Raw genomic sequence first — 57296 nt, 5'->3', positions numbered from 1 at the left:
ACGGACGTCCGGCACCAGGTAGCAGACATCGATCCACATCGACAGGTCTGACAATCGCCCCGGAACTGGAATTCCGACCGGATGTTTCGGGATGAGCTTGGGGGACTGTGGTTACTGCGGAAAGGCGGTCGCCGGGAGCGTGATGGCGGGCCGTCCCGTAAACGAGTTACCGGGACGCAAGTGTGGCGCGTGTAACCGATCGCCGCGCGCGCGGAAACGTCGAAGTGTTCCCTGTATGCGCCTTCCCAAGGACGCGTTGTTTCTCGCGGTCGTCGAGCGCATTCGTGTCCTGTTCGGTGCCCGGATGCGCACACCTGCCGAGTGCTCCGGGCAACCGTCGGAAGCGGTCGTGCGGTACTGCGGGCGCTTCGTACAGCTGTTGCGGTGGTCCTCGGTTGCCAGGATGCTCCGTCTCGGCATCGCCGAGGCCGACCGACTGCGGGATCTGGCGGCGGGCCCCTACGACGTCCTCTTCGGGATCACGGTCGGCAATCTCGCCGCACATTTGGTGACAGCCCTGGGGCTCGCAGCTGATGTCCCCGCCCGGTTCGCTCCACGCTGGCAGCACGGGTGGGCCTTCGGAGAGGCTGAGTGCAGCGCTTAAGTGGTAGGTCGTAGCGCTGTCTGGTCACGTGATCTTGACCCTTGCGCGGCGGGATGCGCGGCTCGCAAGCGGGGACGGCGTCGGCAAGCTCGGACCACCCGCTGCCGCCGACGCGGAGCCAGGGACGGTGGCGGCGGCGTGACGCGAATACCGAGCCGACGACTCAGGGGAGCGAAGGTATGTGCCGCCACCCTTCGCGATGGCGGCCCATGCCTTGCGTTCGGTTACCGGAGTCTGCCGCCGAGCCAGTGGTCGATGGTGTCCGTGGTGGTGTCGGCGTTGCGTTGCGGGGCCAGGTCGTGTCCTGCGTCACGGATGACCACTGCTTCGGCGTCGGGGCTCGCGGAGTAGGACTTGGGCTCCGCGGCGACGGCCTGGTCGCGTTGCGTGTCACCACGAAACGGGGCAAACCCAAGCTGCTACGGCACTAGCACGCCCGTCACCGGGGCGACTGGTGTACGGGGAAGTTGCACCGCCCCCGTGCACCCCCGCATATGCCCGATATATATTCCGGCCGCTCGGGCGGGCTGGTCTCGATACCGTCGACGGCGTGACCAACGGCGACCCAGCGCTGCCGTGCATGGCGAGGCCGTGTCCGCACTGCCCGTTCCGGCGGTATCACTGGCCGAGCGCGGACTTCTGGGTTCGGTAGCGCTTGAGCAGCAACGGTCGGATCCACCGGACGGGCGCGGGGAAGTTGGCCATCAGGCGTTCGGCTCCGGGCGCGGGAACCGGGTCGTGGAGCAACCCCATGACCAGATCCGGCCCGGATCGGGGGGCTCCGGCGACGATGGCCGCCCGCAGGCGCAGGAGCTCGGCATCGGGCACCTGCGGAAAGAGCTCCCGCAGGACCGGTTCCTCGCTGTCGAGGTGCTTCAGCAGCACCTCACCCAACCTGGCCGCCGCTTGCGCCCCTTCCCGCGCGGCATCGCGTACAGCGGCGTCAGGGTCCGACCCATGGGCCGACCGGCGGGCCGGCCCGGCGGCGATCGTGTCGACGGCGGCGCCGAGGGTCTTGAGTCCGGCGTCGAGGGCCTCATGCTCGACGGTGAGCTCGTCTAGAGCTGTCACGGCGTCGGGGAACAGGCGGCGCAGCACGGGCCAGAACAGCTCGTCCTCGCTCGCGTGGTGGTGATGGACGAACTCCACCTGCCACCGCGTGGCCCGCACGAGCGCCTTCACGTCGACTCCTTCGCCGGCCGCCAGTCGCCGCATCGCCGCAGCGGTGAGGACCGCACCCCGACGGATGATCGTGTGTACCGCCAGCAACTCGTCGTACATCTGGAGGCCTTCCGACAGGCCGTTCATGTTCTGCGCCATGGGATCCCGCAATCGAGGTTAGACAGTATGCAACGGATGCAGATAGAGGATACCCGTTACTCGATAAGCTTTCCGCATGCCGACGCGTCGCCCGTACCGCTCCCCCCGTAGAGAGCAGGACGCCGCCACGACGCGCGGCGACATCCTGCGGGCCGCGCGGGAACTGTTCACGTCTGAGGGGTACGCCCGCGTGACCGTGACCGACATCGCGCGGCGGGCGGGGGTTGCGACGAAGACCGTGTACGCCAGCGCCGGCAGCAAGGTGGCGATCTTCAAAGAACTCCTCATGACGGCTGTGACCGATTCCGGCGCGGAGGAGACCCTGGCCGCGGTGCGGGAAAGCGATGACCCTCGCGAGGCGGTGCGAATCCTCGTGTACGGCATCCGCGCCGGCAACGAGACTCATCAGGACGCCACCGAGATGCTCTATGCCGCGATGTCGGTGCAGGACGACGCGGAGGCGCTGTGGCGGGAGGGCACCACCCTGTACCGGGAGGCGTTGCGTCAGGCGGCGGTGCACCTCGGGAAGATCGGCGGGCTCGCTGAGGGGCTGGACGCCGATCGTGCCGGCGACATCCTCTGGTTCTGCCTGGGCTTCGGGGCCTGGCGTACGCTGGTCAAGGACTGCGGCTGGACCTGGGACGAGGCGCAGCGCTGGCTGGCCGTCCAGGCGTTCACACTCCTTCACACGGGGCCGGTGTCCGCCGAGTCTCCACAGTGACAACTTCTCGCTGACACACCGTATGGTGCGGTCCGGGTGGGTGTCGGCTGCGATGTCGAGGAACTGGAGCGCGAAGGACAGCACGTTACGCGAAGGGCGCTTCGTCGATCTCACGGATCGCTTCGAAGCAGTACCGCGTCGCCGTCGCCAGCCATGGATGGTCTCGTACGGCTTCATCCCAACGCGCGGCGCGATACGCCTGCGTCGCCACCGCGGCCGTGATTTGCAGCGATGACTCCGAGGGGTCCGCCTGCACCCAGAACGGGGCGCACGCCACGGGGTCGCTGACCGGGAGCGCGAACGGCAGCCCGCCATCGGGCAGAGTCACGGAGCCCAGCCAGTCGAGGAGGGCTGCAGTGCGGCGAGGTCGCAGGGCCGGCGTCAGCGAGCGCCTCTAGCGCGTGCTGGGCGCCTCCCAGCTGGCTCTCCGGTGAACGAAGGTCCGGTTCGAGTCCCCACCCGTAGCCGCCGTCGGGGTTTCGGTAGGCGTCGAGTCCGTGGATGATGGCCTGACGAGCAGCGTCGCTGTCGGTGGTGATGGCCTCGAAGCGCTGCCGATCGAGAACTCGCGCGTGCGAGGCCATGAACGCTCTCGCGCGACCCAGGTTGATGCTCATACGAGAACGCTGTCATCCGGCGGCTACGTCAGGCTTGGACGAAACGGCCAGCCGAGGGGAACGAACCCGAAGCGAGAACGGGCGAGCGTTTGAGAGGGCGTCATCCTGTTGAAAAAGCTAAGCGACGCGTGTGAGCGTGGCGGGTGTCTGGCCGGTGAGCCGTTTACTCTCCCTGTTGAAGTGGGCTTGGTCGGCATAGCCGGCTGTCGCCGCGGCATCACTCAACGGCAGGCCTGCCCGCGCCAAGTGGAGTGCATGCTGGAAACGGTGAATCCGCATGAGCGTCTTGGGGCCGTAGCCGAAGAGCCGGTTGCTGAGCCGACGCAATGATCGCTCCGACAGGTCGTGGAGCTCTGCTGTCTCACAGACCCGGAGGGACCTGCTGCTCGTCGTCAAGGAGGTCGACGACCGGGTCGAGCAGGTGTTCGCCTCCGCCTACGAGGACGTGGCCCGCGAGTTCTCGCAGATCTTCGAGCGGGTCTTCCCCGGCGGCGAGGGCCGTCTCCTGCTGACCGACCCGGCCGACATGCTGACGACCGGCGTCGAGGTCGAGGCCCGGCCGCCCGGCAAGAAGGTCAAGCGGCTGTCCCTGCTGTCCGGCGGCGAGCGGTCGCTGACGGCGGTGGCGTTCCTCATCTCCATCTTCAAGGCCCGCCCGTCGCCGTTCTACGTGATGGACGAGGTCGAGGCCGCCCTCGACGACACCAACACCCAGCGGCTGCTCACCCTCTTCGAGGAGTTGCGGCAGAGCTCCCAGCTCATCGTCATCACCCACCAGAAGCGCACGATGGAGATCGCCGACGCGCTGTACGGCGTGTCCATGCGCGGCGACGGCGTCACCCAGGTCGTCAGCCAACGCCTCCGCGAACGCGAACCCGCCTGACCCCGCCGGCCGCAACCCCCGCCGCCGCTCTGAACCGCTTCCGCCTCCGGAACCCGCCCGCCGCGCTGACCGCGTCCGGCCGGGACCGGATCCCGTACCGCGCCGGCTCTGCCGGGATCCCGGGAACGGCGGTGCCTCGTCCTGGTCGCCTAGTCGCCGAGGATCGCCTTCGCCACCTCGTCCGGGTGGGTGAGCATGCTCTCGTGCGTGCCGGGCACCATCAGCGGCTCGAGCCCGAGCCGGGCGGCGAACTCGTGGCCGGACCGGGGCATCGCCCGGTCGTCCTCGGACAGGACGTATCGGGCGGGGATGCCGAGCGTGGTCACTTCGGGAATGTCCAGCGCGTCCGCGAAGTAGGCCCCGGGCTGTGGCGTCAGCAACTCGGCCAGCAGACGCTGGGCGTCCTCGTCCGCGCCGGGCATGAACAGCTGCTGGACGAACTCGAGGCCCGCGGGGATGGAACGCGTGGGGGAGGAGTCGATCACGGACTGGAGCAACTGCACGTTCTCGGGAGGGTTCTCGCCCAGCAGGGAGACGCCCGGCCGGGGGACGAACGCGTTGTAGTAGACGAGCCCGGTGACCCGGCCGGCGAGACGGTGCGCGGCCCCGGTCATCGGGTAGCCGCCCCAGCTGTGCCCGACCAGGACCACGTCCGTCAGGCCGAGCCGCTCCACCTCGTTCACGATGTGGTCGACCGCGTCCCGGAGGCGCAGGCCCGTCGGGTCGTCGCCGTCGCCCAGGCCGGGCAGCGTCAGGGTGACCGCCCGGTGCCCGGCGGCGCGCAGCCGCTCGGCCACCGGCCGCCAGGACCACCCGCCGTGCCAGGCGCCGGGGATCATCACGTAGGTACGAGGTGGCATTGCCACACCTTTCTCGCAGGTCATCGCCCAGGAAGAGGCCCCTTTCCTCAACTGGACGGGGCGTTGGACAAAGAGTTGGACACTATGTCCAGCGCAGCCTACATTAAAGTCATGAACGGCACATGACCAGGGAAAAGTGCATACTCGCCTCGAGCATCGGACGACCATGGCATCTACCACCCGCAGGCCCTCCACCGCCGCCGCGGGCCGCCGCGCCGCGGCCGAGGCGCGCACGCTCGACGTCGTCGAGCGGCTGCTGGCCGAGGGGGCGAGCTTCACCGAGCTCAGCGTCGAGCGCATCGCCGCGGAGGCTGGCCTCTCGCGCTCCACCTTCTACCTGTACTTCCGCGACAAGACCGAGCTGATCCTGCGGCTGGCCGCCTCCCTGAAGTCCGGAATCTTCCAGGTCGGGGTCGAGTGGAGGGCCGACGGAATCGCGGACGGCCTGGAAGGGCTGGCAGAGGCATACCTGCAGATCATCCGCCACTACCGGCGGCGCCCCGCCACCTACGCCGCGGTCCTCGAAGTGGCCGGCTACGACCGCACGGTCCGCGACGCGCTGCAGGCCGGCCAGCAGCGGTTCATCGACCGCATCGCCGGACGGCTGGCCCGGGAGCAGCGGGCCGGCCGCACGTCCCCCGACTTCGACCCCGAGCGCGCGGCCCAGGTCATGGCGTGGGGCGGCGAGCAGGTCATCGCCCGCCACGTCATCGACACCGAAGACGACCTCGAAGAGGACACCCGCATCGCGAACGAACTGGCCGCCGCCCACTGGCACGGCACCTACCGCCGCCCGTCCTCCACCTGAGTCGAGTGCCCATCAGGACCTTCATCTGTACGGGGACAGAGGCCGGCCTTCGCCACCGCCAGGTCCGCGATGACCTGCGCACCTACGTGGTGGGGACCAGTTGGGCCGGACCGATGCGGTACTGGTAGTCGTCGTTACCGCAGCGCGCCTGGCAGCGGCTATCGGCAGGCGCGGGCGCCAAAGGACACCGCTTCTACGACTGGGCGTTCGTCGAGATCGACCCCGGAAGGCCGGGCCGCCACTGGTTGCTGATCCGCCGTAACCGGCGTACCAGCGAATTGGCCTTCTACCGCCGCTACGCTCCCCGCCCGGTCCCGCTGGCCGTCCTTGCCCGGGTGGCCGGCCGCAGGTGGGCGATCGAGGAAGGCTTCCAGACCGGTAAGGGACTGACCGGCCTGGATCAGCATCAGGTCCGCCGCTGGACGTCATGGTACCGGTGGACCACCCTGGCCATGCTCGCCCATGCCTTCCTCGCGCGCTCGCCGCATCCGAACGAGCCGACAAGCCAGCCGACCTCGACCTGATCCCACTTACCCTCAACGAGATCAGACGCCTGTTCGTCCGCCTGGTCAGTCGCACCATCCATACCCTGACGCACGTGCTGTGCTGGTCCAACTGGCGACGACGCCACCAAGCCCGCGCCCGGATCAGCCATTACCGGCGACAAGCCACTCACAAGACATGATCAGGATCTACGGCTGGAGTACTAGATGCGCCGGGTTAAGCAGGACGGCCAATCGGTGGGGTATCAGGAGGGGCGCTCGGAAGGCTGCTGGCCGTCGCGGGAGTGGTGATCCTGTCGACGTTGTTGCCTGCGGCTATGTTCCACAGGTTGTGGGAAACGCCGCGCGTCTCCTATCTGACAGGGCAGGCGCGTATGTCTTCCTCTCCACCATCTCGGTGTATCCGGGCTGGCCGGCTGAACCTGTCGACGAGGACAGCGCTGTCTACGATTGTCCACCGGATGCCTCCGGCACCGCCGAGGATGAGGCGAACTGGTCCGCCGCGCAGTACGGCGCCTACAAGGCCGGGTGCGAGCGCGCCGTACAGGAGGCGTTCGAGGGCCACGTCACTGTCCTGCGGCCGGGGGTGATCCTGGGGCCGCAGGAGAACGTCGGCCGGTTGACCTGGTGGCTGCGACGGATAGCTCAAGGCGGCCGGGTCCTGGCCCCGGGCCAGCCGGCCAAACCCATCCAGCCCGTCGACATCCGGGACCTGGCGGCTTTCACGCTCCGTTGCCTTCAACGCGGAACGACGGGGGTGTTCAACGTCACCGCACCCCGGGGGCACGCCACCTTCGGCGAGATGCTCGATCCGTGCCGTACGGTGACGGCTTCGCAAGCGGAGTTCGAATGGGTGGACGACCCCTTCCTCGTCGAGCACGACGTGAAGCAGTGGACTGAGATTCCCCTGTGACGGACTCCTGAGGGGACGTGGGCGGTGGACTCTGCAAAGGCGACAGCAGCCGGTCTTACCTGCCGCCCCATCGCGGACACCGTTCGTGACACCTACACCTGGCTTAACGAGAGCAGCGGCCCCTCCGCCTACGATCGTCAGTCCCACCACGGGCTATCCGCCGAAAAGGAGCACGAACTCCTCAAGCTTCGGGACCGCGGTTAGCGCCATGCCCCTGAAGGTGCGGCACACTATCGTGGATACGCCCCTCATCTCACGCCATGGGCGTCAGCGCAGACGCGCATATAAGTTTCGCCAGGTACGTAGAGGTCCCACTCTTCGCGGGTGATCGCGCGTTGTGCCAGTGTGCAGACCGTCGCGAACAGATCGGGAGGCCGAGCCACGTTCCACAGGCGGATCGTCTTGTCGTATCCCGTACTTACGAGGGTCCTTCCGTCGGGAGTGAACGCAACGCCTGAGACGTCCTGGTCGCGGCCGGTCAACGGCTTGCCGATCTGCTGGCCTGTGCGGACGTCCCACAGTCGGATGGTCCCGTCTTCCCCGGCGCTCGCGAGCAGGCGTCCATCCGGGGCGAAGGACACCATCCGGACCGTGTCCGTGTGTCCGACGAGTGGTTGCCCGATCGGCTGGCGCGTACGCGTGTCCCAGAGACGGATTGTGCGGTCGGTGCTCGCGCTGGCGAGGATGGTGCCGTCCGTGCTGAACGTCACCCCCATGACTTCGTCCCTGTGGCCGCGAAGCGGCGCGGTGATCTGGCGGTGAGTGCTGACGTCGAGTAGGCGGATCGTCCCGTCAGGCATGCCGACGGCGAGGTTCATTCCGTCAGGGCTGAAGGCGAGCGCGGAACCGCCGGCGGCCGGGAGCGCCGGGCCCATCTGCCGGTGGGTGTGCGCATCCCAGAATCGGAGCGTGTCGTCGAACCCGGTGCTGGCGAGGAGCCGGCCATCGGGACTGAAGGCCAGAGCGAGCACCCATGCGGTACCGTCGGGGGCGGCGCGGTGACCGGACAGGGGCGAGCCGATCTGGTGCTGGGTGTCGACGTTCCAAAGGCGGATGGCCCCGTCGGTCTCGCCAGTCGCCAGCACTTCGCCGTCCGGGCTGAACACCACTGGACCGCCGTTTCCTAACTTCTCCTTCGCGACGGTCTCGCCGAAGCTCCTGTGTATGGCGAGGTTCCACAAGCGTGCACCGACGACACTGGATGTGGCCAAGGTCCCGCCGTCCGGGCTCAACGCCATGGCGTAGATGGCGCCGGTGCCGGGGGCGGTGACAGGAAGGCCGATCTGCCGGCCTGTGGTGAGGTCCCAGATGCGGACGGTTTTGTCGGAGCCGATGCTTGCCAGAGTCTTGCCGTCGGGCGAGAACGCGACATCCTGGGGGCTGCCGGTGTGCCCGATGAGTGGCTGGCCGAGCGGGCGGCGGGCTGCCACGTCCCACAGCACGACCGTGTCGTCGACGCCGCCAGTCGCCAGGATCGTGCCGTCCGGGCTCAGGGCCAGTGCCGGACCGGCCTTGGTGATGGGCTCGCCGACCTGGCGGTGAGTGGCGGTGTCCCAGAATCGCAGGGTGTAGTCGCTGTCCGTGCTGAGCAGGGTCGCTCCGTCGGGGCTGAAGGCGACCTTCCACGCCTCGATGTTGCCGGTGCGGTTGACCATGCCCGGGCCCATCTCGCGTCGTCCGGCCACTTCCCAGAGGCGTACGGCCCCGTCGCCGTCGGCGCTTGCGAGGCTGCGTCCGTCCGGACTGAAGGCGATGTGGTTGGCCGATGTGGCGGTGAATCGGGCGATCGGGCGCCGGGTGGCCAGGTCCCACAGGAACATGTCGCCGTCGCCGCTGGCGGCCAGGGTCCTGCCGTCGGGACTGAGTGCCAGGGCGGAGAAGGGGACGGTCTGATCGGGGAAGTCGGTCGTGACGGTGAGCGGGTCACCGGCCAGGTGCTGGGTGGCGACGTCCCAGACGCAGATCTGCCCGCCGGTGGAGTCGGTCGTGCTGGAGCCGCTGGCGCTGACAACGAGCGCACCGTCGCGGCTGAAAGCTACCTCGTGCACCGCTTCCTTCGGCGTAGCCATGGGATGTCCGATCGGGCGCCCTGTGGAGGTGTCCCACAGCCGAATGGTGTCATCCTGCGCGGAGGCCACGACTCTGCCGTCTGGACTGAATGCCACATGGGGGCTGTACGCCACATCTCCGAGGTGGCCGGTGCGGCCGGTGAACACGGCGCGAGCGGGGTCGAACACCGCGCCGACCATGCTTCGCCATGCTTCAGGGGTATTGCCGATCTCCCAGGCCGTGGCGGCGAGTAACCGCGACATGGCGGGATCCCTCTCACTCAGGGTCTCGCTCCGCTGGGCGAGCTCCCGCGACAGGGCGGCGTTCTTCTGGCGGGTGGCCTCGCCGGCCTGATCCACGGCGATCAGGCTGCCCGCAAGAGACGCGAGCGACAGGACAGCGAGGGAGGCGGTGATTACCCGGCGCATCCGCGTCCTCTTTGAGGCCGCCCGTTCGCTTGCGTGTAGGAACGCCCTGTGCGCCCCGGAGAGGAGGGAGCGCCGCAGATCATCGGCGTTCCAGCGTGGTAGCGCCTCCTCGACCGCGGCCAGGCGCGTGCCCTGGTAGAGAAACGACGAGTCTCGGCCCCTGGCCAGCCAGTCCCCGGCCGCGTCAAGGAACTGCCGGAAGACGATGTGGTCGCTTCGCCCCTCTTCCAGCCATGAGGCGAGCTTGGGCCACTCGCTCAGTAGCGCGTCGTGGGCTATCTCGGCCGCATCGGCGTTCAGCACGACCAGCCGCCGGGTGGCGAAGGCGTTCAACACGGCGTTCACGTCCTGGAGGCGATCCGCCCCATGCTCGCCGTACAGCTCGGCTCGGGTCGCGCGACGACGGGTTGGGCGGCCGTTGGGGCCGATGACGGCCATTTGCAGGAAGATCTCGCGCGTGATCCGTTGCCGATCGGCGGACAGCTCGCTGTAGACGGTCTCGGCGGTTGACCGGACGGCGTCCGAGACCCCTCCGGTCAGACCGTAGCCGTGGCTGGTCAGCGTGTGACCCTCACGTTTCTCCCAGGTGAGGAGCATGGCCTGGGAAAGCAGCGGCAGGACGCCGGCGCCGTACCGGTCCGTACCGGCATGCGAGCGCAAGTCGCTCAGGACGATGTCGGCCAGGCCTGGTTCCAGCTCCAGGCCGGCGGCCGCCGCCGGCCCGGTGATCGCACGGCGGAGTTCGGACTCGGTCATTGGGCCGACCAGGAATTGGGCGTTCTCCACAGCAGCGGCCAACTCCGAATAGGCGCCGCACTCGGCGACGAAGTCGCCGCGCACTGCCAGGAGCACCAGCGCGGCCGGATCTCCTCCCGGCGCCGGTCCCGTGGCCGCCGCCAGCGCCGTGATGAACGTTCGCCGATCGGCCATGCTCGCCGATAGAAAGACCTCCTCGAACTGATCGACGACCAGGACGAGTCGCCCAGCCTCGCGCCGATTGTGCCGAGCGGCATCGGCGAGAACGGCGTGCCGTACGGTCATGGGCGCGTCCTGTGGATTGGACTCCAGAGAGCGGCGCACCGCGCCGGGCTCCAGACCACTCAGAACGCTGAGACGGACCGCGAGTTCGTCGAGCGGCGTCGAGGTCGCGTTCATCACCAGACGCGGCCATTGCTCCGAGCCGGGCGCGCCTGGGAGCAGGCCCCGTGCCAACGCGGGCAGCAGCCCCGCACGGAGAAGGGACGACTTGCCTGCGCCGGAGGCTCCGGTGACCATCACGAGTCCCGACAGGGACAGGCGTTCAGCCAGCCTGCTGAGTAGCTTGGCCGTCGTCTGCTCCCGGCCGTAGAAAATCGTCTCGTGGTTCTCCTCGAATGGCCACAGTCCTCGGTAGGGACAGCCGTCCAGCCAGCGAGGATGGAGAGATTCCTCCAGGGATTCCTGCCGGGTTCGCCTTTCGATGACGGATATCTGTTCGCGGATCAAGGTCAACTGGACCGACTGCTGAAGCGCGATGTCCCGGTCATGGCGCTGCAGGGCCTCCTGACGGTACAGGCTCTCCTGGAGCTGGGTGGCTTTCCTGTCGATGTCGCCCAGCAGCGACCGGAATTCGGCGAAGCTCGCGCCCAACTCCGTGAATGCCCTGGTGAGATGATCCTGCAATCGCTGGTCGCCGCTCGTCACCGCGGCTTCTAGGGCCGCCCCTGCTGCATCTACCTGGTGAAGCAGGCCAGCGATCTCCTCACGCAAGTGACGTGCTTGCTCATCATCGGCGTCGAGCGCTTCCAAAAGCCGTTCGGCTATCTCACGCTCAATTTCCTCAAGCGAGGGCTGGTGGCCGCCGGTACGGCGTCGCAAAGCCTGCATTGATTTGCCGATGACGTCGGCCAGGATATTGCCTCCGACCCCAGAGATTACTTGGACTCCCGCTGCTGCGAGGCCGGTGGCTCCCACAGAACCCAGGGGCGCGAGGGCGCTGATGCATAGAGTCACTACCACTGCATGTGGCGACAGCTCCAGCAGCTTGCTGCCCGTGCGCTGAATGAGCGAAGCGATCCGCGCCCTTGCCGCTCGGGCATCATCATCCGGCCGCTCTCCGACGCCAGGTTCCATTCAAGCCCCCACAACCGCCGGAGTCATGCCCTCTCCTCCTGCCTATCGATTGCAGGCGCTACATCGCTACAACGGGGTCACTCTTGCCGAGAATCAGGCGATCCGGAACTCAATGGGATGCAGGGAGCATTCGGGTAGCAGTCTCTGTCGAAAATGCTTCAATTCTGTCCGCCAAAGCGCCTGCGTCATGAGACGGGACAGACGCGAGAGAAGCACGGACCTGCCCCATGCGCTTGACCAGGCCCTCAACCCGTCCATCCGGTTTTAGGGCAAAGACAGGGGCCAGAGCATCGGCGGCTCCGTCGATGTCGTCGGCGAGGAGGCGGGCGGCGGCTAGGTCGACACAGGCGCTTGCTTCCGCAGCGTACCAACGCTGCTCGGCAGGCACCGCTCGGTAAAGGCTGAGCGCTCGTTCGCACTCTGCCTCGACTTCTTGCGCCATGCCCGCGTTCAGGTAGGCGGATCCGGCGCAGAAGGCTTCGCGGGCCTCGTCGAATCCGAACTCACCGCCAACGCCTTCGTGCAACTCCCCCTGCGGTCCTCGAGCGTCTCGGGCGGCAAGGATCGCGTTGCGAGTGCCGTCGCTGTCGCCGAGAAGGGCGGACGCTCGGGCGGCGATGCTGAGCCAAGGAGTCCGCAGAGCTGGCCGACGGCGAGGTACAGCTCGTGCTGCTGCCTCGGATTCCGCGTGCGCTCCAGCAGCCGGTACGTACGGTTGCGCACCCGGGTCAGCTCTCCGAAGAGCGGCAGCGGTGGCGCGTGCACGTATGCACGGGCCAGGCGGATGACGTCGTCGCTCAGCTGCTCCAGTGCGTTAGGTCCGATGGCCGCGGCCTCGATGTCTGCGGCGTGGTCACTCGATTCGCTGCCGGCTGCACGAGGAGCTGCCGCCCTTCCCGCTCCCATCGTGGGACCCGGTGCAGCAGCGGCGCGAGCCGTACGACGGACGGAGCCTTACGGGGTTGCGGAAGGTACTGCCAGAACGTGGCGACGGCACCATTCATGACGACGGCCTCGGGGACGTCCTTAAGGACACGCGTCCGCGCACAGGTCGACGACCACGCCGATCAGCTCATCCCTGGTGATCTTCACGCCGACGAAGAACTCGCGGGCCGCCTGCACGGCCAGCGGGCTCGCCGGACGCCCCGCGCCCGGGGCCGTCCGCTCGGCGGCGGCCAGTTCCTGCAGGTAGCCCATCTCGATGAGCGGCCGCGCGGCCTTGGTGACCGCGGCTGACAACAGCCCGAGCCGCCGCGCGAGGCTGACCCTGCTCAACGGCCCCTCGGTCAGCACCGCGGTGAACACGGCCGTAACCGCAGGAGTATCCGTGAGAGCGCCCGTGCCGGACTCGGTAAAAGCATGGCCCGAAACGTAGGCTTAATAATTTCCTTCGTCAAGTATTGATTCACGGGCGAACGAGTTCTACGCTCGGCGGCACTCACCGACTTCCCTGCCAGACTTTGAGGACCCCGATGCCCGCTGTCGCCCCCCGTGCTGTTTCTCCTGGCCACCGCGCGCGATCACTAACTCCCGTCCTCACTCCATCGCGTCATGCGTTATCAAGGGGGAGAGGTCTTCTGGACGAGCTCCGCCAGGCGCTAGGTGACCTCCCTTGATCAGGTCAGGCTCACGGATGTCGACCGTGGACGCCGGAGGTGCGCCTCGACGAGGTCACCGGGCGGCGAGAGACCGCAGCTCGACCATCACGCCCAGACATACGATCCGCAGCATGTCGCCGAACCCCTTCGGTGGCCAGCGCGGCATCCCACATGAGGGCCGCGCTCTTCTCCCGGGTTTCCCGGACGAAAGCGGCGGTGGCGCGCGTTCCGCCTCCGCTTCCAACCGTGCGGCGGCGACGATGGCGGCGCCCGCAGCCTGACCAGGCGAAATGATCAAAGTTGGCGGCATTGGGCCGGTGGTTGCATCGGCAGCGTAGACGTGAATCGTCAGGAGCCCATTCATGCGCGACGGCAGTGACGCCGTTCTGACCTTGCGAGCAGCCGGGTCTTCACTTGTGTCGATGCGGCCGGCCGGATGCCGAGAGCACTCCGCTGGGGAGCTGATCTTGGGCCGCGGCATCATCGCCCAGGACGGTTCACGAGCGTTCTACACCTGGACGCGGCTGTCCAGCTCTTCAGCCGGCCAGAGCGGCGCATGCGCCTCCGGGGCTGGACCCGCACGCGGGCTACCTCGTGCGAGTGCGCCGCGAGATCGGAGACGCGTTCCGGCATCAGAACGGCGATTCGGAGTGGTTCGCCCTTACGCACGCCGACGCCGCTGAGTTACCCGGCTCCGTGCTCGCCGTCGCAGGCATCCCACTGCCCACCCTCGACCCGCGGCAGGCGATGCTCCTCGACATCACGAGGCTGCCATCACTGATCGCTGCACCGGACGGCTCACCGCCGCTGGTCCACGGGCATCGTGGCCCCGGACCACACGAAGAAAGAAGATCGCATGAAACGACACACGCGGGCGCGTCCAGCGCTCACGGTGATGAGCGTCGCGGCGCTGGCCGTCGGGCTCACGCTCGGCACGGTCATGCCGGCGGCCGCATCTCCATCCGACCCACCCACTACCGCCCCGACGGCGTCCACGACCGCACCACCGAGCACGACCCCCACTCCCTCGCCAGCGCCGTCGTCCGGCACGGTGCCGACACCGACGCCCAGGGAATTACTCCCATCCACCGCCGACCCGTGGGCCACGCGGCCATACATGGGGTGGAGCAGCTACAGCATGCAGGTCTACTCCGGGAACGGGAAGTGGATCACCGGCGACCAGCTCATCAAACAGTCCGACGCGATGCACGCCAAGCTGCAGAACTACGGCTATAACTACATCAACGTCGATGCGGGATGGAACGACGGGGTTGACGCCAACGGGCGGCCCAAGCCCAGCGCCACGCTCTATCCGCAAGGCCTGCAGGAGATCATCGACCACGTCCACGCGAACGGCCAGAAGTTCGGGGTCTACATGGTCCCGGGCGTCGGACCCGAGGTTTACAACGCGAGCCTGCCGATCGCCGGAGCGCCGGGGTGCACGACGCACGACATCGCCGCGCAGCCGCTTCGACCCTCCGACTACTGGAAGATGGGCTACAGAATCGACTTTTCGAACCCGTGCTCGCAGAAGTACGTCGACTCGATCGTCGACCTGCTTGCGCAGTGGGGTGTCGACTTCGTCAAGTTCGACAGCGTCACCCCCGGATCCGGGGTAAGCGACCTCTCGCTTGACGCCCGGGAGGATGTCGCCGCCTGGTCGAAGGCTCTCAAGGCGCACAAGATCTGGTTCGAACTCTCGTGGGCGCTCGACCCGAACTACGCGGACTACTGGCGGTCCAAGGCCAACGGCTGGCGCATCCAGTGGGACGTCGAGTGCTACTGCGCCCATGACGCACTCACCAACTGGGACAGCATCGTCCGGCTTTTCCCGACCGAGGCGACATGGTGGCGCAACGGCGGAAACGGCGGTTGGAACGACCTCGACTCGCTCGACATCGGCAACGGCAAGATGGACGGCCTGACCCGCGACGAACGACGGACCGCTATGACCCTGTGGGCGACCTCCGCTGCGCCGCTGTACACCGGAAACGACCTGACAGACCTCGACTCCTACGGGCTCAGCTTGCTCACCAACCCCGAGGTCATCGCCGTCGACCAAGCAGGAACGCCGGCGCGCCCGGTCTCCACCGCGACTCAGCAACAGGTCTGGTACGCGCTCAACTCCGACGGCAGCTACACCGTCGCGCTGTTCAACCTCGGCCGAACCGAGAAAGACATCACCGCGAACTGGACCGATATCGGCCTGAGCGGCACCGCCACCGTGCGCGACCTGTGGGCCCGCAAGAACCTCGGCCATTTCAGCACCGGGTTCACCGCCTCGGATGTCCCTGTCCACGGGGTACGGCTCCTCAAGGTGAAGCCGCGGTCCGGTGCCGAAGTCGCTGTCAACGACGATGCACTCCGCGTCGACTACGCCGGTGAGTGGACCCGCAACGGTGGAAAAGAGGTCGCTGCGACCTCACAACCGCTCTCCGTCAACGTCACCGACACCGGCACTGCGGCGCCCCCGTCGGCATCGGGCCCGTCCCGGACCAACACACTCGACGACACCGCCCCCGGCATCGTCTACACGGGATCATGGTCGCAAAGCACCGGACGTGGACTGGGCGACTATGGCGACGGCGTGCACTACACCGAACGCGACGGCGACTCGTTCCAATACGCCTTCGTGGGCACGGGCGTCTCCTACATCACCGAAATGGACTCCTCGCAGGGGAACGTCGATATCTACGTCGACGACAAGTTCGTGAAGACCGTGAACACCGGGCGCGATTCAGGACAGCCGCGTCTCACGCAACAGACGGTATTCAGCGTGAAGGACCTACCCAACGGAAGCCACACGCTCAAAGTCGTCAAGAAGTCCGGAGCCTTCATGCTGCTTGATCGCATCGACGTGATCCAGCCGAATCTCATCGACCCATCGGCGGTGTCGTTCGACAAGAAGGCTCCCGCGGACGTGCAGGTGAAGCTCCTGCGCGACGGGAGTGAGTTCGCCGGGGTTTCCCGCGATGGCACAGCACTCAAGGAAGGCACCGACTACACCCTGTCGGAATCGACCGTGACCCTGCGGGCCGACTACCTTGCCACGCTGCCGCTCGGCGCGGCGAAACTGGACTTCAAGTTCCGCGGAGACTACCTCGACGACGTCCACGGCACGACCCACGACGGCGACTCGGTCTCGTACACGTTCGCGGGCACAGGGGTCGACTGGATCACCGCCACCGCACCTGATCAGGGTCTCGTCGACATCTACATCGACGGCCAACTCGTCAAGCGCGTCGACACGCACAGCGACATACGCGCGACGCAGCAGAAGGTGTTCAGCGCCTCAGGGCTCACAAAGACGAATCACACCTTCATGGCGGTGAAAGCATCGGGTGACGTGATGCGCACCGACGTCATTCGTTACACCACCTGATGGCCCGGGGAGGGTCGGGGCGTCGACGACGCTCCGGCCCTCCTTCGCGCAACGACGGAGACGAAACGCTGAACGCACCCATCTCCGCCATATTGGGATTGAGCCGCTCCCCCACACCACCGCGGACTATCGGAGCTTCTGGAACGCCGCACTCGACGACGCCCGCCGACACCCTCTCGCAATTCGCTTTGACCGGTCGGGATCATCGAACCCGAGCGGTGCTACTACCGCTGCGTATTCATCGACGTCGCGCGCGGCGTCGAAGCGATCCGCAGCCTGGACGAAGTCGATCCCCCCGCGCGTCGCCATGATGGGGAACAGTAAAGGAGGAGGCATCGCGCAGGCTCTTGGCTTCCGGGTTGGTCGGCTCCCGTGAGCGCATAGGCCGTCATCACGGCATCTGGCGTGATGTCATCTTGGTGGAACGGCGCACTCTGATCGATTAGGCCTGGGATGTCGTGGACGCTCAGTACCCAGGTGACCCCGACAGCTCGGTGGGATCTATCAAGCTGAGTAACGCCGCAAGTTCTGGCTCCTTCGACAGGTCCAGGGGCACCATCTCCTTGGAGGCGCCTTTCTGGCTGATGAGTAACTCTGACGATATACCGTTGATGATCGTTGCGGCATCCGCTGTCGCCCACTGAACGCCCTTGAACGCTATACGGGTGATCCTCGACGCCAGCATGCAGTCAAGTCGCGGGCGCCCGTAGGCGTCTGGCCCCGCAGATCGGACAGCCACGATGCGGGCAGAGGAAAGCCCAGGGGCGACGGCAAGTGCTTCTCGCACTGTCACCAGGGCGTAGCCGCAGACCATCTGGGCGTAGAACGCGGCAGCATACTTCTTGGGCGTCTGTCGGAGACTGATGTTTCCTGCCTCCGTCACGCTGGGAAAGCGGCTAGGCACGGCATCAGTGCCTGGAACCAGCACAGCCAGCGCCACCTCTCCATCGAGCGCTCCAACCGCGGCAGCGGGCGCCTCGTTGTCGTCGAACGCCTCCGCGAGGGTCTCCAACACGACATCTGGATGATTTGCGCAGAGCTGCTTCCACCGCTCGTCCAACGCGGATTGCCATTGCATTCGCTGAGCGGCCAGTTGCTGCCTGACATGAGCGATCTCCTGCTCAGCGTGGAAGCGGGCGGTGTCTTTGGCTTGGGCACGCTCGCCTCTCTTGAAGATGCTGACGCCTTCGAGCGCCTTGCTCTCGTGACGCTTCCGGATCTCCGCCTCATCAATGCCTTGAGGCGCCGGCACCATGGGCGGCCTGGCCTGCGGGAACTCTACGCGGTGGATGTTGTGGATAGCGTCGAAAGCGTCAGCGAGCGTACGGGCCTGTTCCGCCTTCTCCGCAGCTCGCAGTTGCCGCTGGTAGGAAGCGACAGAGCGGGTAGAGGATCTTGATGATCGGCCCCCGCTGAGTGAGGTGTAGAAGCTGACGGGTCCTGCACCCGTGGAAAAGCCAGTTCTGCCGGCTCCGAAGTGCACTCGGGCGGCTCTTGGGCCAACGCTCGCTCGAAGGCCACAGCTGGAAGCTCGAATTCGAATACCCGGCGCCACTTTGAATGAGAATCCCACGAAGGGAGGGTACTTATCCGAGTCCACTTTCGGGAGCGTTCCATTAAACTACGGACGCCGATTCAGGGTCCTGTTCTACACCCCGCCGCTCGGCAGTCCCTACGACGCGATCCAGCTCGCCGCTCAGGCGTGGACACGAGCTCAGGCCGTACGGGCACCCGCGACGGCAGGTGACGATCTCCGAGACGGTCAGCCGGCCGCCGCCTCATAGACCTGGTCCCGTCGCCGAGAGCGGCGCGCCGCCAATGCCACGCGCCACGCCCACCGTTCCTACACCTGGGACCGCTGTGGCCGACCGCTATGAGGCGCCGCAAGCCGCCGGCCGGGAGGCGGAGCGAGGCGAATGACAGTCACCCCTCGGGAGGGATGCTTCCTGGGCTAGCCTCGGTGACCAGGGGCGACGGGTCTGCTCAGGTCCTGCCCGCCCCGGGACAGCGGGAGGAAGACATGGCCGGCCAGTCGAGCACGCACGGCGTCACGATGCATGCCGACAGAGTCGTCAAGACCTACGTCTCATGGAGCCGTGGCGAGCACGAGCAGGAATGGCGCGCGCTGAATCTCCTGGCGCAGTACGCCCCGGATCTGGCCCCGCTGCCTCTTGAGGCGGATCTGCAGGCCAAGCCGCCGGTCATCGTGATGTCGAGGCTGGACGGTGTCCCACTGAGAGGGCAGGCCGTCACGCCCGAGCAGATCGAAGCCATGGCCGAGGCGATCACGACCCTGCACGAGTCGGTCCCCGCATCGGTGCTGGCCGGTATGGCTCCGTCTCCGTGGAATGCGAGCGTGGCGTTGGCCAAGGCCCGCCGGCTGCGCGCGGAGCAGCCCGATCTGGGCGACGACCCGCTGGTGACGCGGGCCTTCGCGAAGGGAGCCGAGTGGCTCGACGACTACCCAACCGATGAGTTCACCGCGGCGGAGGTCGCGCCGGTGCTCGGGCTGTCGGACGGCAACCTGGCCAATTACCTGTGGGACGGCAAGCGCGTGCGGATGGTCGACTGGGAGGACTCCGGTCGTAGCGACCGCGCCTTTGAGCTCGCCGAGGTCATCGAGCACATCTCCCGGTTTGACGGGACATTCGACGGATCGGCGCTGCTGGAACAGATCCAGCTGACGACGACGGAGGCGACTCGGATGTTGGATCTCCGACGCCTGCTTGTCTTTGCCTGGCTGTGCACGCTCGGTCCCGGGGGCCTCTTCTCGAAGCGCAACCCCGCCGGCAGTCTCGAACGGCAAGCAGACCGACTACTTGGCCTTCTTCATTGAGGCGCGGCCAGAGACCCCGATCGACCACACGTCCTAATGGATATGCCCCAGCAGATCAGGACGCAGCCGAGGCTAGGGAACCCGTGGTGGATGTTTCGCCAGCGGACCGCAGCCATTGAAATGGCGCAACTGGGCGGTTGGGTCGGCCGAGTGGCGAGGTACCAGTCGGCTGGTCCTCTCGGCTCAGCGCTTTTGTGACGGCACGTTCGGGCGTGGCTGACTGCGGGGCTTGGACCCTTGGAGCGGGCCGTTACGGTGGCCGGCATGGATGAGGCCGGGTTCTGGGACGTTATCGAGGACGCGTACGCCGCACTGGAGTGCGGCTACTACAAGGACGAGCTTCCCCGCGACGCTGTGGCGCAGGCGTGGCTGGACAACCTGGACACGCTGCCCTTGAACGAGGTCCTCGACTTCGCCGTCAATTTCGAGCGGATACTGGAGCGTGCCTGGCGGCCCGAGGTGTGGGCGGCGGCATGCCTGCTCGCCGGCGGCACCGCCGACACATGGCACGCGTACTTCCGATACGAGGACAGGTTCACCCACTTCCGGGCCAGCCTGCTCGCCCTCGGCCGCACGTCGTTCGAGACGGTGGTCGCCGACCCCGACGCCCTAGCCGACCTGCCCGACATGGCTGCCGTAGAGGACGGGCACTGGGACCTGTTCATGAAGCTCCACCAGGTGCCCGAAAATGCCTACGTCCGGGCGGGCGGCGACCGCGGCGACATCGCCCGCGCCGTCGCCGACCTCCTCGGTGCCAGGGTGCGCCGCGGCGCGCCACCCGACGACGGGCGGTGGCGGGTCGACGAGGACACCCTGCCCGAGCGGTACCCGCGCCTCGCCGCACGTTTCCCCGACGGCACGGTTTGACCTACAGGCCACCTCGGCCAGTCGACCGAGGCTACGCATTGTCGGCGCCGAGCCAGGTGCCGACGCCGTTCAGCGTGCCCTCACCGCTGCTGATTTCGACCTGTTCGGCAAGGTCGGCGATGCTCACGGAGCTCAGCGCGGCCCGCCGTGCCGACTCGGCCGTGGCCATCGCGCGGGCGATCGGACAAGGCGCGGTACAGGATTCGGCCGGAGTCGCCAGGGGGCCGCGCTGGCGGATCTCCGTGCAGACGAAGGCCGGGTCGGGTCCGTCGATGACTTCGACGACATCGAGCAGTGTGATCGCCGCGGGGGAGCGGGTCAGCACGTAGCCGCCCGGCTTTCCCTGCACTGAGTCCACGAGGCCGGCTCGGGCGAGCGCTTGGAGCTGTTTGGCCAGGTAGGTAGGCGATACATCGTGCAACTGTGCCAGCCGGGCGGCTGGTACCGGCTCTGCCACGGACGTGAGTACGACGCAGCAGCGGAGCCGATTCAGCCCATCGCCGCCGCAGACGTGGCTGCCGCGGTCTCGGAGGTCGCCGCGGGCGCACCGCTGAACGGCATCCGCAACGTCGCCGGCCCCGAGGTCTTCGCCCTCGACGACCTTGGGAGGATCACGCTGAAGGCCAAGGGTGACAGCCGATTTGTCGTCACTGACGACACCGCGGGCATGTTCGCTGGGGTCAAGGGCGACGTCATCACCGCCCCGGCCGACGCCATCATCGCCCCCACCCGGTACGCCGACTGGCTCGCAACCACCTGAGCCAGCCCGACCGTGTCAGCGGCCGGGTAGTAAGCCAAAACGGTGGCGGCCCAGCGGCGAGCAGCGCGCGCGGAACATCGAGGCCTCGCGATTCCGGTCAGCCCGTCTTGATGGCGAATGGGCCGCCGGCGCCGAACGCGAGCCGCGCGAAGTTCTCGCCGATGCGGCGGTGTCCCGCGGGGTCAGGGTGGAGCTCGTCGGGCAGCGGTAGTTCGGCGTAGTCCTTCTCGCCGTACAGGTCGTACCTTTAGGCAAATCGGGCCTGCCGTTAAGCCGCTGGCTGAGCAAGAGATCAGCCGTACTGATGCGAGCCGAGCCGGCTCTGCGCGAGTCAGGCTTTCCGCGTCACGCCGCGTCGGACTGGGCGTTGAAAAAGCCCGCGGTCCAGGCGTCCGGCGGCTGCGACCGTTCGTAAACGCGCTGGGCGTGGCGGGCGTAGGCTCGCGGGCCGAGGAGGGGCATGATCAGACGGGGGACTAGAGGGACGGCCGACAGCATGAGCGTGACGACCTCGGGCTCGGCGAGTGAGGCGAGCATTCCGAAGATGATCGGCAGCTTGTTCTTCGGCAGTCCCTTGATCGCGTGGTCGCCCAGCTCGTGCCACTCCTCGGCCGTCACGTAGTCCGGCACCAGGGGGAGGACGTCCCTCTCCTCGGTCGCGAGGTGCTCGGCCAGCCGGGTGCCGAGCTTCTCGAGGGAGTCGGCGAGCTCTGTCCCGTAAACGGCCGACGGCTTCCGGCGCCATGCGGCCAGCCGCACGGACGCGTCGGTCATCAGCGTGGCGATCTCCGCGTGCCGGCGTTCCAGGAGAGCGACGGCGGGCCCGAGCCTCTCGCTGGCGCGGTCGAGGAGCTTCGGCCACAGCAGGTCGTCCCTGCCCTTGTGGTGGAGGTGCAGGAACTGCTCCATCAACTGGATGTGGTCCGCCACGATCGCGGCACGGTCGACATCGCCGGGAGCCACGCCCATGACCAGCTCGGGCATGCGGCGGTAGCTCTGCCGGAATGCTTCGTGAATCACGAGCATGTCACGGACGTCGGCGCGGTCATCGGATGAGTGGGACATATATGCACTTTCTGGATGTGGGTTCCGCGCGGATTCTTCGCGCTTCGTATGGCAGGCCGCCTCGCAGGCACAAGCCGAGATCTGTTGGGCGTACGGCTGTGCGGTCCTGGGGGCCGGGATGCGGGGCGATCACCTTCGGGCCCCCTCCCGAGGGCCGAGTCGATCGTCACCGTGCCGTCATAGGGCGCCACCCAGCCGTGCGGACCGGCCAGCCCCCGAACCGGAGGCCGCTCCGGGAAATCCGTGGACGGTGTTCCCGGCGTGCCGGCCTCACCGAGGGGCATCCCAAAGCCACGATCAGTCCGGCGGTAGGCGTGGAGAACTCTCCAACCGGTGCTCGTACGCCTCGGGCGTCGGCGGCACGCTGTCAGTTTGGCCCGGCGACGTTTCCGCCGCCAGTACGTGACGCATACACCCATGTCCCGGCGACGGAGCCGGCCACAACGGCGGCACGGCTGCCGTCCCTGTCCGCGGCCATTGAGTGTACGTACCACGTCCTGGTAGCGAGGAGACGGCCGCCATAGGGTTGCGTCAAGCGTTCGTACAGGGGGACCAGCCAAAGGTAGTTGGGGGCACCGCATGCTGATCACTGCTGTGGACCGAACCGAGCAAAGGAACACCTCGTGAAACCCGCGCTGCTTCCGCTGATTTTGGACAGCGTGCCGCAGCCCGTGTGGGTCGTGGACACGGAGGGGCTCATCCTCTACACCAATCCCGCCGCAGTGGCCGTACTGGGGTACGAGGACGGAGCCGAGCTGGACGGCCGGCCGAGCCACGAGACGCTCCACCCGTCCTACCCGGACGGCTCCCTCTATCCGGCATCAGAGTGCGCCATGCTGACCCCGACCACGACGGGGCAGGCGGCTCAGGGGGACGACGAGTGGTTCATGCGCCGGGACGGCTCATTCTTTCCGGCCTCGTGGTGGGCCGCCCCGATCGACCTGCCCGAGGGGCGCGGCGTCGTCTACTCCTTCTTCGATGTCACCGAACGTCGCGCCCACGAGCAGGCCGCGCGGGAGCGCGACGCGGCGGAGATCCGGGCGGCTGAGTCCCGGGCCGCGCAGCGGCGCATCGTGGAGAGCGTGGCCGCCGTCCACCGGCAGACCGCGCGCGACCTCCACGACGGGGCTCAGCAGCGCCTGGTCAACCTCATGATCGGCCTGCGTCTGGCGCGCGAATACCTGCCCGACGCCCCGCCCGGGGCCCTGGCTCTGCTCGATCAGTCCGTCGAGGATGCACAGGCGGCCATCGACGAGCTGCGTCACCTCGCGGCCGGCATCCATCCCTCAGTGCTGACCATGCGCGGCTTGTGGGCCGCGATCGCCGTCCTGGCGGAGAGCTGCCCGGTCCCCGTCGTCGTCACCGGGGCCTGCGAGCGGCGCCTGCCTGCCGCGATCGAAGCCAATGCGTACTATCTGGTGGCTGAAGCTCTCACCAACGCGGTCAAGCACGCGCAGGCCACCCGCATCGACATCGTGATCAGTCTTGGAGCGGAACTGGAGCTCATCGTCGCGGACGACGGTGTCGGCGGGGTCCCGCAGATCGGGGACGACGGTGTCGGCGGGGTCCCGCAGATCGCGGCCGGCTCCGGCCTGGTCGGACTGCACGACCGCGTCGCCGCCTTCGACGGCACGCTCACGATAGAGTCGCCGCCCGGCAGCGATACGCGGGTGATCGCCCGCATCCCGGCGCTCCCCTGAACAGGCGGGCACACGGCCCGGCGATACCCGCGCCCCCGGCCCTGCTCATGGCCGGCCGACGGACGCCTCCCTCCGCCCTACCGCGGGCAGGCGCGTCCTGTCCGGCAGACGGCTGGCGACCAGAGAACTCAGCAAAGCCAGTCCCTCTTCACCAGGAGAACCGGGTTCGGTCTGAAAGGTGACGAGCTGCTGACCCGGCACACCATTGATGTTGAAGGACTGCTGGATCAGCGTGAGGTCACCCACCTCAGGATGGCGAAAGCGTTTGACCTCGTAAGTCTTATTCTGAACGTCGTAGTGACCCCACAATTGGCGGAACTCGGCGCTCCTCGCAGACAGCTCTACGACGAGGTGGGTCAGCTCGGGGTCGTTGGGGTCTGCTCCTGCCGTCGCGCGCAAAGCGGCGACCCCGGTGCGAGCGATCTCGTCCCAGTCCCGGTAGAACTCACGGGCAGCGGGATTCACGAACGTGAACCGCACCAGGTTGCCATCCGGGATCGCCACCGAATACAGCCCCATGCCCAAGGCGTTCGCCGCCAGCACGTCGAGACGCGGTCCCACGACCAGCGCGGGAGTCGCGCTCCACCCTTCTATCAGGCGCAGGATATGGGGCCGCACCTGAGGGCTGTGTCTGATTCGAGGACCAGACTCGCGCCGGCTCAGTCGGTACAGGTGCTCCGCGGCGTCCGCGTTGAGCCCGAAGACGCGGATAAGCGCTTCCAGCACCTGGTCAGACGGGTTCTTCTCGCGCCCCTGCTCCAAGCGTGCGTAGTAGCCTTCGCTGAGTCCGGCCAGCATGGCCACCTCTTCTCGGCGCAGCCCCGTGGTCCGGCGGGGCCCTCCATTGGGCAGCCCCACTTCAGCCGGCGTGATGGCCGCCCTTCTGGCCCGGATGAACTGCCCGAGCTGACTGCCACTATCCATAGCCGCAGGCTACCGCCGACCTGCCCCGTTACCGCATCCCGGCGGGGCGCGCGGTAAGAGCCACCACAGTAGGGCTCCTGAGACGAAGCGGATCCCATGAGGACGGCGACGCGCGGACAGACGCTCAACCTGATCGCCGGGCCGAGTAGCCCCAAAGCGCGAACCGCTCATACAGCTATATTTTGGGCGATGATTTCGGGGAATCCTGGCCAGGAACCGTCGCGGGGCCGGCCGCCGGAGCGGACATTCGCGCGCAGCCTGCTGGTGGAGCGCTCCCTCCCGGACCGCCGGATGAGCGGCGCGGCGGGGCCGGAGAAGTCCTTCCGGCCCCGCCCCCGCACGCCGGTCGGCAGCCGCTCCGCTCCTCCTGCCGGTCGGGCTTGCCCGGCAGACGGACCCGGCACGCGTCAGACGTGTTCCAGGTGGGTGGTGAGCAGGTCTGCGAGGCCGACGCGGGTGAGGAACTCACGGCGGATGCGGTCGGCGACGTTGGAGACCTCTTCGGAGCCGTCGTCGGCGGGGTCGATGTGGACGCGGTAGGGCCGCTGTCCCGCGGGGAGCGCGACGATGCGGGCGATCTCGTCGGAAACGAGGGAGGCGTCCGCGCACTCGGGAGCCAGCGCGGCCAGCTTCTGGGCGACCTGCTCGATGAGACCGGGGTACTTCTCCTCGTACTGCGCCTCGACGGTGCGGTCGGCCGGCTGGCCGGAGTGGGCGAAGTGGTTGGTGCCACTGGTGAATGACCCCGGGACCACGATCGAGGTTTCCACGCCCCAGCGGGCGAGTTCGGCGGCGTAGCTGACGGCGAGGGAGTCCATGGCAGCCTTGGCGGCGAAGTAGGGGCCCAGGTACGGCGGGGTGCCGCCCTTGACACTGGAGCTGGACACCCAGATCACCAAGCCCTGGCCCGCCGCACGCATGTGGGGAAGGACGGCACGGTTGACGCGCTGGGTGGAGAGCACGTTCACGTCATACAGCGCGGCGAGCTGTTCGGGGGTGAAGGCTTCGGAGGGGCCGGTGACCATGTGCCCGGCGTTGTGGATCAGGACGTCGATGCGGTCGTGCTCGGCGATGACCTGACTGATCGCGGCGTCCACCGACTCCTGCGAGTTGACGTCGAGTTCGATGGCGCGCAGGTCGACGCCGTGATGAGCGCTGTAGTCGCCGGCGGCCCGCACCTGGGGCGCGTTGCGGGCGGCCGTCTCCCGCATGCCCGCGTAGACGGTGTCGCCGGCGTCGGCGAGGGCGCGAGCGGTCAGGGCGCCGAAGCCGCTGGAGGCGCCGGTGATCACGACGATGTCGCTCATGGGAATTTCTCCTTGGGAAAGGGGTCGCCGCCCTCCTGAAAGAGAAGGGGGCGCGACGGTTGTCAGAGTTGGAGGGCGATCAGGCCACGCCGCCGTTGGCGTACAGGACCTGTCCGTTGATCCAGCGCGCCGGGCCGGCGAGGAACGCGACCGCCTCGGCGATGTCCTCAGGTGTGCCCAGACGCTCCAGCGGGGCCGCCTTGGCCAGGTTGTCGATCGCGGCCTGGTCCTTGCCCTCGAGGAACAGGGGCGTGGCGGTGGGGCCGGGGGCCACGGCGTTGACGGTGACGTCCTTGCCGCGCAGCTCGCGGGCGAGGATCAGGGTCATGCCCTCGACGGCGGCCTTGCTGGCCGCGTAGGCGCCGTAGGTGGGGAACTGGAGACGGGTGACGGAGGTCGAGAAGTTGACGATCGCCCCGCCGGCCCGTACCCGCCGGGCCGCCTGCTGGGCGACCACGAATGTGCCGCGGATGTTGGTGCGGTGCATCCGGTCCAGGTCGTCGAGATTCAGCGTCGCGATCGGGGACAGCAGCATGATGCCCGCGGTGTTGACGACCACGTCGATGCCGCCGAACTGCCGCTCCACGGCGTCGAACGCGGCGGACATCGCGTCCTCGTCCGCGACGTCACCGCCGACCGCGATCGCCCTGCCGCCGGCCGTGGTGACCGCGGCGACCGTGTCGTCGGCCCTGGTCTTGTTCCCGGCGTAGTGCACGCCGACGGCGGTGCCGTCCCGGGCGAGGCGCTCCACGACCGCGCGACCGATGCCGCCGGAGCCGCCGGTGACCAGGGCGACGCGGGTGATGTTGTCCGTCATGGTGATCTGTCCTTCGGTGAGATGCCCCGAGGGGGGCTGGGTCAACGTTCGCTGTCGAGGGTGGCCATGAGGGGGGCCGCGTAGCGCTCACCGGCGGCGGACCCGGCGGGCACGGCGGCTTCGATCTCGGCGAGGGCGTCGGCGTCCAGGGAGAGGCCGGCGGCATCGAGGGATTCGGCCAGACGCTCACGTCGGCGGGCGCCGACCAGGGGGACGATGTCCCGGCCCTGGGCGGCCACCCAGGCGATGGCGATCTGGCCGGTGGTGGCGCCCAGGTGCTCGGCCACACGTCCCAGTGCTTCGACCAGACGCAGGTTGGCCTGGAGGTTCTCGTCCTGGAAACGGGGGCTGTGGGCGCGGAAGTCGCCCGCGCCCAGGTGCCGCCCGGCGGTCCAGTGCCCGCTGAGCAGGCCGCGGGAGAGCACGCCGTAGGCGGTCAGGCCGATGCCGAGCTCGCGCAGGGTCGGGATGATGGAGCCTTCCGGGCCGCGGGAGAGCAGCGAGTACTCGATCTGCACATCGCTGATGGGTGCCACGGCCGCGGCGCGGCGGATGGTGTCCGCGCCGACCTCGGACAGACCGATGTGCTTGATGAAGCCGGCCCGCCGCATCTCCGCGAGCGCGCCGACGGTCTCTTCGACGGGTATCTCGGGGTTGAGGCGCGCCGGGCGGTAGATGTCGATGTAGTCCGTGTTCAGCCGCCGCAGAGAGTACGCGAGGCGGTCCTTTACCGCCGCCGGGGACACGTCGTAGGGCACGGGCTGGAAACCGCCGCCGGGAGTACGGCGGGAGCCGAACTTGACGCTCAGAACGACCTCGTCGCGCCTGCGGTCCCGCAGCGCCTGGGCGATCAGCATCTCGTTGGCGCCCGAGCCGTAGAAGTCGCCGGTGTCGATGAGGTTCAGGCCCGCGTCGAGGGCCGCGTGCAGGGTGGCGATGCTTTCGGCGTCGTCAGCGGGCCCGTAGAGGTCGGACATGCCCATGGCGCCCAAGCCGATGGTGGATACCTCAGGGCCGTTCACGCCGAGCTTGCGAGTGGCGATGGTCATAGATGTTCTCCTTGCCTGCCGAGAACGAAGGGGAAGGGGGGTCCCGTGTTTCACCGCGTGCGCGGCACCGCATGCCTTCCGGTCAGACGGCGAGTGCCGTGCGCAGAGCCGCGATGGCCTGGCGGATGGCGGCGTCGGCGGCGTGGGTCTCGCGCAGGTCGTTCAGCATGACGAAGTCGTGGATTACGCCCTGGTAGCGGACGGCGGTCACGGGAACGCCGGCCTCGCGGAGCTTGCCGGCGTACGCCTCGCCCTCGTCGCGCAGGACGTCCGCCTCGCCGGTGATGACGAGCGCCGGCGGCAGACCGGCGAGCTGCTCGGTGGTGGCCCGGAACGGCGAGGCCGTGATCTCGGCGCGCTCTTTCTCGTCGGTCGTGTACTGGTCCCAGAACCACTTCATGGCCTCGCGGGTCAGGAAGTAGCCCTCGGCGAATTGGTGGTAGGAGCCGGTGTCGAAGCTCGCGTCGGTGACCGGGTAGAACAGCAGCTGGAACTTCAGCGGTACATCGCCGCGCTCCTTGGCCATCAGGGTCATCGCAGCCGTCATGTTGCCGCCGACGGAGTCGCCCGCGACGGCCATCCGCGAGGCGTCCAAGCCCTTGCCGGCGCCGTCGGTGACGACCCACCGGGCCACTGTGTAGTTCTGCTCGATCGCGACTGGGTAGCGCGCCTCGGGCGACAGGTCGTACTCGGGGAAGACCACGGCGGCACCGGTCCCCACGGCGAGCTCGCGGACCAGCCGGTCGTGGGTGTGGGCGTTTCCGAACACCCAGCCCGCACCGTGGATGTAGATCACGACGGGGAGCGTGCCGGTGGCCCCGGCGGGCTTGACGATGCGGGCGCGGACGCTGCCCGTCGGACCGCCCTGTACGGTGATCCATTCCTCGCCCACGGCGGGCTTCGTGATCTCCCCCGACTGGACCTCGTCGACCGCCTTGCGGCCTTCGGCCGGGGGCAGCTGGTACAGGAACGGGGGCTCCGCCGTGGCCTTCGCGAACGCTGCCGCGGGCGCTTCCAGGACGGGAGTGACCGGCGTGAATGTCTCCGACATGATGCTCCTCCACTAGGGGCGAGGGCTGAATGGGGGCTCGGCGGGGAGCCGCCTTGGATGTCTTCCAGTCTGGTCACGGGGCGCCCGGACGGCTGTCGAGCCGCCTTCAAAGGCTGTGTCGGCCACCCCGAGGCCGCTTGTAGGGAAAGCCCCACGGTCTCGGGGTCGTCCCTACCTGCCACGTGGCTGTGACGCCGCAAGAGCCCGTGCGACGACCGACCTGGTGGAGGCAAATAAAAGGGGCATTTAGTGCTGAATAGGATGCGTTCATGAGTGAGCCTCTGCGCGCAGTGCTCGGAGAAGACCAGCCGATCGTCCGAGAGGGCATCACGGCCATGTTGGAGCGGTCCGGCATCGAGGTCGTCGCGTCCGTCGGCAACGCCGTGGAACTGGTCAGGGCCGCAGCCGAGCAGAAGCCGGACGTGGTGATCACGGACATCCAGATGCCGCCGAACCTCGCCGACGACGGCCTTCAGGCGGCCCGGCGGATCCGAGCGGAGCAGCCGGGCACACCCGTGATCGTGCTGTCCCAGTTCCTGGACGCCTCGTTCGCGCTCGATCTCGTCGGAGAGGACCCGAGTGGAGTGGCTTACCTGCTGAAGGAGAAGGTAGCGAGTTCACAGGTCCTTACGGATGCGGTTCAGCGGGTCATCGCCGGCGGTTCGGCACTCGACCCGGACGTCATCTCCACTCTCGTCGGCCGCAAGCGTAAAGAGGACCCGCTGAGCGGGTTGACCCCCCGGGAGAAGGAGGTCCTGGCACTGATGGCCGAGGGGCATTCCAATTCGGGCATCGCGGAGAAGCTTGTCGTGACGGTCCCCGCGGTGGAGCGGCACGTCACCGGCATTTTCCTCAAACTCGGCTTGCAGCAGGCCGAATCTTCACAGCACCGCCGCGTTCTCGCCGTGCTGCACTACCTCAAGCGGTAGAGGAGAAAAGGGCATTCAAGTCGGCGTCGAACAGCCGGTCCTTGGCCACGAATCGCACGATTCCCGCACTGGCGAGCTCCTCTGCCGACCACGCGGAAGGATCGGTCGAGGTCATCACGATCCTGAGCGGGTGTCCCTCTCTTGTGATCGCCCGAGCGACGGAGAAGCCGTCCTCGTCCGGGAGGTGGAGATCGAGGAGCACGCCGTCGGGGCGGTGCTCACGGATCACCGCGATCGCCGACGCGCCGTCCGGCGACTCGGCGACGACCCGCAGCCCGCGCGCGGCCAGCAGCGCCCTGGCGATGCGACGGAAGCCAGGGTCGTCGTCGACGACCACAATGTTGACTGACATGAGACCAGCATCACCGCCGGGACGAGCGGCGAGCTATGGGGGCAACCCCACGTTTTGCTCCGCTCAAGATAGGGATTCTCTGTCCCGTTAGTGGGACAGCAGACCAGGCCACGCCCGCCGGCCGACGGGAGAGCGGCCCAGCGGCATGTACGGCCGGTAGCACCGCACGGCGCCGGGCCGCCCCGGGTCTCAGGAGGCGGAGGGCACGTAGGGGAAGGTCCGGGACGGCTTGGCCGTCACGGATTCCTTTCCGATGCCCAGGGTGACGGGCGTGTTCGCGGCGAAGGAGAACATGACGTCCGGGGCGTTGTCGGTCAGCGAACGACCGTTCCACTCCGCGAAGCCGTAGGCGGCCGGAGTCCCGACGGTGTACGGCAGGACGTTGGGCAGGATCTTGCCGACAACCGTCCGGGCGTAGGCCTCCGGGTCCTCGGCGGTGCCGTAGGCCCGCACCACTTCCGTCACCATCTCGGTGAGCAACTCGCCGTGGATCTGGACGTCGCGGGCCGGGACATTCTCGTTGAGCCGGTCGCCGAGGTCCTCGTCGAACTGGGTGAACAGCGGGTGGATCATCGGCAGGCCGGCCCGGTTGATCGGACGCCACCCGCCGGCGTCGGTGGACAGCGAGGCCAGGCCCCAGACACCGATCCGACGGTCTTCGCCCGCGACCGGCAGCAGCTCCTGGTCCGTGATCTCCAGGACGATGGAGTAGACGGTGTGGCCGGCGAACAGGTTCTTCGCCTCGGCCGGGTTCCACGCCGAGAGGTCGACGGTGGTGCCGTCCTGGAACGCGTGGCCGACGGCGTGCAGAACGTCCGGCTCGATCCAGAACGGGTCGCCCGCCTTGCCCGCCCAGACACGGCCACCTTCGGCGAGTTCGACGGTCTCGCCGGTGCGGCCCTGGGCGATCAGCGTGCCTGCCGCGAAGGCGTCACGGGCCTGCGATCCGGCCAGACGGCGCAGCTCGTAGCGCTGGGTCCCGTCGCCGTCGGCGTCCGAGAAGGTGAAGCGGTAGGTGAGATCCTCGACGGCGTCACCGTTTCCATCGATTTTGAACTCGTACCTGCCCTCCGGGTGCAGACCGCGCGGGATGTCCTCGCCGGCGATCGAGTGACTGTGGTCGGTCACGAAGACTGTCCCCCGCTCTCCGCGGAAGACGTACAGGTCCGTGATGTCCAGGCGCGGGTCCTGGCGGGCGAGGGGGGAATCGAGGTGGTGGGACATGGCGCTCTCGCATCCTCTCCATGGATGGGCAGACAGGGAAGGTCACGGGTGACTGAGCAGACAGTTCTCGGCCGCCGTAACAGAAGGCTTCCGGTACCTCGACCGGTGTTCGCTTGCCTGGCTCTCTCGTGGCTTCAGTCTGCTGATGATGTGCAATCGAGGCTGTCGAGGCGCCTCCACAATCACGACCTGCCTTCCCCAGGCCCAGCAGGGGGTTAACCCCACAACGGGGGGCCTGAAGCCTCGCTACCTGCCGGCCGTGTTCCTGTCACCCCGGACGATCACCCGCCACCGAGACGGTGGATCTTATGATCCTGGTGAGCGATCGAAAGGAAACGGGGCCCCGCCATGGCGAAGGATGCGGAAGCGACCTCGACGGTGCGGTTACGGCGCAAGCCGTACGAGAAGGAGCTCTATCGGCTGCAGGCGGAGCTCGTGAAACTGCAGGAATGGGTGCGCGCCGAGGGCCGCCGGGTCGTGGTCATCTTCGAGGGCAGGGACGCGGCCGGCAAGGGCAGCACGATCAAGCGCGTCGCTGAATACCTCAACCCGCGCGTCGCCAGGATCGCCGCGTTGCCCGCGCCCACGGAGCGGGAGCGCACCCAGTGGTACTTCCAGCGCTACGTGGAGCATCTGCCCGCCGCGGGGGAGATCGTCCTGTTCGACCGGAGCTGGTACAACCGGGCCGGCGTCGAGCGGGTGATGGGTTTCTGCACGCCGGAGGAGTACACCAGGTTCCTCCACCAGTGTCCGATCTTCGAGCGGCTCCTCGTCGAGGACGGGATCCTGCTGCGCAAGTACTGGTTCTCGCTGAGTGACGCCGAGCAGGAGCGGCGATTCCACGACCGGCTGAACGACCCGATGCGCCGATGGAAGCTCTCGGAGATGGACCTGGAGTCGATCACCAGGTGGGAGGACTACTCCCGGGCCAAGGACGAGATGCTGGTCCACACCAACATCGCCGAGGCGCCGTGGTACGACGTGGAGAGCGAGGACAAGCGGCGGGCCAGGATCAACATGATCTCCCACCTGCTCTCGACGATCCCCTACCGGGAGGTCGAGCGCACGCCTCTCAAGATCCCCAAGCGTCCTCCGTCCTCGGGCTACCGGCGACCGCCCCGCAGGTTGGAGATCCGCGTGCCGGACGTGGCGGCCGCCCTGGAGAGCGGAGACTGACGGCGTCGGCCGGCGTCGGCCGGCGGCGGTGCCGAAGCCGGTCAGCTCCTGGCCGCCGAGATGAAACGCCGGATGAGGCCGGGGTCCTTCACGCCGTCGCGCTCGACCCCGCTGGACACGTCGACACCCCAGGGGCGCACCTCGGCGATGGCGCGTGCCACGTTGCCGGGGCCCAGGCCACCCGCCAGCATCCATTGACCGGACGCGCGTCCGGCGATCGCCGACCAGTCCCACGGCTCGCCCGATCCCGGCTTGGGGGCGTCCACGATCAGCATGCTCTCGCCGTACGCGCCACAGCGCAGGTCGGCGTCGGAGGCCACGGCGCGGATGAGCGGAAGGCCCAGGTCCTTCAGCGCGTCGAAATCGCTCTGGGGGTGGCGTCCGTGCAACTGCACGCCCCGCAGGCCGGCCTCCAGCATGGCGGCCCGTACGGCATCGGGTGACTCACCGGAGAACACCCCCACCGTCAGGACGTGAGACGGGATGGATTCGGCCAGCTCGCGTGCCTTGAGCGGGGTGACCTGCCGCTTGCTGCGAGTGAGGACGAAACCCACGGCGTCGGCTCCGGCCTCGACAGCGGCGGCCACATGCTCGGGCTCGCGCACTCCGCAGATCTTCACGAACACCCTCGGACCCTATCGTCCCAGGCGAGGAGCGTGGTGTCAGACGGCTGCGGGTCCCAGGGGGCTTTGGCGGAGTCCCGGCCGGGGCGGTTCCTTCAGTTCCACGAAGATCGCGTGTGTCCGGGTGTCGCCGATGTTCTCACCGGCGTGCTCCTGAGCGCCCAGCCAGCGCACCTGGCCGGCGCCGAGTTCCAGCTCGACCTTCCGGTCACCGGAGGTGAGCCGGCGGCCCGGCTCGACCTGGTCATGCGGGAGTTCACTCACCTGACCCTGGAATGGGAGCCGCAACTGCGGACATCGCTGCGGCTGTCCCTGGAGCCGGGCGCCGGCCAGCCGATGCTGCGTCAGGGGCGGGCCATCGGATGGATCGAAGACGCTCTCGCTCCGCTCCGCCGTACCCGGCCCGGCCTGGACGTCCACCAGCTGGCCGTGGCGATCCGGTCGGCGACCGGCATCGAGGCGCTGATCTGGCTCACCGACATCGCCGGGCTGTCGCGGGAGCAGGCCGCTCAGACGATGCGCTGGTCGGCCCGCGCCATGCTGTGCGCCGCGCTCGCCGGAAACCAGCCCGGGAAGCCGTTCGAAACCGATCCGGACAAGTCGGTTGGGGACTCCTGAGTCGCCCGCCCGGCGGCTCCCCGCGTAACCGAGCGCGAAGGGCTCCAATGCCCCCAACCTCACGTTCGTAACACCTTGGCATGCCAAATTCTGAGATTTCTACCCAAAACCGCAGGTCACATGGCACGAACGAGAACGATTACTTTACTTTAGTAATTCAAGTCTGCTGCTAGCGTGGGTCACAACCGGCGGCCCCGGAGGCCGACTGGATCGAACCCTTCGCCCGCCGTGGGACGCGCCCACAGACCGATCGTCAACGGATCTGGCGCACGGCGACTCGCGAAGCCTCACCGAGCCATCACTCGCACATGCCCAAGCGTGCCACCAGACCACGTCGGAGGAGGACGCGGTGCACATCCTTCATTTCCTGAAACGCAGCCGGTCACCTTTGACGCGACTGCGTCCACGGTCCATCCGGAGCCGCATCACGGTTCTGGTGAGCATCGTGGCGGCACTCCTCCTGATCCCTTCGGGCCTGCTCGGAAGCATGGCAGGCCGTCAGATGCTCGCCGACAGGGCGTGCCTGCTACTCGTCGCGGAGGTTCCTTTCTTGATCGGGCTCACTGTTTGGGGAACCTGGAAGGTGGCCGGTCGCACGCTCCGGCCCGTTGAGGACATCCGGTGCGAGCTGGCCGCGATCAACGTCAACGACGTCGGCAACCGGGTCGCGGAGCCTTCGGGCCATGACGAGATCGCGCGCCTGGCGCACACGGTGAACGGAATGCTGGCGCGGATCGAGCACGCGAAGAACGTGACCGAGCGGGCACTCCAGCAGCAGCGCCAGTTCGCCGCGGACGCCTCCCACGAGCTGCGCACGCCGCTCGCCGGGCTCCGCGCCGAACTGGAGGAGGCACAGCTCCATCCGGAGGAGACCGACCTGCGGGACCTGCTCCACCGCGCGCTGACGGACGTCGACCGCTTACAGGCGATCATCGCCGACCTCCTCCTGCTCGCCCGGGTCGGCGCGACCAAGGTCACCGAGCAGCAGCCGGTCGACCTGGCGGAGCTGGTCGACGATGAGGTCTCCGCGCGCAACGACCGCGTCAGGGTGCAGCTGCGGCTGCAGTCCGGCGTGACGGTCAAGGTCGTCCGCTCCCACATCGGCCGGCTCCTCACCAACCTCCTCGACAACGCCCAGCGGCACGCCAGGCAGGCCGTACGGGTCGAGGTGTATCTCAGCGGCGATGCCGCCATCCTCGCGGTCAGCGACGACGGCACCGGAATCCCCGAGGCCGAGCGGGAGCGGATCTTCGAGCGGTTCACCCGGCTCGACGCCGCGCGCAGCCGCGATCATGGCGGCACGGGGCTCGGCCTCGCCATCGCACGGGACATCGCCAAGGCTCACCACGGCATCCTGCGGGTCGCCGACTCGGCCAGCGGCGGCGCGTGCTTCGTGCTGCAGCTGCCGCTGGGCCGTCCGCCCTCATATGTGGGCTCGGATGCCCCGACCCCCAGCGTGGCGCTGTTCTGGCGTGAAGACGTCGCGATGATCTCGGCCTGAGTCGTCCTGAAAGGGATCCCCCCTCACCGCGCCGAGTCGAGCCGGGCCAGCTCGTCATCGGAAAGTCGCAGATCCGCCGCCTTGACCGAGTCGAGGATCGTCTCCGGCCGCGAGGATCCCGGGATGGGGATCACCACCGGCGCCTTCGCCAGCAGCCAGGCCAGACACACCTGCTGCGGGCTCACGCCGTGAGCCTGGGCCACCTCGGCGAACGGGGCGAAACGGGAGCCCAGCTCGCCCGCGTGGGAGATGCTCCCCAGCGGCGCCCAGGGCAGGAACGCGATGCCCATCTCCGCGCACAGCTCCAGCTCCGGCTCGCTGGAGCGGAACGCGGGGGAGAACTGGTTCTGAACGCTCACCAGCCGGCCGCCGAGGATCTCGTCGGCCTCGCGGATCTGGTCCGGATCGGTGTTCGAGATGCCCGCATAGCGGATCTTCCCGGCGTCCAGCAGGTCGCGGATCGCTCCGATGGAGTCCGCGTAGGGCACTTTCGGGTCGGGCCGGTGAAACTGGTACAGCCCGATCGCCTCGACACCGAGCCGCTTCAGCGAGGCCTCGCAGGCCTCCTTCAAATGGTCGGGCGACCCGTCCTGGGCCCACGAGCCGTCACCCGGGCGCACGTGGCCGCCCTTCGTCGCCACCAGCACGCCTGAGGTGTCCCCTCCGAAGCTGGCGAGCGCCCGCGCGATCAGCAGCTCGTTGTGGCCCACCTCGCCCGCGTCGCGATGGTAGGAGTCGGCGGTGTCGATCAGCGTCACCCCGGCCTCGAGCGCGGCGTGGATGGTCGCGACGGAGCGCTGCTCGTCAGGCCGTCCTTCGATCGACATCGGCATGCCGCCCAGGCCGATCTCACTGACCTGCGTGTCGCCGATACGGCGAGTCCTCATCAAATCCTCCTCAGACAACGACAAAGAGGTCTCATATCCTGCCGACGCCGGTGTGAAACCGTCCAACCCGGGGGTGGTGGTCCGTTCCGGACGTTCCCGTTCGTCGTAACAGTGGATGGGCGCGTAACAGTGGATAGGCGCGTAACAGTGGATGGCCGTCGTATTAGTGGACGGGCACAGGGGGAGGCCTTGTGAAGTACATGTTGTTGATCTGCGGCGACGAGTCCGCGGCGGCCCACGCCGACGAGGGGTGCGGCGGATGGAGCGAGGAGATGCTCCGCCGCGGGGTGTTGCAGGGTGGCGCGGGGTTGCGCCCGCCCGCCGACGCCACGACCGTCCGGGTGCGCGACGACAAGGTGGTGCTCTCCGATGGCCCCTTCGCCGAGACGAAGGAGCAGATCGGCGGCTTCTGCCTGATCGAGTGCGCCGATCTGGACGAGGCCATCGAGGTCGCCGCCAAGCATCCGGCCGCGGCTTACGGGACCATCGAGATCCGGCCGATCTGGCCGGCATGACCACCGAGGTGGACGCCGCCGTCGCCCGGGCGTTCACGGCCGAGTGGGGTCAGGTGGTGGCGACGCTCATCCGGCTGACCGGCGACTGGGACCTCGCCGAGGAGTGCGCGCAGGACGCCTTCACGCTGGCCCTGCGGCGCTGGCCGGGCGATGGGATTCCGAACCGGCCCGGGGCCTGGCTCACCACGGTCGCGCGCAACCGCGCCACCGACAGGCTGCGCCGCGAAGCGGTCGGCGCCGCCAAGCTGCGCGAAGCCGGACTGCTGGAGGTGGCCGCCATGTCCCCCGAGCCCGAACCCGGGCACGACGGCGGCGTGCCGGACGACCGGTTGCGGTTGATGTTCACCTGCTGCCACCCGGCGCTGGCACTCGAATCCCAGGTCGCGCTGACCTTGCGCACCCTGGCCGGCCTCACCACCGCCGAGATCGCCAGAGCGTTCCTGGTCGGCGAGCAGACGATGTCCAAGCGGCTGACCAGGGCCAAGCAGAAGATCCGGCATGCCGGGATCCCCTACCGCGTGCCGCCGGCGCACCTGCTGCCGGAACGCATGCCCGCCGTGCTGGCCGTGCTGTACCTGCTGTTCAACGAGGGCTACTCGGCCACGGCGGGCGCCGGCCTGCTGCGGCGCGACCTCGGCGCGGAGGCGATCCGGCTGGCCCGGGTGCTGGTACGGCTGATGCCCGGCGAGCCCGAGGGGGCCGGCCTGCTCGCGCTGATGCTCCTGCACGACGCCCGCCGGGATGCCCGCCTCGACGACGCCGGTGACATGGTGACCCTGGAGGACCAGGACCGCGGCCGGTGGGACAGCGCCAAGATAGCCGAGGGCGTCGGGCTGCTCGACGGGGCGTTGCGGCGCGGCCGGCCCGGCCCCTACCAGGTGCAGGCCGCCATCGCCGCCTGCCATGCCACCGCCACCGACGCGGCGCGGACCGACTGGGCCCAGATCGCCGCGCTGTACGGCACGCTGACGCGGCTGGTGCCGTCCCCGGTCGTGGAGCTGAACCGCGCGGTGGCGGTGGGCATGGCCCGGGGACCTCCGGCCGGCCTGGCGCTGGTCGAGGCACTGGAGGCGTCCGGGACGCTGCCCGGCTACCACCTGCTGCCGGCGACCCGCGCCGACCTGCTCCGCCGCCTCGGCCGCACCGCCGAGGCCGCAGCCGCCTACCGCGAGGCGCTCGACCTCGCCTCCGTGCCCGGAGCCGCGACCGACACCGAGCGCCGCCATCTCAGCCGCCGGCTCGCGGAGACCACTGCCGCCTCATAGCTGTCCGTCCGGGCCCCGGTCTTTCGTCGGTGGATGGGAGCTTCCTCAAGAGCCTCCGGAATCAGGGGCCTTCGAAATCAAGAGTCTTCAGGATCAAGAGTCTTCGGAATCAAGAGTCTTCGGAAGGGGTCAGATGTACACAGTGACGTCACGCGACGGCACCACGATCGCGTTCGAAAGGTCGGGCGACGGGCCGCCGATCGTCTTCGTGACCGGCGCGTTCAACGACCGATACACCTGCGCGCCGCTGGCCGGACTCCTGGCCTCGCGGTTCACCGTGATCACTTATGACCGCCGGGGACGAGGTGACAGCGGGGACGCCGCGCCGTACGCCGTGCAGCGCGAGATCGAGGATCTCGACGCCGTCATCGAGGAGGCCGGAGGCGCGGCCTTCGTGTTCGGATACTCGTCGGGCGCCGTCCTGGCGTTGAAAGCCGCCGCCCACGGGTCGGCGATCACCAAGCTGGCCGTGTACGAGCCGCCGGTCCCCCTCGGGCACACCGGCCCGTCGCTCGACCTGGCGGCGGAGATCGCCGAGCTGGTCTCCGCGGGCCGGCGGGGAGACGCGGTCGAGGCCTTCCAGACCAGGGCCGTCGGCCTGCCCGCCGAGGTCGTCGCCCAGATCCGCACGTCGCCCATGTGGCCGGGCCTCGAGAAGATGGCGCACACTCTGGTCCACGACCTCACCATCACCGGTGATCCGGCGCTGACTGAGGAGCTGGGCTCGGTCAAGATCCCCACGCTCGTCCTCGACGGCGCGGTGACGTGGGACTCGGTGCGCCAGGCCGCGACCGCGATCGCCGCCGCCCTGCCGCGTGGCGATCGGCGCACCCTGCCGGGAGGAGAGAACCACCACATCGACCCGGCGGCCACCGCCCCGGTGCTCGGCGAGTTCTTCACAGTGGACCCGGTGTGAACAGTGGAACCGGTGTGACAGCGGACGTCAGGGGGCGATCGCCGCCGACATCGGCTGGGCCTTCGGATCCGGCACACCGATGTACGGCACGGAACAGGATCTCGCAATCGTCCTCTGCGGCCGCGGGCTGCTGGTCGGCCGGTTGCGCGGGGAGCCCAGGGAGCGATTCGCCGCTGCCTGAGCCCGGAGTTCGGGAAGGAGGCCGCGCCGCCGTACGGGCCGCGCGGCTCCCGCATGCGTGGCCCGTACGGCGGCGCGGTCATCCTTTTGGCTGATTTCCTTCACCATCCAGCCGATCCCCCCACGCCGGGGCGCGCGTCTAGGTTCGCTGGGAGACGGAAGAAGACGCCGCGGCAGCCCGGCGGGGCAGGTCAGGAGGATGGCAATTGGCCAAGGTAGTCGACATCCGAGCGGAGGGGCTCGCCCAGCGGTTGGAGGGCTACCTCACCGGTTGGGCGGAGCGGTCCGGCGTCGTCGTCGAGATCTGGGCGCTGCCCGCCAGGACCGTCCCCCGTGCCGTCGCCCAGGCGGTGTACGCGACCCTCGTCGAGGCCCTCGCCAACGCCGAACGGCATGCCGCCACCCACGTGTCCATCGCGATCACCGTGGGTGCGAGCGGCCTGCGTATGACCGTGAGCGACGACGGCGCGGGCTTCGCCTCGGGCGAGTCCGGGCAGCCGGGCGGGCGCGGGCCGGTCGCGATGCGTGCCCACTTCGCCGAAGCCGGCGGCACGCTCACGGCCAACAGCATCCCCGGGAGCGGCACCACGATCATCGGCCTCATCCCCGCCTGAGCGAATCTCCCGGACGATCGCAGAGACGGGCCGCTCGTCACACTCATCCACGCCGGCGGCGAGGCTCTACGCCATCCGGAAAAGAGCGTAACGGTCAACACACGACAAAATCCTGATCAGTCGCGGATTCGCCCCTGAAGACGACTGCTTACAACTGATTGAGCGCGGAGACGAGCCGCCGTTCCTCGTAGTCGAAATGCGTCTCCGGCCTCCTCCTCCGATCCCAAGGTGACGGGCAGCATTTGTCAGACAACTCGCTAGCCGTTGGAGAGGACCTTGTGCAGGGTCTCGGCGAACTCGGCGGAGTGGGTGTTGAAGCCGCCGTGGTCACCGGGGAAGGTGACGAGGGGCGTGCCGAGGCGCTCGGCCAGCGTGACCGCGGCGCGGTGGGGCGGCTGCCCCTGTGAGGCGTCGCCGCCCGCGATCACGACGCGCGGAGAAGTTGTCCGCAGCGTGTCGACGTCGGGCACGTGGCGGCTGAACTGCCACAGCTCGTGTGCGAGGAAGAACTCGACGTTGCGCTCCATCCGGGCCATCGCCTCCAGCATCTCGGGACTCGGCTCCCCATGCTGCTGTCCCGAGTCGCCGTGCTGTCCGGAATCGCCGTGCTGTCCGGAATCACCGTGCTGTCCCGAGTCGCCCTCCTGAGCCGGCTCGCCGTGCTGGTCGGGCTGGTCGGGCTGGTCGGGCTGGTCGGGGTGGCCCTGGTGGCCCTGGTCATCCTGCTCGGGGCCGTCGCCCATGCCCATGCCCGCGCCGAATCTGTACATCGCGGGGCCCACGCCCTCCTTCACGTAGGTGTCGTGCACGTCATCGAAGAACTCGCGACAGTGCGCGTTGTCGGGCAGCAGCTCGAAGGCGGTCGGCTCGTGGGCGACGAGGGCGCGCACCTGCCCGGGATGGCGGGCGGCCAGCTCGAGCCCGATCAGCCCGCCGGAGCTGCATCCGAGGACGTACGCCGGCTCCCCGGTGACCGCCGCCAGCAGGTGGTGGGCGTCGTCGGCGTGGACCTCGACCCGCTGGTCCTCCGCCGGGCCGTCGAGCGCGCTGCGCGAGTTGCCCCGCCGGTCGTACGTCACGACCGTGTACCTGTCGGAGAGGGCGCCGGCGAGGCCCCCGTACACGGCGGAGTCCATGATCCCGCCGCAGATCAGCAGCAGGACCGGACCCGACCCACGGGTCTCGTAGTGAAGGGTCGCGCCTGGCACTTTCAACGTGTTCATCTCAGAGATCCTTCGCGGTGACGGCTGCCGGGAGTGTGGTCTGCGGCCGGCTTCTGCGAGCCGTAGGGCCTGGGCTTCGAGGTAGCGCTGTTCGGGGAGGCTGGTGGTGCGGCGCGCGGCCGTCCGGTAGCCGGCTCGCGCGGCCTCGTGGTCGCCGGCCATCTCCAGCAGGTGCGCGCGAACCGCGTGGAGGCGGTGGTGACCGGCCAGCCGGTCGTCGGTGTCCAGGGTTGCGAGCAGGTCGAGCCCGGCGTGCGGCCCCTCGACCATGGCGACCGCGATGGCGCGGTTGAGAGTCACCATGGGGCCGGGGGACACCCGCTCGAGCAGCCGGTACAGCCCGAGGATCTGCCGCCAGTCCGTGTCGCCCGCCTGGGCGGCCTCGTCGTGGACGGCCGCGATTGCCGCCTGGAGTTGGTAGGGGCCGAGCGCGGATGTGGACAGCGCGTCCGTGAGGAGCGCCGCGCCCTCCTCGATGGATCGCCGGTTCCAGCGGGTGCGGTCCTGTTCGGCCAGGGGGATCAGCTCGCCGCTGGGCCCGGTGCGGGCGGGGCGCCGTGCGTCGGTGAGCAGCATGAGGGCGAGCAGCCCGGTCACCTCGCCGTCGCCGGGGAGCGCCCGGCGGACGGCGCGGGCGAGCCGGATGGCCTCGCCGGTGAGGTCGGTCCGCTGCAGGTCGGGCCCCGAGGTCGTGGTGTAGCCCTCGTTGAAGATCAGGTACAGCACGTGCAGGACCACGCGCAGCCGTTCGGCCCGCTCGTCCGGCGGGGGCATCCGGAAGCCGATGCCCGCGGCCTTGATCCGCTGCTTGGCGCGGCTGATGCGCTGCGCCATGGTCGCCTCGGGGACCATGAACGCGCGGGCGATCTCCGCCGTGGTGAGGCCGCCGACGGCGCGCAGGGTGAGCGCGACCTGGGAGGGCGGCGTCAGCGCCGGGTGACAGCACATCAGCAGGAGGGTCAATGTGTCGTCCTGGCCGGGGGACTGTTCCTCGCTGCCGGGAGGCGGGGCCGTCAGCCCTTCGGGCGCCGCCATGGCCGCGACCGTTGCCTCCCGGCGGCTGCGGGCCTCCTCGCTGCGCAGCTGGTCGGTCAGCCGGCGGCCCGCCACCGTGATCAGCCAGGCCCGGGGGACCTCCGGCACGCCCTCACTCGGCCACTGGACGGCCGCCGCGAGCAGGGCCTCCTGCACCGCGTCCTCGCAGGCGTCGAAGTGGCCGTAACGCCGGATGAGGGCACCGAGGACCTGTGGCGCCAGCTCGCGCAGCAGATCCTCAATGCGGACGTCCGCTCTCAAATCTCCGTCCCGGACTGGTTCATGAGGGGCCGCACTTCCACCCCGTTGTCGCGGGCGGCGGGGTAACGGGCGGCCAGCTCGATCGCCCGGTCGAGGCTCTCGCAGTCGACCACGAAGTAGCTGGCCAGATAGTCCTTGGACCGCAGGTACGGCCCGTCGGTCACGACCGGGAGGCCGTCTCGCACCCGGACGGTCTTCGCCTTGACCGAGTCGGCCAGGCCCTCCACGCTGACGAGCTCTCCGGACTCGCGGATCTCCTTCTGGAACGCCGCGTCCGCCGCGATCAGCGAGGCGAACCGCTCCTCGGAGTAGGACGCCCAGAGCTCGTCGTTGCCGTAGATCGAGAGCATGTACTTCATGTCTTCACCCCTCATGGTCGGCGCCCCGGTCTGGGCGGCCTCTCACAGGTAGTTCGGAGCACGCGACACGTTCTCTACATCCCCACCGAAAACGCCAAGAAGGTTCGCGATCTCCCGGCCGTCAAGGTTTCACATGAAACGGCGCCGGCTCACCGGAAGCTTCGCAGCCGCAGGCTGTTGCTCACCACGAACACCGACGAGAACGCCATGGCGGCTCCGGCGATCATGGGGTTGAGCAGGCCGGCGGCGGCCAGCGGCAGGGCGGCCACGTTGTAGGCGAATGCCCAGAAGAGGTTGCCCTTGATGGTGGCGAGGGTCCGGCGGGAGAGCCGGATGGCGTCGGCCGCCGTCCGCAGGTCGCCGCGGACCAGCGTGAGGTCGGACGCCTCGATGGCCGCGTCGGTGCCCGTGCCCATGGCGAGGCCCAGGTCGGCCTGGGCGAGCGCGGCGGCGTCGTTGACGCCGTCCCCCACCATGGCGACGGTCCGTCCTTCGGACTGCAGCCGCTTGATCACATCGACCTTGTCGGCGGGCAGCACCTCGGCGATCACGTCGTCCGGGGAGATGCCGACCTCGGCCGCCACCGCGCGGGCGACGGCCTCGTTGTCACCGGTGAGCAGGAACGGCGTCAGCCCCAGGGCGCGCAACTCCGCGACGGCCTTCGCCGACGTGGGCTTCACCACGTCCGCGACCGTGAGCACCGCGCGGGCGGTGCCGTCCCAGCCGACCGCGACAGCCGTACGGCCTGCGGCCTGGGCCGTGTGCAGCTTCCGCTCCAGCTGGGCGGGCAGATGCTGGGACCAGTCGGCCAGCAGGGCCGGCCGTCCGACCAGCACCGCGTGCCCGTCCACGATCCCCTGGACGCCGCGCCCCTCGACGTTGGCGAAGTCCTCCGGCGCGGGCAGCTCACCCACACGTTCGGCCGCGCCGCGGGCGACGGCCTGGGCGATCGGGTGCTCCGAGGCGTGCTCCAGGGCTCCGGCCAGCCGCAGGACCTCATCGGCGTCCTCGCCGTCCGCGACGAACACGTCCAGTAGGGTCATCCGGCCCTCGGTGACGGTGCCCGTCTTGTCCAGCACGATGGTGTCGATCGCCCGAGTCGACTCCAGCGCCTCCGGGCCCTTGATCAGGATGCCGAGCTGGGCTCCCCTTCCGGTGCCGACCAGCAGCGCGGTCGGCGTCGCCAGGCCCAGCGCGCAGGGGCACGCGATGATCAGTACGGCTACCGCCGCCGTGAACGCCGCACCAGCGCCGCCTCCCGTGCCGAGCCAGAAGCCGAGCGTCCCCACGGCCAGCGCGATGACGATCGGGACGAAGACGGCCGAGATCCGGTCGGCCAGCCGCTGGGCCTGCGCCTTGCCGGTCTGGGCCTCCTCCACCAGCCTGGCCATCTGGGCGAGCTGGGTGTCGGCCCCGACCCGGGTGGCCCGGACGACGAGCCGCCCCCCGGCGTTGACGGTGGCCCCGGTGACCGGGTCGCCCGGCCGCACCTCGACGGGGACGGACTCGCCGGTCAGCATGGAGGTGTCGACGGCGGAGGAGCCCTCCTCGATCACGCTGTCTGTGGCGATCTTCTCGCCGGGCCGTACGACGAACAGGTCCCCGGCGGCGAGCCGGTCACTGGGGATCCGCGTTTCCTGGCCGTCGCGCAGCACGGCCACGTCCTTGGCGCCGAGCTGCAGCAGCGCCCGCAGGGCGGCGCCCGCGCGGCGCTTCGACCGGGCCTCGAAGTAGCGCCCGGCCAGGATGAACGCGGTGACGCCCGCCGCCGCCTCCAGGTAGATGTTCCCCGACCCGTCGGTCCGCTGGATGGTGAACGTGAAGGCGTGGGTCATCCCCCGCATGCCCGCGCTGCCGAGGAACAGCGCCCACAGCGACCAGCCGAAGGCCGCGATGGTGCCGATGGAGATCAACGTGTCCATGGTGGCGGCGCCGTGGCGCAGGTTGGTCCAGGCGGCCTTGTGGAAGGGCCATCCGCCGTAGACGACGACCGGAGCGGTGAGGGTGAGCGACAGCCACTGCCAGTTGGTGAACTGCAGGGCCGGGATCATGGCCATGGCCACGACCGGTACGGCGAGGACCGCCGAGATGAGCAGCCGCAGGCGGAGGGGGCGGAGCTCGTCCACCGCCTCGCTCTCCCGGGCGTCGGTGTCGGATGGTGGCGGAGCCGGCAACTCGGCGGTGTAGCCCGCCTTCTCCACCTCGGTGATCAGGTCGCGGACCGCGACGCTCTCGGGGAAGGTCACCTTCGCCTTCTCCGTGGCGTAGTTGACCGTCGCGCTCACGCCGTCCAGCTTGTTCAGCTTGCGCTCGATCCGGGCGGCGCAGGACGCGCAGGTCATGCCGCTGATTGAGAGCTCGACGGCGCCCAAGGAGACCGGCGGCCTGCCATCGGTGACGAATGCCATCACCTCTCCTTTCTCCCAGTGTGGCTCCCGGCCGGCGTCAGTGGCCTGAGTGCTCATCGGAGTGCTCCTGCTGCGCGGGCGTCACGGCCGGTGCCGAGGCCGGTGTCGAGGCCGTGGGGGCGGCCTGACCGGCGCGGGCGGTGAAATCGGCGGTGTGTACGGCTCCCGCGTGCTTGAAGTCCAGAAACAGCCGGTAGTCGCCGCCGGTCGGCACCTCGGCGTGGAAGGTGATCTCCGGTCCGGCCGGGGTCCTGCCGTCGCCGGGCGATCCGTCCGGGTGAACGTGCAGGTAACCCAGGTCTCCCGCCCGCAGGGCGACCAAGTGGCCGTAGGCGCCGAGATAGGGCTGGAGGTCGGTGACCGGCTCGCCGTCCTTGGTGATCTTCAAGGTCAGCGGGCTCGACCCGCCGCCGTTCAGCTCCCCGTCCAGAGTAACGGTGTAGCCGTCGACTGTGGCCGTACGGGAGACCGGTGGCAGCGCCTTCGGCTCGTAGTCGCCGGCGGCGTTCAGATCCATCCCCAGTGTCAGAGCCTCGTGATCATCGGGTGCGAAGTCCGCGAACGCGCGGTACGGCCCGGCTTCCGGCAGCGACAACCGTACCGACCAGACGCCGTTGTCCAGGAGTTGGGGGTGCAGGTGCTGGAACCCGGTGAGATCCCGCCTGACCACGATGAAATGCAGCTTCTTGTCGTGCCGAGTCTGATAGCCCGTGACGGGCTTCCCGTCGGGGCCGATGACGGTGAACCGGAAATCGGTGGCTTCGCCGGGCTCGATGGTCGAGGTCAGCGGGCTGAGGGTGTAGCCGTTCACGGATATCTGGAGCCCTTCGGGGATCGGCGGGGCATCCGCTCGATCGCTGTGATCCCCGCCGTGGGCGTCACCGGCGTCGGGGCCCCCGGCGTCGCCGGTGTCGTGCGGGCCTTCGGCGTCGCCGGTGCCATGGGTGTTGTGCGCGTCCGGCCTGCTGTGGGCGTCCGGCCTGTTGTGGGCTTCGGTGGCGGCGGAGCCCACCGGGCCGGCGGACCTACCCGCTCCCAGCGCGCCGCCGAAGATCACCGTCAAGCCGACGACGTAGGCTCCGAGCTTGGCCGGGGTGTTCACGGCCGGTCCGCCAGTTCGTATCCGGCGGTCCGCACGGCGGCGCCGACGTCGGTCGCGTCAATGGGGCCGTCACTTGTCACCGTGACCAGGCCGGTCTTCAGGTCGACATCGACGCCCGTGACACCGGGGACTTCTCCGACCTCCTCCTTGACCGAGCTGACGCAGTGGCCGCAGGTCATGCCGGTTACGGTGTATGTGGTGGTGGTCATGGCGATCACTCCTCGTGGTGGTGGTTGTGGTGGCGGAAGGCCCTGGCAGCCAGAGAAGACCGCCGGGGGAAGCCCGTCGGGAAGGTCAGGAGCGGACGAGGCGCGCGATGGCGTCGGAGGCTTCCTTGATCTTGGCGTCCGCCTCCGCGCCTCCCTTCGCGGCCGCGTCCGCCACGCAGTGGCTCATGTGCTCTTCGAGCAGCGACAGGGCGAAGGACTGAAGCGCGCGGTTGGCGGCCGAGACCTGAGTGAGGACGTCGATGCAGTACTTGTCCTCCTCGACCATCCGTTGCAGGCCGCGCACCTGCCCCTCGATCCGGCGCAGCCGCGTCAAGTGGTCCTGCTTGGAGTCGGTGTATCCAGCCATATCTCCACCCCTGTCCCGTGGTCCCACCCAGAACAACACCATACCCCCCTATGGTATTTCCCGACATTTGGGGCCCGCCGATCCCGGGCGTGAGGGTGAGGGTGACTACCGTTTCATGTGAAACATCAGAAAAGCGCCCTGGCGATCAGCATGCGTTCGGAGTGCGGCATGCGGGTCGCGTCGATGGACCCCCCGTCCAGCCAGCGTCCCGGCACGCTCGGATGCGCCGGAGACGCGGGGGCCGATGAAAGGCCGGACGCCGGTGAGAGATCAGGCAGGGCGGCGGCGAACGTGAAACGGCGTCCCGATACGCCGTCGGCCGCCACGTAGTCGTCGGCCCCGATGAAGCGGGCGCCCTGCGAACTCGTCACCACTGGTGAGTCGGGAGATGCCGGGGAGGCCGTCGCGGCGGATGAAGAGGCTGGGGGCGGTGAAGGGGGCGAAGCCGGAGGCGCCTGGGAAGCGGATGACGCCGGGGAAGCGGCCTTCGCGACCCTGGCCAGGGCCGCTTCGAGCGTCTCGCCTGGCCGTACGACCGTGGAGGGCAGGCGGTCGGTCTCCTCGTCCGACAGGACGAACACCGCGCCGTCGCGGTGTCGGATGAGCGCGACGCTCAGCTGCCGGAACCCGGCCCGTACGGCTTCCGCCTCCAACTCGGCCGGACCGGGGACGTCCCATCCGTGCAGGGAGAAATCGAGCTTCCGCCGGACGGCCTCGATGCCCGCGCGGGCATAGGGAACCGTGCCTTCCGGCAGGTCGTCGGCGGAAAACCAGCCCAGCTCGGCGCACTTGTGCGGCTCGGCGTTGACCGGAGTCCCGGCATGGTCGCGGGCCACGAGGAAGAACCCGATCCGTGCCGTGCCCCCGGCGTTGCGGTGGTGCATCACATGGACCACGTCCAGCCCGGAGACGTCGATCCCGAGCTCCTCCCGGGCCTCCCGCACGGCCGTGTCGATGACGGATTCGCCCTCCTCCAGATGCCCGGACGGCATGATCTGCCACTCCCCGTCGGCGTAGCCCGTGCCCTGGCGGCGGCCGAGCAGCACCCGGTCGCCGTCGAACAGCAGGAGGTGCACGTCGACCACGGGGCGGTAGCGACCCGGCGCGTGGGTGGCCGAGGCGAGCAGCCCGGGAAGCGTATCGGCGCTGTCCGCGATGAAGTCGGCCAGCTCCCGGGGGACCAGGTTCAGCTCGCGCACCTTCTCCGGCCGCACCCGCTCGATCACGTGGACGCCGTTGCCGGGGACGAGGAACTCCGGCCCGCTGCGCCGCGTCAGGTCCATCTCGACCAGGCGGCACGCGTACGCGATGAGCTGCCTGCCGGGCTCCGCGGCCGTGAAGACCCGCAGCGCGGGCCCGGCCGTGGCGCCGAGCTCCTCGTCCAGTTCGCGGCGGAGGGTCATCTCGGGCGAGGTGTCGGCCGGCTCCACGCCGCCTCCCGGCGTGATCCAGTACGGCTCGAGCCCCGGCTTCACCCGTTTGAACAAGACGATGTCCTCGCCGTCGAAGAGGATGGCCCGGACGCTGTGCCGTACAGGATGCATGGGCATCATCCTCCTGCACGCCCTCCCCGCCCGGGGCCACCCTGGCGGCGCCCCTGCAAACAGAAAAAGGACAATGGCCGTAGGGGGGTGCCATATGCGGATAGCGGTGCTCGGGATGGGGAGAATGGGCCGGGCCCTGGCCCAGCGGCTCCTCGGTCAGCACTTCGCGGTCACGGTCTGGAACCGGACACCGGGCAGGGCCGCGGACCTGGTCGGCGATGGGGCCATCGAGGCGTCCTCGCCCGCCGAGGCCGCGCGCGACGCGGAGGCCGTGCTGCTGTCGCTCGCCGACGACCAGGCCGTCCGCGAGGTCGTGGGCCGGCTGGCCGGTCTGGAGCCCACCCGCGACTGGCCGATCGTGGCCGACATGAGCACCGTCTCTCCCGCCATGTCCCGTGAGCTGCGCGATCTCGTGCCCGGTGGCCGGTTCGTGGCGGCGCCGATCGTCGGCGGGCCGCTGGCCGTCGTGGTCGGGAAGGCCACGGCCCTGCTCGGCGGAGATCGCCGAGCCGTCGAGAAGCTGGAGGCGGTCTGGCGGGACGCGTTCGCCGGCTACTCCTACTGCGGTGAGGATCCCGGCTGCGCCGTGACGTTGAAGCTGCTGAACAACTACCTGCTCATGTCCACCGTGGCCGTCGTCGCCGAGGCCGTGGCCACGGCGCAGGCCGCCGGGTTCGGCGAGGACACGGTGCGCGAGATGCTCTTCACCTGGCCCACCGTCCCGCCCGCCCTGCACAACCGGCTCGACGACATCATCGGCGGCGATCACGAAGGCTGGTTCACGACCCGGCTCGGGGCCAAGGACGTGCGGCTGGCCCGCGAGGTCGCCGAAGCCGCCGGCCTGGACCTGCCGATCGCCCGTCTCGTCGAGCGGCGCTACGAGGAGGCGGCGGAGCGTGGCTGGGGCGACGCCGACATCGCCGCGATCGTGGAACTGCTCCGCGCGAGGCGGCGCTAGTTTTATGCGGCTGCCGTACGCGCCGAGAATGGCGGCGGCGTGCCGTACATGTGAGGAGTGGTTGACGTGGGAGCTGTCACGGAAGCCGGCACGAGGGTGCCCGGCAGCGTGGACATGACTTATCGCCGGCTGGGGGACTCGGGGCTCGTCGTCTCGTCCGTCGGCCTGGGGGGCAACAACTTCGGCCGCCGGATCGACCTGGACGCGACGCGGGCCGTGGTCGACGCCGCCTTCGAGGCCGGGATCACCCTGATCGACACCGCCGACATCTACGGGGAGTCGGAGACCTTCCTGGGCGAGGTCCTGCGGGGCCGCCGCGACGAGGTGGTCCTGGCCACCAAGTTCGGCGGAGACACGGGCGGGGCGAATGGCCCGGATTGGGGAGCCCGAGGCTCCCGGCGGTACATCCGCAAGGCCGTCGAGCGGTCGCTGCGCCGGCTGCGGACCGACTGGATCGACCTTTACCAGCTTCACTTCCCCGACGCCTCGACGCCGATCGAGGAGACCCTGTCCACCCTGTCCGACCTGGTCCGCGAGGGGAAGGTCCGCTATGTCGGCTCGTCGAACTTCGCGGGGTGGCAGGTGACCGACGCCGACTGGATCGCCCGGACCGAGGGATACGAGCGCTTCGTCAGCGCGCAGAACGAGTACAGCCTGCTGGACCGGCGGGCGGAGCGGGAGCTGACCCCGGCGCTGTTGCATCACGGCATCGGCCTCCTGCCGTACTTCCCGCTGGCGAACGGCCTGCTCACGGGCAAGTACCGCCGGGGCGCGGGGGCGCCGGAGGGCACCCGCCTGGCCGGCCGGCCGCAGTACCTCACCGGCGAGCGCTTCGACGTGGTGGAGAAGCTGGAGGCGTTCGCCCAGCGCCAGGGCGTCAGTCTGCTCGACGTGGCGATCGGCGGTCTCCTCGCGCAGCCTGCCGTGGCCTCGGTGATCGCGGGCGCGACCCGCCCCGAGCAGGTCAAGGCCAACGCCGCCGCGGCCGCCTGGATCCCGGACGACGAGGCACTGGCCGAGCTCGAGGAGATCGCCCCCCGCCCCGCCTGACCCGCCACCCCCCACGCCGTGATCATGCGCGCTTTCCCGCACATCCCGCCTGCCTGCGGCTTCGCCGTACGTGATCATGCACTGGACGCTCGGCGCCGGGCCGGCAGCGGCCGGTCTGAGCAGGTCGGAGGTCAGCTCAGAGGCGGGGGAGGTTGCGGAGGTTGCTGCGGGCCATGTTGACGACCTCGTCGGCCTCCCCCGCCAGGACGAGCCTCGTCATGGCCAGCGCGAACCCCCTGACCTGCTCCCCCTTGATCTTGGGCGGCATGGACAGGGCGTTCGGGTCGGTGAGCACGTCCACGAGCACCGGCCCGTCCGCCGCGAGAGCCTCCCGCAGGCCGTCGCGGACGTCGGCCGGGTCCTCGATCCTGATCCCCTTCACCCCGGCCGCGCTCGCCATGGCGGCGAAGTCGGGGTTCTTCAATGCGGTCTGGTACGGCGGGTAGCCCGCGACGAGCATCTCCAGCGCGACCATGCCGAGCGAGCCGTTGTTGAAGATGACCACCTTCACCGGCAGGCCGTACTGCAGGAGGGTGAGGAAGTCGCCCATCAGCATGGCGAAGCCGCCGTCCCCGCACATGGCGACGACCTGCCGGTCCGGGTAGGCGACCTGCGCGCCGATCGCCTGGGGCAGCGCGTTGGCCATCGAACCGTGGACGAACGACCCGATGAGGCGTCGCCGCCCGTTGGGGTTGATGAGACGCGCGGCCCACACGGTGGACATCCCGGTGTCGACGGTGAAGACGGCGTCGCCTGCCGCGAACTCGTCGAGGGTGGCGGCGACGTGCTCCGGGTGGATCGGGCGGTGACCGCTCACCTCTGTGGCATACGTGCGGAGCCGGCCGACGAGATCGTGGTGCCGGCGCAGCATCTTGTCGAGGAAGGCGAAGTCGGTCTTCTCCGCCACTCGCGGCAGCAGCGCCCGCACGGTCTCCCTGGCATCCCCCCAGACGCCGAGGTCGAGCCGGGAGCGGCGGCCCAGGCGTTCACGGCGCAGATCCACCTGGACGACCTTCGGCTCCGACGGCATGAACTGGACGTACGGAAAGTCCGTGCCGAGCAGCACCAGCAGGTCGCACTCGTGCATGGCCTCGTAGCAGGCGCCGTAGCCGAGCAGCCCGGACATCCCGACCTCGTACGGATTGTCGTAGGCGACCCAGTCCTTGCCGCGAAGCGCGTAGCCGACGGGGGCCTTGAGCCGCGCGGCCAGGGCCACCACCTCGTCGTGCGCCCCGGCGACACCGCGACCGCAGAACAGCGTCACCCGCCTGGCCGCGTCGATCATCTGGACGAGCTCCTCCAGCACGGCGTCGGACGGCCGGGCGGTCGGTTGCTGTTCGAGCCGGTAGGAATGCTCGAGGTAGGCGCCGCCGGCCGGGAGGTCGGCCACGTCGCCGGGCAGGACCACGACCGCGACCCCGTCGTTGCCGATCGCCTCCTGGATGGCGATCTGGGTGACCCTCGGCAGCTGCTCGGGCCGGGAGACCAGCTCGCAGAAGTAGCTGCACTCCCGGAAGTACAGCGTGGGGGTGGTCTCCTGGAAGTAGCTCGTGCCGATCTCGGTGCTCGGGATCTGGGCGGCGAGCGCGATCACCGGCGCCATGCTGCGGTGGGCGTCGTAGAGACCGTTGATCAGATGGACGTTCCCCGGGCCGCAGCTCCCGGCGCACGCGGCGAGCCGGCCGGTGAGCTGGGCCTCCGCGCCCGCGGCGAACGCGCCGGCCTCCTCGTGCCTGACGTGCACCCATTCGATGCCCTCGTGGCGGCGGACGGCGTCCACGACGGGGTTGAGGCTGTCACCCACGACCCCGTACATGTGCCGCACCCCCGCGGCGAGCAGGATCTCCACGAACTGGTCGGCCACCGTGCGTTTCGCCATCTCCCACGACCTCTCTCTACGGCCTTCCCCCGTGGCGCCGTGCGACAGGGCGTCGTCATGCTCCGGCCGCCTTGACGTGGCGGTAGACGGGCTCCCACATCGCGTCCCGCACCTGCTGGAGGGTGTCGGGCAGCTCGGCCCTGGCCAGCCCCTCCTTGGCCGCCCGGTCGGCGACGTCGGCCGCGACCGTGGCGGAGACCGTGCGCAGCTCGTCCACCGGTGGCAGGAGCGACGCGCCGGGCGTGTGCACGTCGACCAGCCCGGCGACGGTCTCGGCGGCGGTCGAGAGCATCCCCGTGCTGATCCGGGTCGCCCGTGACACGATCGCGCCCAGCCCCAAGCCGGGGTAGACCAGCGCGTTGTCGGCATGGCCGATGGCGTAGCCGACGCCGTCGTGCATGACCGGGCCGGAGGGAACGCCGGTGACGACGAGGGCCCGTCCGCCGGTCCACCGGACGAGGTCGCCGGGCGTCGCCTCGATGCGATCAGCCGGATGCGACAGCGGGAAGATGACCGGCCGTTCGACGTGGGCGGCCATCTCGCGGACGACCGGTTCGGTGAAGGCTCCCCGAGCGCCGGAGACGCCGATGAGCATGGTGGGCCTGACCCGCGCCACGACCTCGGCGAGGCCGATCCGGCCGTCCTCCTCGCGCCGCCACGACGCGACCTCGGCGGCCGGGCGGGCGTAGGACGCCCGGTCTGGGGCGATCGGGAACGGCATGTCGTCGGTCAGCAGCCCGGACGCGTCCAGGGCCCAGATCCGCCGGGTCGCGGCCCGCTCGTCCACTCCGTCGCGGATCATCGCGCCGCGGAGCTGGTCGGCGATCCCGACGCCGGCCGTACCGAACCCGAAGACGACGATCCGCTGTTCGTGCAGCGGCGTGCCGGTGACGTGGGTGGCGCTCAGCGCCGACGCGAGCGTGATCGCGCCGGTGGCCTGGATGCCGCCGTCGAAGACGCATGCCCGGCCGGCGTGCCGCTCCAGGATCCGCCTGCCGTTCTCCGCCGTGAAGCCCTCGAGGTGCAGGACCGCGTGGGGGAACAGCCGGGAGACGGCGGAGACGAAGGTGTCGATGAAGTCGTCGTAGCGCCGCCCCCGCACCCGCGAATGCCGGTTGCCGACGTAGAAGGGGTCCGCGAGCAGTTGCTGGTTGCCGGTGCCGACGTCGAGCGCGACGGGGATGGCCCGCGCCGGGTCGATGCCGGCCGCGGCCGTGTACACGGCGATCGTGCTCACCGCGATGTCGAGGCCGCCGCCGACGCCCCAGTCGCCGACGCCGAGGATGTCCTCCGCGTCGGAGGCCACGATCAGGTCGAGATCCCCGGCGCCCAGCCCGAGGTTCTCGAAGATCCGCTGCACGCTGTCCGGATGGTCGATCGACAGGGAGGCCCCGCGTGGCCGGCGGTACTCCCGGCTGTACTGCCTGATCGCCTCGCCCTCCGTCGGGTCGTACACGATCGGGAGCATCTCCCCGAGATGCTCGCCGAGCAGGCGGTGGAAGAGCACCTCGTTCCGATCGTGCAGAGCTGTCAGGTAGACGTTCCTGCGCAGGTTGGTGGGCTGGGCGCGATACTGGCCGTATGCGAGGCGCGCCTGTTCGTCGAGCCCCATGACCACCGGCGGCAGAAGCGAGTCCAGCCCCAGCTCGGCACGTTCCTCGGGGGTGAACGCCGTTCCCTTGTTCAGGACCGGGTCGCGCAGGACATCCATGCCCCGCGCCGACGTGACGTAGCTGCCGTCCGGTTCTTCCCGGAACTTCCGTCCTTGCTTTACCGCGGACATTTCTGCCCCCAAAGCGGTCGGCAGGTCGTACCGTGATCTCCTCCACAGTCTCCCACTTCTCCTGTTTCAGCACGTCAGCGACCCCGTGCTGGACGGCGGGGCGGCCCGGCCGTACATGGGGGAAACGTGCCGTTTCCTTGGTTCAGGACAGACCGGAAGCGGAATAGCTTGAGGAGATCCTGTGGGAGAAGGCCAATATGACAGGTATCTCGGAAATCAGCGGTATGTGGCCGGAAACTCAGCAATTTGCTCCTTCCGGCACCTCTCGGTACCTGCCGATCGCCGAGCACGGGTTGATCGGCGACCTCCGCACCGCGGCGCTCGTCGGCGTCAACGGCACGATCGACTGGTACTGCTGTCCGCGCTTCGACGCTCCCAGCGTGTTCGGGGCGATCCTCGACGCCGATCGCGGCGGGTCGTTCCAGCTTGCCGCCGACGTGCCGGCGCGGACCAAGCAGTTCTACTTCCCTGACACGAATGTCCTGATCACCCGGTTCTACGCCGCTGACGGCGTGGGGGAGATCCAGGACTTCATGCCCATCATGGACGAGTCGCGCGAGATCGACCGGCACCGGCTGATCAGGCGCGTGCTCTGCGCCCGGGGATCGCTGCCGTTCCGCGCCAGGGTCGCCCCCAGGTTCGGGTACGCGACCGAGCCGCACACCGTGCGGGTCCAGGAGGGCCAGGCGATCTTCACGGCGCCGTCGCTCTCCCTCACCCTGACCGCGAGCGTGCCGCTGGAAGCCGACAACCAGGACGTGTGGTCGCAGTTCAAGCTTCATGAGGGCGAGTCCGCGGTGTTCGCCCTCGACCGGGTCGGCGACGGCGTCGAGATGAGGTCGTGCCCGCTGGCCGAGGCCGAGGAGCAGTTCGCCGCGACCGTTAAGTTCTGGCGGACGTGGCTGTCCTCGTCGCGCTACCGCGGCCGCTGGCGCGAGATGGTCCACCGCTCCGCCCTGACGCTCAAGCTGCTGACCTACGCGCCGACCGGCGGGATCGTGGCCGCTCCGACAACGAGCCTGCCTGAGCAGATCGGCGGGGAGCGCAACTGGGACTACCGCCACGTCTGGATCCGCGACGCCGCCTTCTGCGTGTACGCGCTGCTCAGGCTGGGCTTCACGGGCGAGGCCGAGGCGTTCATGGACTTCCTGTCCAGGCACGTCACGACCTGTGGCGTCGACGAATCGGGCCCACTGCAGATCATGTACGGCATCGACGGCCGGTGCGACCTCCCCGAACGCGAGCTCGGCCACCTGGAGGGCTACCAGGGGTCGGCCCCCGTGCGGACCGGGAACGCCGCCGTCGATCAGCTCCAGCTCGACATCTACGGCGCCCTCATCGACTCGATCTATCTGTACGACAAGTGGGGGCAGCCGATCTCCAGCGACCAGTGGGACCAGGTCTGCGTGCTGGTCGACTGGGTCTGCGACAACTGGGACCAGCCCGACGAGGGGGTCTGGGAGACCCGGGGCGGCCGCAAGGACTTCGTGTACTCCCGGCTGATGTGCTGGGTGGCGATCGAGCGTGCCACGCGGATGGCCATTCATCGTGGCCTGCCCGCCGATCTGTCGCGCTGGCGCGAGAACCGCGACACGATTTACCGGCAGATCATGCGGCGCGGCTGGTCGCGGGAGCTGCAGGCGTTCGTCCAGCACTACGACGAGGACGTGCTCGACGCCGCCGTCTTGATGATGCCGCTCGCCAAGTTCGTCTCCCCAACGGATCCCAAGTGGCTGTCCACCCTCGACGCCCTCGGCGAGGCGCTGGTGTCGGACTCGCTCGTGTACCGCTACGACCCCCGGACCAGCCCGGACGGCCTGCGCGGCGAGGAGGGCACGTTCTCGATCTGCTCGTTCTGGTACGTCGAGGCGCTGGCCCGCGCCGGCCGGCTCGACGAGGCCCGCCTGGCCTTCGAGAAGATGCTGACCTACGCCAACCACCTCGGCCTGTACGCGGAGGAGATCGGGCACACCGGTGAGCAGCTCGGCAACTTCCCGCAGGCGTTCACCCATCTGGCGTTGATCAGCGCCGCGTTCAAGCTCGACCTCGCCCTCGGTTAGCCAGGGAGCATCAGGCGGAGGCCGCTTCGTGGCACCTGGTGACACCTGGTGGCACCCGATGGACCGCGAGCGGCGGCTCGGACGGTGGCGAAGGAGGGGGCTTGAGTGAAGGGGGCCGGGTCAGGGGCAGGGAGTGGGGCCGAGCATCTCCAGCAGGCGGGCCATGTACGGTGGCACGTTCCGCAGACGCATCCGGTCTCCCGGGCAGCCGCTGGGCGCCAGGGCACGCAGTCCCGCCAGGTCGACGAACCGCAGGTCCCCCGTGTCGATCTCGATCTCGCCGTGCGAGTCGCGGGCCTCGCTCAGCACGGAGGCGAGGGCAGCGCTGTTGGAGACGTCCACCTCGCCGGTGAGCACCACGGACGAACTCCCGGCCGCCCAGCTCACGCGCAGGTGCCGGTCGGTGTAGAGAACCGCGTCCACGCTGTTCGCCGCGTTCGGGGTGGTCGCGGCGTTTCCCGTATTCGCCCTGTTCCCGGTCACGATGCCGAGCCGGTGATCGTCACCACGAGTCGCACCTTCCAACCGGCCAGGATCGAGGCAGGTGCCGTGCGCCACCGCCCACGACCACCCGTGGATCGATTCAAACAATGCCCGCCTAGATTTACCGCATCCCGACCGGCTCAGGATAGGGATCGAGAGCCCGCGCCTCCACATCTCGCGGGCGAGTGCCGTACGGCATCGGCGTTCTCGCGAGCGGTCCCCCTCAGGTAGCCGGAGAGCCGGTCCTCAGGCGGCCGGGCCCGCGCGATCTCAGCGACAGGCTTCCATCCGGGCCTTGGTGACGGTGAAGCCGGCCCAGACCGCCTTGCCCAGGGGGCGCAGAGGCGTCCATCCCCACATGCGGCTGACTCCGGCGACCACCTGGAGGCCGCGCCCGTTCTCCGCGACGTAGTCAGGCTCGCGCAGCACGGGAGGGTCGCTGCTCGGATCGGTCACCACGCACAGCAGCGAGCGGCGCGAGCGGAACATCAGCAACCGGACCGGATGGGGACGGATGACCGGATAGCGCAACCCATGCCGGACGGCGTTGGTAACCAGTTCGCAAACCGCGAGAGCGGCGTCGTCGATGAGCTCCGACATC

The 57296-nt window shown here is 69.0% G+C and carries 51 protein-coding genes and 3 pseudogenes (1 of these 54 cut by a window edge); 23 read left to right on the top strand and 31 right to left on the bottom strand.

Going from position 1 to position 57296, the window contains the following annotated elements:
* Positions 1 to 235: 235 nt before the first annotated feature.
* Positions 236 to 604 (top strand): hypothetical protein, encoded by a 369-nt coding sequence (locus N5079_RS16805; RefSeq protein WP_261584764.1) that lies wholly within the window; start codon positions 236 to 238, stop codon positions 602 to 604.
* A 618-nt stretch (positions 605 to 1222) separates the two neighbouring features.
* Here N5079_RS16805 and N5079_RS16800 read toward each other — a convergent pair.
* Complete coding sequence (locus tag N5079_RS16800) at positions 1223 to 1924, bottom strand: hemerythrin domain-containing protein (RefSeq protein ID WP_261584763.1); 702 nt, start codon at positions 1922 to 1924, stop codon at positions 1223 to 1225.
* A 76-nt stretch (positions 1925 to 2000) separates the two neighbouring features.
* On the opposite strand from N5079_RS16800, the gene N5079_RS16795 reads away from it, so the two are divergent.
* Positions 2001 to 2645, top strand: coding sequence for a TetR/AcrR family transcriptional regulator (locus N5079_RS16795; protein ID WP_261584762.1), 645 nt, complete (start codon positions 2001 to 2003; stop codon positions 2643 to 2645).
* 85 nt (positions 2646 to 2730) lie between these two features.
* Here the strand turns inward: N5079_RS16795 and N5079_RS16790 are convergent, their stop codons facing one another.
* Complete coding sequence (locus tag N5079_RS16790; protein ID WP_261584761.1) at positions 2731 to 2973, bottom strand: hypothetical protein; 243 nt, start codon at positions 2971 to 2973, stop codon at positions 2731 to 2733.
* 406 nt (positions 2974 to 3379) lie between these two features.
* Entirely contained in the window at positions 3380 to 3589 is a 210-nt protein-coding gene (locus N5079_RS16785; protein ID WP_261584760.1) for a helix-turn-helix domain-containing protein, read from the bottom strand.
* A gap of 31 nt (positions 3590 to 3620) precedes the next feature.
* On the opposite strand from N5079_RS16785, the pseudogene N5079_RS16780 reads away from it, so the two are divergent.
* Positions 3621 to 4145, top strand: a pseudogene (locus tag N5079_RS16780) (AAA family ATPase); the annotation flags it as partial.
* Positions 4146 to 4294: 149 nt separating this feature from the next.
* Here N5079_RS16780 and N5079_RS16775 read toward each other — a convergent pair.
* Positions 4295 to 5005: an alpha/beta fold hydrolase gene (locus N5079_RS16775; protein WP_261584759.1), complete on the bottom strand. Its 711-nt coding sequence runs from the start codon at positions 5003 to 5005 to the stop codon at positions 4295 to 4297.
* 166 nt (positions 5006 to 5171) lie between these two features.
* Here N5079_RS16775 and N5079_RS16770 point away from each other — a divergent pair, with 166 nt between their 5' ends.
* The 3 genes and pseudogenes from N5079_RS16770 to N5079_RS16760 all read left to right on the top strand — a co-directional run bounded on the left by N5079_RS16770 (position 5172) and on the right by N5079_RS16760 (position 7229).
* Positions 5172 to 5813 carry a TetR/AcrR family transcriptional regulator gene (locus N5079_RS16770; protein WP_261584758.1) on the top strand — a complete coding sequence of 214 codons (642 nt, stop codon included), beginning with the start codon at positions 5172 to 5174 and terminating at the stop codon, positions 5811 to 5813.
* 134 nt (positions 5814 to 5947) lie between these two features.
* Positions 5948 to 6498: pseudogene (locus N5079_RS16765) on the top strand (IS701 family transposase); the annotation flags it as partial.
* Between the two features lie 149 nt (positions 6499 to 6647).
* A complete protein-coding gene (locus N5079_RS16760; RefSeq protein WP_261584757.1) occupies positions 6648 to 7229 on the top strand; it encodes an NAD-dependent epimerase/dehydratase family protein in 582 nt (193 codons plus the stop codon).
* Positions 7230 to 7477: 248 nt separating this feature from the next.
* On the opposite strand, the gene N5079_RS16755 is transcribed toward N5079_RS16760, so the two are convergent.
* From N5079_RS16755 to N5079_RS16745, 3 genes are all read right to left on the bottom strand, one after another.
* Complete coding sequence (locus N5079_RS16755; protein WP_261584756.1) at positions 7478 to 11818, bottom strand: WD40 repeat domain-containing protein; 4341 nt, start codon at positions 11816 to 11818, stop codon at positions 7478 to 7480.
* Positions 11819 to 11927: 109 nt separating this feature from the next.
* On the bottom strand, positions 11928 to 12344 hold the full coding sequence (locus N5079_RS16750; protein WP_261584754.1) for a hypothetical protein: 417 nt from the start codon (positions 12342 to 12344) through the stop codon (positions 11928 to 11930).
* A 500-nt stretch (positions 12345 to 12844) separates the two neighbouring features.
* Positions 12845 to 13123, bottom strand: coding sequence for a hypothetical protein (locus tag N5079_RS16745; protein ID WP_261584753.1), 279 nt, complete (start codon positions 13121 to 13123; stop codon positions 12845 to 12847).
* Positions 13124 to 14554: 1431 nt separating this feature from the next.
* Between N5079_RS16745 and N5079_RS16740 the strand changes: the two genes are divergently transcribed.
* Positions 14555 to 16798, top strand: a complete 2244-nt coding sequence (locus N5079_RS16740; protein ID WP_261584752.1) for a X2-like carbohydrate binding domain-containing protein — start codon at positions 14555 to 14557, stop codon at positions 16796 to 16798.
* Positions 16799 to 16999: 201 nt separating this feature from the next.
* On the top strand, positions 17000 to 17122 hold the full coding sequence (locus tag N5079_RS35550; protein WP_410007796.1) for an acetylxylan esterase: 123 nt from the start codon (positions 17000 to 17002) through the stop codon (positions 17120 to 17122).
* A gap of 142 nt (positions 17123 to 17264) precedes the next feature.
* Here the strand turns inward: N5079_RS35550 and N5079_RS16735 are convergent, their stop codons facing one another.
* Positions 17265 to 18053 carry a hypothetical protein gene (locus N5079_RS16735; protein ID WP_261584751.1) on the bottom strand — a complete coding sequence of 263 codons (789 nt, stop codon included), beginning with the start codon at positions 18051 to 18053 and terminating at the stop codon, positions 17265 to 17267.
* A gap of 765 nt (positions 18054 to 18818) precedes the next feature.
* Between N5079_RS16735 and N5079_RS16730 the strand changes: the two genes are divergently transcribed.
* Both N5079_RS16730 and N5079_RS16725 read left to right on the top strand, forming a co-directional pair.
* Positions 18819 to 19634, top strand: coding sequence for a phosphotransferase family protein (locus N5079_RS16730; RefSeq protein WP_261584749.1), 816 nt, complete (start codon positions 18819 to 18821; stop codon positions 19632 to 19634).
* A 264-nt stretch (positions 19635 to 19898) separates the two neighbouring features.
* Positions 19899 to 20501 (top strand): DUF4240 domain-containing protein, encoded by a 603-nt coding sequence (locus N5079_RS16725; protein WP_261584748.1) that lies wholly within the window; start codon positions 19899 to 19901, stop codon positions 20499 to 20501.
* A 31-nt stretch (positions 20502 to 20532) separates the two neighbouring features.
* On the opposite strand, the gene N5079_RS16720 is transcribed toward N5079_RS16725, so the two are convergent.
* Positions 20533 to 20958 (bottom strand): RrF2 family transcriptional regulator, encoded by a 426-nt coding sequence (locus N5079_RS16720; protein WP_261584745.1) that lies wholly within the window; start codon positions 20956 to 20958, stop codon positions 20533 to 20535.
* On the opposite strand from N5079_RS16720, the gene N5079_RS16715 reads away from it, so the two are divergent.
* Positions 20917 to 21261, top strand: coding sequence for a hypothetical protein (locus tag N5079_RS16715; RefSeq protein ID WP_261584790.1), 345 nt, complete (start codon positions 20917 to 20919; stop codon positions 21259 to 21261). The genes N5079_RS16720 and N5079_RS16715 overlap by 42 nt on opposite strands.
* A 97-nt stretch (positions 21262 to 21358) precedes the next feature.
* On the opposite strand, the pseudogene N5079_RS16710 reads toward N5079_RS16715, so the two are convergent.
* Positions 21359 to 21502: pseudogene (locus N5079_RS16710) on the bottom strand (lipase); the annotation flags it as partial.
* Between the two features lie 104 nt (positions 21503 to 21606).
* Positions 21607 to 22326 (bottom strand): hemerythrin domain-containing protein, encoded by a 720-nt coding sequence (locus tag N5079_RS16705; protein ID WP_261584744.1) that lies wholly within the window; start codon positions 22324 to 22326, stop codon positions 21607 to 21609.
* Between the two features lie 623 nt (positions 22327 to 22949).
* Between N5079_RS16705 and N5079_RS16700 the strand changes: the two genes are divergently transcribed.
* Positions 22950 to 24026, top strand: coding sequence for a PAS domain S-box protein (locus tag N5079_RS16700; RefSeq protein WP_261584743.1), 1077 nt, complete (start codon positions 22950 to 22952; stop codon positions 24024 to 24026).
* Between the two features lie 45 nt (positions 24027 to 24071).
* Here N5079_RS16700 and N5079_RS16695 read toward each other — a convergent pair whose 3' ends face one another.
* The 5 genes from N5079_RS16695 to N5079_RS16675 all read right to left on the bottom strand — a co-directional run bounded on the left by N5079_RS16695 (position 24072) and on the right by N5079_RS16675 (position 29174).
* Positions 24072 to 24950: a helix-turn-helix transcriptional regulator gene (locus N5079_RS16695; RefSeq protein WP_261584742.1), complete on the bottom strand. Its 879-nt coding sequence runs from the start codon at positions 24948 to 24950 to the stop codon at positions 24072 to 24074.
* 407 nt (positions 24951 to 25357) lie between these two features.
* On the bottom strand, positions 25358 to 26257 hold the full coding sequence (locus N5079_RS16690; protein WP_261584741.1) for an SDR family oxidoreductase: 900 nt from the start codon (positions 26255 to 26257) through the stop codon (positions 25358 to 25360).
* 79 nt (positions 26258 to 26336) lie between these two features.
* On the bottom strand, positions 26337 to 27074 hold the full coding sequence (locus tag N5079_RS16685) for an SDR family oxidoreductase (protein ID WP_261584740.1): 738 nt from the start codon (positions 27072 to 27074) through the stop codon (positions 26337 to 26339).
* 41 nt (positions 27075 to 27115) lie between these two features.
* Positions 27116 to 28123, bottom strand: a complete 1008-nt coding sequence (locus N5079_RS16680) for an aldo/keto reductase (RefSeq protein WP_261584739.1) — start codon at positions 28121 to 28123, stop codon at positions 27116 to 27118.
* Between the two features lie 82 nt (positions 28124 to 28205).
* Positions 28206 to 29174, bottom strand: coding sequence for an alpha/beta hydrolase (locus N5079_RS16675; RefSeq protein ID WP_261584737.1), 969 nt, complete (start codon positions 29172 to 29174; stop codon positions 28206 to 28208).
* Between the two features lie 269 nt (positions 29175 to 29443).
* Between N5079_RS16675 and N5079_RS16670 the strand changes: the two genes are divergently transcribed.
* Positions 29444 to 30103: a response regulator transcription factor gene (locus N5079_RS16670; protein WP_261584735.1), complete on the top strand. Its 660-nt coding sequence runs from the start codon at positions 29444 to 29446 to the stop codon at positions 30101 to 30103.
* Here N5079_RS16670 and N5079_RS16665 read toward each other — a convergent pair.
* Together N5079_RS16665 and N5079_RS16660 are read right to left on the bottom strand one after the other, a co-directional pair.
* Positions 30093 to 30455: a response regulator gene (locus tag N5079_RS16665; protein ID WP_261584734.1), complete on the bottom strand. Its 363-nt coding sequence runs from the start codon at positions 30453 to 30455 to the stop codon at positions 30093 to 30095. The genes N5079_RS16670 and N5079_RS16665 overlap by 11 nt on opposite strands.
* A gap of 189 nt (positions 30456 to 30644) precedes the next feature.
* Positions 30645 to 31679 carry a DUF4331 domain-containing protein gene (locus N5079_RS16660; RefSeq protein WP_261584733.1) on the bottom strand — a complete coding sequence of 345 codons (1035 nt, stop codon included), beginning with the start codon at positions 31677 to 31679 and terminating at the stop codon, positions 30645 to 30647.
* Positions 31680 to 32027: 348 nt separating this feature from the next.
* Here N5079_RS16660 and ppk2 point away from each other — a divergent pair, with 348 nt between their 5' ends.
* Positions 32028 to 32855: a polyphosphate kinase 2 gene (gene ppk2, locus N5079_RS16655; RefSeq protein WP_261584732.1), complete on the top strand. Its 828-nt coding sequence runs from the start codon at positions 32028 to 32030 to the stop codon at positions 32853 to 32855.
* A 41-nt stretch (positions 32856 to 32896) separates the two neighbouring features.
* On the opposite strand, the gene N5079_RS16650 is transcribed toward ppk2, so the two are convergent.
* Positions 32897 to 33481, bottom strand: coding sequence for a phosphoribosylanthranilate isomerase (locus N5079_RS16650; protein WP_261584731.1), 585 nt, complete (start codon positions 33479 to 33481; stop codon positions 32897 to 32899).
* A gap of 144 nt (positions 33482 to 33625) precedes the next feature.
* On the opposite strand from N5079_RS16650, the gene N5079_RS16645 reads away from it, so the two are divergent.
* Both N5079_RS16645 and N5079_RS16640 read left to right on the top strand, forming a co-directional pair.
* Entirely contained in the window at positions 33626 to 34096 is a 471-nt protein-coding gene (locus tag N5079_RS16645; RefSeq protein WP_261584730.1) for a hypothetical protein, read from the top strand.
* Positions 34097 to 34541: 445 nt separating this feature from the next.
* Positions 34542 to 35597, top strand: a complete 1056-nt coding sequence (locus N5079_RS16640) for a sensor histidine kinase (protein WP_261584729.1) — start codon at positions 34542 to 34544, stop codon at positions 35595 to 35597.
* Positions 35598 to 35620: 23 nt separating this feature from the next.
* On the opposite strand, the gene N5079_RS16635 is transcribed toward N5079_RS16640, so the two are convergent.
* Complete coding sequence (locus N5079_RS16635; protein ID WP_261584728.1) at positions 35621 to 36484, bottom strand: aldo/keto reductase; 864 nt, start codon at positions 36482 to 36484, stop codon at positions 35621 to 35623.
* Between the two features lie 200 nt (positions 36485 to 36684).
* Between N5079_RS16635 and N5079_RS16630 the strand changes: the two genes are divergently transcribed.
* The 4 genes from N5079_RS16630 to N5079_RS16615 all read left to right on the top strand — a co-directional run bounded on the left by N5079_RS16630 (position 36685) and on the right by N5079_RS16615 (position 39974).
* On the top strand, positions 36685 to 36999 hold the full coding sequence (locus tag N5079_RS16630; protein ID WP_261584786.1) for a YciI family protein: 315 nt from the start codon (positions 36685 to 36687) through the stop codon (positions 36997 to 36999).
* On the top strand, positions 36996 to 38264 hold the full coding sequence (locus N5079_RS16625) for an RNA polymerase sigma factor (RefSeq protein WP_261584727.1): 1269 nt from the start codon (positions 36996 to 36998) through the stop codon (positions 38262 to 38264). Before N5079_RS16630 ends, N5079_RS16625 begins: the two co-directional genes overlap by 4 nt.
* Before the next feature lie 133 nt (positions 38265 to 38397).
* Positions 38398 to 39180, top strand: coding sequence for an alpha/beta fold hydrolase (locus N5079_RS16620; RefSeq protein ID WP_261584726.1), 783 nt, complete (start codon positions 38398 to 38400; stop codon positions 39178 to 39180).
* Positions 39181 to 39566: 386 nt separating this feature from the next.
* Entirely contained in the window at positions 39567 to 39974 is a 408-nt protein-coding gene (locus N5079_RS16615; RefSeq protein ID WP_261584725.1) for a sensor histidine kinase, read from the top strand.
* A gap of 257 nt (positions 39975 to 40231) precedes the next feature.
* Here N5079_RS16615 and N5079_RS35360 read toward each other — a convergent pair whose 3' ends face one another.
* The 7 genes from N5079_RS35360 to N5079_RS16575 form a co-directional block, all read right to left on the bottom strand.
* Positions 40232 to 42493, bottom strand: coding sequence for an alpha/beta fold hydrolase (locus tag N5079_RS35360; RefSeq protein ID WP_315967848.1), 2262 nt, complete (start codon positions 42491 to 42493; stop codon positions 40232 to 40234).
* Positions 42490 to 42852: a YciI family protein gene (locus tag N5079_RS16600; RefSeq protein ID WP_261584724.1), complete on the bottom strand. Its 363-nt coding sequence runs from the start codon at positions 42850 to 42852 to the stop codon at positions 42490 to 42492. Before N5079_RS16600 ends, N5079_RS35360 begins: the two co-directional genes overlap by 4 nt.
* 149 nt (positions 42853 to 43001) lie before the next feature.
* Complete coding sequence (locus tag N5079_RS16595; RefSeq protein WP_261584723.1) at positions 43002 to 45260, bottom strand: heavy metal translocating P-type ATPase; 2259 nt, start codon at positions 45258 to 45260, stop codon at positions 43002 to 43004.
* 37 nt (positions 45261 to 45297) lie between these two features.
* Positions 45298 to 46362, bottom strand: coding sequence for a hypothetical protein (locus tag N5079_RS16590; RefSeq protein WP_261584722.1), 1065 nt, complete (start codon positions 46360 to 46362; stop codon positions 45298 to 45300).
* Positions 46359 to 46571: a heavy-metal-associated domain-containing protein gene (locus N5079_RS16585; protein ID WP_261584721.1), complete on the bottom strand. Its 213-nt coding sequence runs from the start codon at positions 46569 to 46571 to the stop codon at positions 46359 to 46361. Before N5079_RS16585 ends, N5079_RS16590 begins: the two co-directional genes overlap by 4 nt.
* Positions 46572 to 46656: 85 nt before the next feature.
* The gene (locus tag N5079_RS16580; protein ID WP_261584719.1) at positions 46657 to 46938 is read right to left on the bottom strand and encodes a metal-sensitive transcriptional regulator; all 282 of its coding nucleotides are present in this window, start codon (positions 46936 to 46938) and stop codon (positions 46657 to 46659) included.
* 125 nt (positions 46939 to 47063) lie between these two features.
* Complete coding sequence (locus tag N5079_RS16575; RefSeq protein ID WP_261584718.1) at positions 47064 to 48488, bottom strand: NUDIX hydrolase; 1425 nt, start codon at positions 48486 to 48488, stop codon at positions 47064 to 47066.
* 88 nt (positions 48489 to 48576) lie between these two features.
* Between N5079_RS16575 and N5079_RS16570 the strand changes: the two genes are divergently transcribed.
* Together N5079_RS16570 and N5079_RS16565 are read left to right on the top strand one after the other, a co-directional pair.
* Complete coding sequence (locus N5079_RS16570) at positions 48577 to 49440, top strand: NAD(P)-dependent oxidoreductase (protein WP_261584717.1); 864 nt, start codon at positions 48577 to 48579, stop codon at positions 49438 to 49440.
* Between the two features lie 66 nt (positions 49441 to 49506).
* Positions 49507 to 50490 (top strand): aldo/keto reductase, encoded by a 984-nt coding sequence (locus N5079_RS16565; protein ID WP_261584716.1) that lies wholly within the window; start codon positions 49507 to 49509, stop codon positions 50488 to 50490.
* A gap of 136 nt (positions 50491 to 50626) precedes the next feature.
* On the opposite strand, the gene N5079_RS16560 is transcribed toward N5079_RS16565, so the two are convergent.
* The gene (locus tag N5079_RS16560) at positions 50627 to 52369 is read right to left on the bottom strand and encodes a pyruvate dehydrogenase (RefSeq protein ID WP_261584714.1); all 1743 of its coding nucleotides are present in this window, start codon (positions 52367 to 52369) and stop codon (positions 50627 to 50629) included.
* Positions 52370 to 52424: 55 nt separating this feature from the next.
* Positions 52425 to 54152, bottom strand: coding sequence for an NAD-dependent malic enzyme (locus tag N5079_RS16555; RefSeq protein WP_261584713.1), 1728 nt, complete (start codon positions 54150 to 54152; stop codon positions 52425 to 52427).
* Between the two features lie 224 nt (positions 54153 to 54376).
* Here N5079_RS16555 and N5079_RS16550 point away from each other — a divergent pair, with 224 nt between their 5' ends.
* Positions 54377 to 56212, top strand: coding sequence for a glycoside hydrolase family 15 protein (locus N5079_RS16550; protein WP_261584712.1), 1836 nt, complete (start codon positions 54377 to 54379; stop codon positions 56210 to 56212).
* A 120-nt stretch (positions 56213 to 56332) separates the two neighbouring features.
* Here N5079_RS16550 and N5079_RS16545 read toward each other — a convergent pair whose 3' ends face one another.
* A complete protein-coding gene (locus tag N5079_RS16545; RefSeq protein WP_261584711.1) occupies positions 56333 to 56737 on the bottom strand; it encodes an STAS domain-containing protein in 405 nt (134 codons plus the stop codon).
* A 228-nt stretch (positions 56738 to 56965) separates the two neighbouring features.
* Positions 56966 to 57296: the 3' portion of an ATP-binding protein gene (locus tag N5079_RS16540; protein WP_261584710.1), read on the bottom strand. Its footprint extends 206 nt past the window's final position; only the last 331 of its 537 coding nucleotides appear in the window; its start codon lies beyond the right edge, outside the window; its stop codon occupies positions 56966 to 56968.

Origin of the sequence: Planotetraspora sp. A-T 1434, assembly GCF_025420585.1 — a bacterium.
GTDB lineage: Bacteria > Actinomycetota > Actinomycetes > Streptosporangiales > Streptosporangiaceae > JAOEGB01.
This window is presented reverse-complemented; position numbering and strand designations above follow the sequence as displayed.

Coding starts and splice junctions, on each gene's coding strand:
- N5079_RS16805 (WP_261584764.1), top strand. CDS start 236: ATGCGCCTTCCCAAGGACGCGTTGTTTCTCGCGGTCGTCGAGCGCATT.
- N5079_RS16800 (WP_261584763.1), bottom strand. CDS start 1,924: ATGGCGCAGAACATGAACGGCCTGTCGGAAGGCCTCCAGATGTACGAC.
- N5079_RS16795 (WP_261584762.1), top strand. CDS start 2,001: ATGCCGACGCGTCGCCCGTACCGCTCCCCCCGTAGAGAGCAGGACGCC.
- N5079_RS16775 (WP_261584759.1), bottom strand. CDS start 5,005: ATGCCACCTCGTACCTACGTGATGATCCCCGGCGCCTGGCACGGCGGG.
- N5079_RS16770 (WP_261584758.1), top strand. CDS start 5,172: ATGGCATCTACCACCCGCAGGCCCTCCACCGCCGCCGCGGGCCGCCGC.
- N5079_RS16755 (WP_261584756.1), bottom strand. CDS start 11,818: ATGGAACCTGGCGTCGGAGAGCGGCCGGATGATGATGCCCGAGCGGCA.
- N5079_RS16740 (WP_261584752.1), top strand. CDS start 14,555: ATGCAGGTCTACTCCGGGAACGGGAAGTGGATCACCGGCGACCAGCTC.
- N5079_RS16735 (WP_261584751.1), bottom strand. CDS start 18,053: ATGGTGCCGGCGCCTCAAGGCATTGATGAGGCGGAGATCCGGAAGCGT.
- N5079_RS16730 (WP_261584749.1), top strand. CDS start 18,819: ATGGCCGGCCAGTCGAGCACGCACGGCGTCACGATGCATGCCGACAGA.
- N5079_RS16725 (WP_261584748.1), top strand. CDS start 19,899: ATGGATGAGGCCGGGTTCTGGGACGTTATCGAGGACGCGTACGCCGCA.
- N5079_RS16705 (WP_261584744.1), bottom strand. CDS start 22,326: ATGTCCCACTCATCCGATGACCGCGCCGACGTCCGTGACATGCTCGTG.
- N5079_RS16695 (WP_261584742.1), bottom strand. CDS start 24,950: ATGGATAGTGGCAGTCAGCTCGGGCAGTTCATCCGGGCCAGAAGGGCG.
- N5079_RS16690 (WP_261584741.1), bottom strand. CDS start 26,257: ATGAGCGACATCGTCGTGATCACCGGCGCCTCCAGCGGCTTCGGCGCC.
- N5079_RS16685 (WP_261584740.1), bottom strand. CDS start 27,074: ATGACGGACAACATCACCCGCGTCGCCCTGGTCACCGGCGGCTCCGGC.
- N5079_RS16680 (WP_261584739.1), bottom strand. CDS start 28,123: ATGACCATCGCCACTCGCAAGCTCGGCGTGAACGGCCCTGAGGTATCC.
- N5079_RS16675 (WP_261584737.1), bottom strand. CDS start 29,174: ATGTCGGAGACATTCACGCCGGTCACTCCCGTCCTGGAAGCGCCCGCG.
- N5079_RS16670 (WP_261584735.1), top strand. CDS start 29,444: ATGAGTGAGCCTCTGCGCGCAGTGCTCGGAGAAGACCAGCCGATCGTC.
- N5079_RS16665 (WP_261584734.1), bottom strand. CDS start 30,455: ATGTCAGTCAACATTGTGGTCGTCGACGACGACCCTGGCTTCCGTCGC.
- N5079_RS16660 (WP_261584733.1), bottom strand. CDS start 31,679: ATGTCCCACCACCTCGATTCCCCCCTCGCCCGCCAGGACCCGCGCCTG.
- ppk2 (WP_261584732.1), top strand. CDS start 32,028: ATGGCGAAGGATGCGGAAGCGACCTCGACGGTGCGGTTACGGCGCAAG.
- N5079_RS16635 (WP_261584728.1), bottom strand. CDS start 36,484: ATGAGGACTCGCCGTATCGGCGACACGCAGGTCAGTGAGATCGGCCTG.
- N5079_RS16630 (WP_261584786.1), top strand. CDS start 36,685: ATGTTGTTGATCTGCGGCGACGAGTCCGCGGCGGCCCACGCCGACGAG.
- N5079_RS16625 (WP_261584727.1), top strand. CDS start 36,996: ATGACCACCGAGGTGGACGCCGCCGTCGCCCGGGCGTTCACGGCCGAG.
- N5079_RS16620 (WP_261584726.1), top strand. CDS start 38,398: ATGTACACAGTGACGTCACGCGACGGCACCACGATCGCGTTCGAAAGG.
- N5079_RS16600 (WP_261584724.1), bottom strand. CDS start 42,852: ATGAAGTACATGCTCTCGATCTACGGCAACGACGAGCTCTGGGCGTCC.
- N5079_RS16595 (WP_261584723.1), bottom strand. CDS start 45,260: ATGGCATTCGTCACCGATGGCAGGCCGCCGGTCTCCTTGGGCGCCGTC.
- N5079_RS16585 (WP_261584721.1), bottom strand. CDS start 46,571: ATGACCACCACCACATACACCGTAACCGGCATGACCTGCGGCCACTGC.
- N5079_RS16580 (WP_261584719.1), bottom strand. CDS start 46,938: ATGGCTGGATACACCGACTCCAAGCAGGACCACTTGACGCGGCTGCGC.
- N5079_RS16575 (WP_261584718.1), bottom strand. CDS start 48,488: ATGCCCATGCATCCTGTACGGCACAGCGTCCGGGCCATCCTCTTCGAC.
- N5079_RS16570 (WP_261584717.1), top strand. CDS start 48,577: ATGCGGATAGCGGTGCTCGGGATGGGGAGAATGGGCCGGGCCCTGGCC.
- N5079_RS16560 (WP_261584714.1), bottom strand. CDS start 52,369: ATGGCGAAACGCACGGTGGCCGACCAGTTCGTGGAGATCCTGCTCGCC.
- N5079_RS16555 (WP_261584713.1), bottom strand. CDS start 54,152: ATGTCCGCGGTAAAGCAAGGACGGAAGTTCCGGGAAGAACCGGACGGC.
- N5079_RS16550 (WP_261584712.1), top strand. CDS start 54,377: ATGTGGCCGGAAACTCAGCAATTTGCTCCTTCCGGCACCTCTCGGTAC.